Source organism: Streptomyces sp. NPDC046866, from assembly GCF_040704625.1.
GTDB lineage: Bacteria > Actinomycetota > Actinomycetes > Streptomycetales > Streptomycetaceae > Streptomyces.
The window spans coordinates 1-55,120 of record NZ_JBEYXN010000034.1; the positions used below are offsets into that span (position 1 = coordinate 1).

Genomic DNA, 55,120 nt, shown 5'->3' on the forward strand with positions numbered 1-55,120 from the left:
TGTGTCGGTCGAGGCCGAGGCCACCCACCTGCCGGAGGCGCTGACCGTTTCCGTCGAGGGTCTGGCCGCCGGTGCGTCCGTCCTGGCGCGGCGTTCGAGCGCGCCGGGCGCGGAGCGCCCGGGACCGGGGCCGCCGCCGGACGTCATGCGAGGTCGTCGCGGGACACCAGGCGCCGGCTGGTGCGCCAGCGGCCGCGGCAGAGCACCAGTTCGTCCTCCATCACGCACACCCGGTGCACCCGGGACACCCCGCCGCGCGGCGTCATGTACACGAGCGCGTAGGCGCGGGTGCGCAGCGTGCCGTTGGACTGCGGCTGCACGTCCAGCATGCCGATCCAGTGGCGCAGCTGCTCGCCGCTCCTGTCCTGCGCCTCCCGGTTGCGCCGCACGTTCGCGGCGAGCGCGGCGCGCCCGCGCACCGGCTCGGGCAGGGTCGGCACGTCGAAGACGGCGTTCTCGGTGAACGTGCCCGCCCACCGCTCCGCCTCGAAGGAGTCGAACAGCTGCATCTGGTGCGCGTAGAACTGCTGGACCTCCGCGTACAGGAGGCCGAACTCCCGCTCCGACAGCGGCAGCGGTCGTGCGGGGGCGGCGGTCATCGCGGTCATGGCGGTCATGGACGACTCCGTTCCATCGGGTCCCCGCAGTCTCTGCGGTGCAGATCGAGCACCCTTCGAAGACTCCTCAAGCGCTTCTGGCCACGGTGGTGAGCGTGCCGCAGCCGCGACCGCCCCTTCGGGAGCCAGGAGGACGCACCATGCCGAAACCCGTGTATCCGCACCTCCCGCTGGACGGCCTGCTGCGCCGCGCCGCCGTCCGCGACCCCGCGGGCTGGGCGGTGCGCACGGGCCCGGCCACCGTGACCTTCGCCGAGCTCGACGCGCAGGCCGACCGCATCGCCGCCCACCTGGAGCACGACTGCGGCCGCCGCGGCGCCCGGGTCGGCGTCGCCCACACCCTCGACCCCGTCTTCGCCGCCGCCTACTACGGGACGGTCCGCAGCGGGAACACCGTCGTGCTGGTCAACCCGCTGCTCAAGGAGACGGGCCTGGTCCACGTCTTCACCGCCGCCGCCGTCGAGGTGGCGTTCGTACCGACCGCGACGGCGGAGCTGCTGCTGAAGCTGTCCGACCGGCTGCCCGCCCTGCGCACCGTCGTGGTGACCGACGCCCCCGACGGGGTGGTCCCCGGCGACGCCGTGCCGCTGGCCGAGGTGCTCGGCTGCGCGGCCGAGCGGACCGCCCTGCCCGGGGCCGTCGACCTCGACGCCGACGCGTGCATCCAGTTCACCACCGGCACCACCGGCCGGCCCAAGGGCGTCCGGCTCACCCACCGCAACCTGGTCGCCAACGCCGCGCAGACCGCCGCCGCCCACCGGCTCGGCAGCGACTCGGTCCTGCTCAACCACCTCCCGCTGTACCACGTGATGCACCTCAACTCCGCGGTGTTCGCGGGCGCCTGCCAGGTGCTGTGCACCGACCCGGACCCGATCGCCTCCCTCGCCCTCGCCGCCGAGGTGTCGGCCACCCACTACTACGGGCTGCCCGCCCGGCTGCACGCCCTGGCCCTGGACGACCGGCTCACCGGCCCGTTCCCGGCCGGCCGCAGCCTGACCGCCGTCCTGTCCGGCGGCACCGCCCTGGCCTCCACCGCCGCCCGGGCGCTGTCCGAGCGCCTCGGCGTGCCCGTCGTGCAGGGCTACGGGATGGCCGAGCTCTCCCCGCTCTCCCACTGCCAGGACCCGCTCAAGCCCAAGGCCGGATCGGTGGGCCCGCCCGTGCCCGGCACCCAATGCCGCATCGTCCACCTGGACACGCGCGCCCCGCTGGACGGGTACGCCACCGGTGAGGTCCAGGTGCGCGGGCCGCAGGTGATGGCCGGCTACCTGGACGACACCGAGCCGCCGCGGATCGACGCCGACGGCTGGTTCTCCACCGGGGACGTCGGCTACCGCAACGAGGACGGCGTGCTGTTCCTCGTGGACCGGCTCGGCGACGTCTTCAAGTACGACAACGAGCTCGTCTCGCCCAGCACCGTCGAGGAGGTCGTCCGCGCCGACCCGCGGGTCGCCGACTGCATCGTGAGCGGCTGGCCCGACCCCGTGCACGGGTCCGTCGTGTGGCTCGGGCTCGTCCTGCGCGACCCGACCGCGCCCGGACTCCTCGACCGGATCGACTCCATCGTCGAGGGCGCCGGCGAGCGGCTCACCGAGGCCGAGCAGATCCGCCGGGTCGAGGTCCTCGACGCGGTGCCGCGCAACCCCGTCGGCAAACCCGAACGCGCCGCCCTGCGCCGGGACATCCGCCGGCGCGCGGCGGCCGAAGCCGCCCTGTGACCGACCCCTTGCGGGGCGCCCCTTCCCGTACGACCGACCCACCACCGATCAGAGGAGCCACCGCAATGCGGACCTACAGCGGCACAGGTGCCGGCCCCGGCACACCGACGACGCGGGGCCGGGCCGCCCGGGTGCTCGTGGTGGGCGCCGGCCCCGTCGGCCTGACCGCCGCGCACGAACTCGCCCGCCGCGGCCTGCGGGTCCGCCTCGTCGACGGCGCGCCCGGCCCGGCCGCCACCAGCCGCGCCGTGGCCGTCCACCCGCGCACCCTGGAGACCTTCGACCAGATGGGCGTGATCGACGGGGTGCTCGCCTCCGGCCGCAAGAACCGCGCCTTCACCATGTACGCCGGCGGCCACCGGCTCGTCCGCCTCGAAGCCGACTACGCCTCGATGCCCACCCGCTTCCCGTACACCGTCGTCATCGAGCAGACCCGCACCGAGGAACTGCTGCGCGAGGCCGTCGCCCGGCTCGGCGTCCGCATCGAGTGGGGCGTGCGGCTGACCGGCCTCACCCAGGACGCGGCCGGCGTCACGGCCCGCCTGGAGCACGCCGACGGCACCGCCGAGGAGTACCCGGTGCCCTGGCTCGTGGGCTGCGACGGCGGCCACAGCACCGTCCGCAAGGAGCTCGGCCTGCCGCTGATCGGAGAGTCCCGCGACACCTGGGAGCTCGCCGACGCCGAGGTCGACACCGACCTGCCGCCCGACACCATCTACTGGGCGCACACCGGCGGCCAGGCCCTGATGATGGTCCCCTACCGGCAGGACGGCCGCTGGCGGCTCCTCGACACCGCACCCGACCGCCGCCCCGGCGAGCGCGCCGACGCCGAGGACGTCGCCCGCCGCTTCTCCGCGAAGCTCAGCGCGGGCCTCGGCCGGCCCGTGCGGGTCGGACCCCCGTCGTGGAACTCGGTGTTCACCTTCCAGCAGCGCATGGTGCCGCGCATGCGCGAGGGCCGCTGCTTCGTCGCCGGCGACGCCGCCCACGTCCACAGCCCCGCCTCCGGCCAGGGCATGAACACCGGCATCCAGGAGGCGTACAACCTGGGCTGGAAGCTCGCCATGGTCGACCACGGCCAGGCCGGCAAGGAGCTCCTCGCCACCTACGGGCTCGAACGGGTCCCGGTCGGCCGGGCGCTGCTCGGCTCCACCCGCAAGGCCACCTTCCTCGTGCAGTTCAAGAACCGGCTGGCCGGCACGGCCCTCCCGGTCGTCTTCTCCCTCGTCCGGGCCGTCCCGCCGCTGCGCCGGGCCATCCAGCGCAAGGTCCTCGGCGGGATGTCCGGGCTGCGCCTGGCCTACCCGGAAAGCCCCCTGACCACGCCCGGCAAGGGCCCGGCGCTCCCCGCGGGCACCCGGGCGGCCGCGGCCGCTGCCCGGCACCCCGACGACCCCGGCTCGGCGGCGCTGCGCGCCGAACTCCGCGACACCCGCTGGACCCTGCTGTGGGCGGCGGCCGGCCCCGGCGAGGCGCTGCGCGTCGCCCGCGCCTCCGCCGCCGAGCACGGCGACTGGCTCTCGGTGCGCACCGCCGGCGACGGCACCCGCGGCGGCCCCGAACCGCTGCCCGACCCGGCCGGGCTGCTGCGCCGCACGCTGGGCCTGGGTCCCGGGGGCTGGGTGCTGATCCGGCCCGACGGCTACCTCGCGGCCGGCGGGCCGACGCTGAGCTGGCGCGAGCTGGAGCGGGCGATCGCCCCGCTGGGCCGGCTCGCCACCGTCCACCGCCTGCGCCCGCGCTCCGCGGCCCGGCCGCCGGTCCTCCAGCAGACTTCCGGCGGCTCTCCAGAGCTCCGGGACACGGTCGAAACCACACCACGAGTCCTGGAGGGTCAGCGATGACAGCACCGTCAGCCACACGGCCGGGGTCGGCGACGCCGGCTGCGGCGTCGAGACCGGCCGCTCCGGCCTGGCCGGCTCCGCCGCCGCAGCCGGTGGCCCTGGTCACCGGCGGCACCAGCGGCATCGGCCTGGCCGTCGCCCGGGACCTGGGCCGGCGCGGCCACCGGGTGTTCCTCTGCGCGCGGACCGCCGACGCCGTCAAGCAGACCGTCCAGGACCTGCGCGCCGAGGGCCTCGACGTCGAGGGCACCGCCGCCGACGTCCGCTCCCGCGAGTCCGTCGCCGCGCTGGTGGCCGCGGCCGTCGAGGAGTACGGCCCCGTCTCCGTCCTCGTCAACAACGCCGGGCGCAGCGGCGGCGGCCCGACCGCCGACATACCCGACGAGCTCTGGTACGACGTCATCGACACCAACCTCAACAGCGTCTTCCTGCTCACCCGGGAGGTCCTGAAGAACGGCGGTCTCGAGGGCGCCTCCTGGGGCCGCATCATCAACATCGCCTCCACGGCCGGCAAGCAGGGCGTCCTGCTCGGCGCCCCCTACTCGGCCTCCAAGCACGCCGTCGTCGGCTTCACCAAGGCCCTCGGCAAGGAGCTCGCCCCCACCGGGATCACCGTCAACGCGGTCTGCCCCGGCTACGTGGAGACCCCGATGGCCGAGCGCGTCCGCGCCGGGTACGCCGCGGCCTGGGGCACCACCGCCGAGGACGTGCAGGAGCAGTTCGAGGCGAAGATCCCGCTGGGGCGCTACGCCACCCCCGAGGAGGTCGCGGCCATGGTCGGCTACCTGACCACGGACCTCGCCGCGGCCGTCACCGCGCAGGCGCTCAACGTCTGCGGCGGACTGGGCAACTTCTGATGGCGGCCGAGCAGATGCACCGCACGGTGCACGAGACCGAGGTCGACGCGCCCGCCGGGGTGGTCTACGGCCTGATCGCGGACCCCGTGCAGTGGCCGCTGTTCTTCCCGCCCAACGTGTACGTCGAACGCCTCGCCTTCGACGGCACCGAGGAGCGGCTGCGGATGTGGGCCACCGCGGGCGGGCAGGTCAAGTCCTGGACCTCGCGCCGCGTCCTGGACGCGGGCGCCCGGCGGATCGAGTTCCGCCAGGAGATCGCGGCGGCCCCGCTGCGCGAGATGACCGGCACCTGGACCGTCGAGCCGCTCGGCGGCGACCGCTGCCGGCTGACCCTGCTGCACGACTTCCGCGTCGTCGGCGACCGGCCCGAGGACGTGGCCTGGGTCGAGCGCGCCACCGACACCAACAGCCGCGCCGAGCTGGGCAACCTGGCCCGGATCGCGGGCCGGTGGGCCCACATGGACCAGCTCGTCATGACCTTCGAGGACACGGTGCGGGTCGACGCCCCGCCGCAGCTGGTGTACGCCTTCCTGGAGCGGGCCGAGCGGTGGCCGGACCTGCTGCCGCACGTCGCCCGGCTGGAGCTGGCCGAGGACGCCGAGCTGCCCGGGGTGCAGCGCATGAGCATGGACACGATGGTCGCGGACGGCTCCGCGCACACCACCGAGTCGGTGCGGGTCTGCTTCCCCGAGGCCGGCCGCATCGTCTACAAGCAGACCCGTACGCCCGCCCTGATGAGCGCGCACACCGGCGCCTGGACGGTCACCGGCGACGCCCGCCGCTCGACCGTCACCTCCCGGCACGGCGTCGTCCTGCGCCCCGACGCCGTCACCCGGGTGCTCGGCCCCACCGCCGACCTCGCCGCGGCCCGTACGTACGTCCGCGACGCACTGGGCCGCAACAGCACGGCCACCATGGCGTACGCCAAGCGGTACGCGGAGACGGCGGTCGGGTCCCGGTGACGCGGGCCCGTCCACCGGCGCTCCGGCTGCGCTCCGACGGCGCTCCACCGCGCTCGGACAGACTCTGGATGAACCGTGAGGGAGGTGTGTGATGGCGGTCCAGCGAGTGCACCGGACGTCGTACGCCGTCGACGTCGCCGCGCCGGCCGGCGTGGTCTACGGACTGGTGGCGGACACGACCCAGTGGCCGTTGTTCGTCCCCGCGAGCATCCACGTGGAACGGCTGGACTTCGACGGGGTCCAGGACCGGTTCCACATGTGGGCCACCGCGAACGGCACCGTCAGGTCCTGGCTCTCGCGCCGCACCCTCGACGCGGGCGCCCGGCGCATCGACTTCCGCCACGAACTGCCGGCCGCCCCCACGACCGGGATGGGCGGCAGCTGGAGCGTGGAGCCGCGCGGGGCCGACCGGTGCCGGCTGGTGCTGGAGCACGACTTCACCGTCGCCGGGGACCGGCCGCAGGACGTCGCCTGGGTGCGGCGGGCCACCGACGACAACAGCCGCGCCGAGCTCGACCGGCTCAAGGAGACCGCCGAGCAGTGGACCCGCCTGGACGGGCTGCTGCTCGCCTTCGAGGACGCCGTACGGGTCGACGGTCCGGCGGAGCTCGTCTACGGCTTCCTCTACGACGTGGCCGACTGGCCGCGGCTGATCCCGCACGTCGCGCGGCTCGACGTCACCGAGGACGAGCCGGGGGTGCAGCTCATGAGCATGGACACGGTGACCGCGGACGGCTCCGCGCACACCACCGAGTCCGTACGGGTCTGCTTCCCGCACGCCGGCCGCATCGTCTACAAGCAGACCGCGACACCCGCGCTGATGGCGGCGCACACCGGCGAATGGTCCGTCATCCCCGACGAGACCGGCGTCACCGTGGTCTCCCAGCACAGCGTCCTGCTGCGCGAGGAGGCCGTCGAACGGGTGCTGGGCCCCGGCACCACCCTCGCCGAGGCCCGCACGTACGTCCGCAGCGCGCTGGGCCGCAACAGCACGGCCACCCTCGAACTGGCCAAACAGCACGCGGAGAACGCCGTCCGCATGCTGTGAGACCGAGAACGGCCGGGCCGCCGACCGCGGTTCGGGAGGCGCCGGGCCGCTCCTCGCGGCCCGGGAGGTGCCGGGGCCGCGCCCGCGGCCCGGGGCCCCGCCGGAGCACCCACGCCGCTCCGGCGGGGCTGTGGCCCACGCCGCTCCGGCGGGGCTGTGCCGCGGCACCGGCGGCGCGTCAGCGGCCCGTCAGCGATACGTGGCCCCGCCATGCATACTCGTCCCCTTTGGAGTCGGAGTCCGATGCCGAACGGGGGAGAGATGACCACCGCTGCCTCTGCTGTCGCCGTCACCGTGGTCATCGCCCCCGGCCCCGAGCCGGCCCTCCACCTCCACGGCCCCCTCGACCGGGCCGTTCTGTCGGCCCTGCCGCCGTACCCGCTGACCCGGCACAGCCCCACGCACCACACCCTCCACCTCCCGCCGGACCACCCCCACCCGGGCGCGCTGGCCGACCTCCTCACGCGCACCGCGGCTGCGGCGTCCCGCCCGGCGGAGGCGGGGGGCGGGGGCCGGTCCCGGGCGGCCCGCACGGCCACCGCGGCCGCCGCGGCCGCCGCGGCCGCCGCGGCCGCCGCGGGCCGCAGGGCCGAGGCGATCAGCGCGACCACCCCGGCCGAGCCGGCCCCCAAGGCCGAGCCGGCCGAGGGGCCGGCCGCCCCGGGCCGACCAGTCGGCCGGAGTGGGCTGGGTGGCTCGGCTGACCCGGCTCGTGCGGCCGGTTCGGCCCAGTCGGCCCAGTCGGCCCAGTCGGCCCAGTCGGCCCAGTCGGCCCAGTCGGCCGAGTTGACCGGGGGAGCCGCGGCCGGAGGGGCCGGCCTGCCCGGACTCGACGTCCGCGCGGGCGAATCGGCCGGCCCGGCCGCACGGACCGGGGGAGCGGGTGCGGTCAGCGGCGACGGCGTGGCCGGGCCGGCCCGTGCGGGCGTCCCCGCAACCGCCCTGCCCCCGCTGCCCGTCGGGGCGCGGCAGCGCGAGGTGCTGCTCGACGCGCTCGCCGCCCGGCCCGGTGCCGCCCTCCACGTCGAGCAGCTCCACTGGCGCTGGTACGGGCCGCTGGACACCCGCCGCTTCCACGAGGCCTGGCAGGCCGTCCACGACCGCGAGCCCGTCCTGCGCGCCGCGCTCGCGCCCGGCGACGGCGGCCCGCACGTCGTCGTCCACCCGCACGCCGAGCCGGAGCTCGTCCGGCACCCGTACGGATCCGCCGACTGGCACTCCCTGCTCATCGGCGAACGCCTGCGCCCCTTCGACCTGCACCGCCCCGCCCCGCTGCGGATCGCCCTGCTCGACGAACAGGCCGGGCCCGCCGGGCCGACCCGGGTCATCCTGACCTACCACCACGCCCTGCTCGACGGCCGGAGCGTACGGCTGCTGCTGCGCGCCTTCCACCGCGCGTACCTGGCCGCGGGGCGGGCGCGGGGCGGGGAGCGGCGGCCCGACGTACGGGACCACCTGCGCTGGCTCGCCGGGCAGGACGACACCGCGCCGCGCGCCTACTGGGCCGGGGCCGCACCGCCGCCCGGCTCGCGGACGCTGCCCGTCCCGGCGGCGGGGCCCGGGCCCGCCGGCGGCGGCCCGGCCCACCGGGGCCACGGCCGCAGCCGGCACCGGCTGACCCCCGAGGAGGCGGTGCGGCTGCGGCGCTGGGCCGCGGACCTGGGCGCCGCCGAGAGCACCGCTCTCGGCGCGGCCTGGGCGCTGCTCCTGCAGCGCGCCACCGGCTCGGGCCCCCGTCCCGCCCCCGTCGCCTTCGCCGTCGCCGTCTCCGGACGCGGCATCGCGCTGGAGGGCGCGGCCGGCATGCCCGCTCCGCTCCAGGGCCCGCTGCCGCTGCACGTCCGGGTCGACCCGGCCGCGCCGGTGGCGGAGCTGCTGGCGGAGCTCGGGGAGCGGGTGCTCGGCGCATCGGCGTACGAATGGGTCTCGCAGGGGCAGGTCCACGCGTGGAGCGGCCGCGGGGCGCACGAGGAACTCACCGAGTCGGTGGTGTCGTTCGACCCGCCGGACGGGCCGCCGACGGCCGTGGAGGCGGAGCTCGCCGAGGAGGGCGTCCACCTCGGGCGCCCGCAGGCGGTGGATGCGTACACGCCGGTGCCACTGAGCGTGCGGGCTCACCACGACTGCGAGGGCGGCCTCGTTCTGACGGCCGTCAACGACCGGTCGCGGATCGGCGATGCGGAGGCCGCGGCGGCCCTCGACCGGACCGCGCTGCTGCTGCGCGAACTCCCGTGCAGCGGGGACGGCTCGGCGCCTGCGGGCGACTTCCTGTCCCTGCTGCCCGAGGCCGGCCCCGCCCGCACCCGGCCGCAGGCCGCCACCGTGTCCGTGCTCCGCCCGGCCGCCCGCCCCGGCGCGGGGACGGTCCTGCTCGTCCCGCCGCCGGACGCCGCCGCCGGGGCCGACTGCCACGCCGGCCTCGCGGCGGCCTGGCGGGGGCCGCAGGCCCTGGTCACGGTGCGGGGTGCGGCCGACGCGCCGGCCTGCCTGGCGGCGCTCCGCCCCCTGCTCGCGGCCGGCGAACCGCTCCTGCTCGGCTGCGTTGCGGGCGGCGGCGAACTCGCGTACGAGATGGCCCACCGCCTCGCCGCCCACGGCTGGCCCCCACCCCTGATCGCGGTGGCCCCGACCCCCGCCACCCTGTCCCGCGCCCTCCACAGGGCCACCCACTGACCCGGAGCCCTGCCCCTGGCTGCGCAAGCAGACGGTCCGGATGCGCTCGGGCTCCGCCCCAGACCCCGCGCCTCAATCGCCGGCGGGGCTGGAGTGTGCCGGCTCCCGGCTTCGGGGGTGGTGGCCGGGTGTGTTGGGGCTGCGCCCCGGGCCCGGCGCCTCGACTCCTGCGACGTTCGAAGCCGAGGGTCGGCAAAATTCAGCCCCGCCGGCGATTGAGGCGCGGGTCCGGGCGGAGCCCGGTGCCCGGCGGAGCCGGGTTGTCTGGGGCGCTGACCCTCCCCAGACTCCGTCCGGGGGGACCCCACTCGATCGCCGGCGAGGCGAGCGGTCCCTACCCGGCGGTGGCCGGCAGGAGGCGGGTGCGTAGCAGGGTCGCGACCTCCGGGACGCGGGTGTTGAGGTAGAAGTGGCCGCCGGGGAACCAGTGGAACGTGGTCTCGGCGGTGGTGTGCGTACGCCAGGCCGCCGCCTCCTGGAGGGAGACCTTCGAGTCGGTCTGGCCGATCATCGCCACCACCGGGCAGGCCAGCGCCGGCCCCGGCCGGTAGCGATACCCCTGGGCCGCCCGGTAGTCCGCCCGCAGCACCGGCAGGTTCATCCGCAGGAGCTTCTCGTCGACGAGAAGCTCCTGGGGCGTGCCGCCCAGCTCCTTCACCGTCGACAGCACCCAGTCGTCGTCCTCGATGTTCGCGTACTCGCCCTCCCGGTGCGTGGACGGCGCCCGCCGGCTCGACGCGAACAACGCGAGCGGCGCCGTCCCCGCCGCCTCCAGCCGCAGCGCCAGCTCGAAGCCGACCGTCGCGCCGAGGCTGTGCCCGAACAGGGCCAGCGGCCGGGGGTCGGGCCGCTCCTGCAGCTCCGCGAAGAGCCGGTCGGCCATCTCCCGCACGTCCGTGACGAACGGCTCCCCGCGCCGGTCCCCGCGGCCGGGGTACTGCACCGTGAGCACGTCCAACGCGGGTGACAGCGCCCGCGACAGCGGGTGGAAATAGCTGGCCGACCCGCCCGAGTGCGGCAGGCACAGCAGCCGTACGGGTGCCTCCGGTGCCGGATGGAACCGGCGCACCCACGTGCCGGTCGCCGCCGTCGTCGCGCTCATCGCGCCCTCCCTGTAGTCCAGTGCCCCGGGGTCCGGTGCCTGCCCCGCCTGCGGGCCCACGGCCCACCGGCAGTGTCCGACCTGCCGATCGGGCCTGCTTCGAACCGGCCTCGAGCCACCCGTACGGCACTCCCCGGCGGAGTTCGAGGGGGGCTCGACCGGACGTCGAGCAGGCGCGCCGACGCTGAACCTCCGTACGGCCCGGTCCGCGCCCCGTGACGAAGGAGCTGATCCACGCCACCATGGCCACCCTCACCGAGACCCAGACCCTCACCGGCCGGGCCGCCGGCACCCCGGCCCCCACCCCGGCCCCCGCCCCGGCCCCCGCCCGGGACGCCGAGCACGACGCCGCCCTCGCCCGCGCGAGCCGGCTCGACGCGCTCCTCGGCGCGCCCCTCGACCCCGCCAACCCGCACGGCCTCGCCGCCCTGATCGCCGCCGACGCCCGGCGCGAGCCGCCCGCGGAGACCGAGCAGCTGCTCGCCGAGACGGGGCTGGGCGCCGAGTTCGTGCCCGCCGAGTTCGGCGGCCGCCTCACCCGCGCCGACCTGCTCGCCAAGGTGCTGCGGCCGGTCTTCCGCCGCGACGTGGCCCTCGGCTTCGGCTACGGCATCACCTCGCTCTTCGGCACCGCCGCCGTCTGGGCGGCCGGCACCGAGCGGCAGCGCGCCGACACCGCCGCGCTGCTCCTCGGCGGCGGCCGGGCCTCGATCGTCCACCACGAGGTCGCGCACGCGAACGCCATCCTGCGCGACGAGTTCACCGCCGCTCCCGCTCCCGCCCCCGCTTCCGCTTCCGCCCCCGGCGCCGCCGGCTACACCCTCAGCGGGCGCAAGGACGTCATCATGAACGCGTCCCGCTCCGCCGCCTGGGTCGTCTGGGCCCGTACCGCCCCAGAACGCGGCCCGCGCAGCCACTCCGTGCTCCTGCTACGCCCCGACGAGCTGCCCGCCGGCACCGTCGCCCGGCTGCCCCGCGTACCCACCCCCGGCATGCGCGGCGGGCTCTTCTCCGGCCTGGAGTTCACCGGTGTGCCCGTGCCCTCCTCCGCCCTGGTGGGCCGGCCCGGCGAGGGCGTGGCGCTCGCGCTGCGCACCTTCCAGGTCAACCGCTGCCTGATCCCGGCCCTGGCCGTCTCGGCCGCCGACACCGTCCTGCACTCCGCCGTGCGCGCCGTCTCCCCGGGCCGCGGCGGCCGCACCGTCCGGCGCTGGTACAAGCCGCTGACCGGCGTCTTCGCCGACCTGCTGGCCTGCGACAGCATGGCCACCGTCGCCCTGCGCTCGCTGAGCCTGCTGCCCGAGCGCGCCCACGTCCTGGCCGCCGCCGTGAAGTACGTCGTACCGGACCTGCTGCGCGAGGACCTCGAAGCGCTGGCCTCCGTCCTCGGCTCGCACGGCTACGAGCACGGCAGCCCCCAGTACGGCTCCCTCGACAAGCTGGTCCGCGACCTGCCCGTGGCGGGCCTCGGGCACACCGGCACGGCCGCCTGCCAGGCCGTCATCGTGCCGCAGCTGCGCAGCCTCGCCGAACGGTCCTGGTTCCGCGCCGAGGAGCCGCCGGAGGGGCTGTTCTCGGCCGGCGCGGCCCTGCCGTCCCTGGACTACCGGCTGCTCGGCATCGCCAGCGGCGACGACTTCCTCTCCGCCTCGCTCATCGGCTCCGCCGCCCGGCTGGAGGGCCACCGGTCCGCCGCCGGCGGCGGCACCGCCGACCTGGCCGCCCTCGCCGAGCTCGCCGAGACCTTCGTCGGCGAACTGCGCGGCCTGCGCGCCCGGTGCCTGCGGATCCCCGAGGGCCGCGAGGCGCTCACCGACCCGGCCGTCGTCGTCCTCAGCGACCGCTACGCCCTCCTCCTCGCCGCGGCCGCCGTGCTCGGCGTGTGGGAGGCCCGGCACGGCGCCGACGGCGCCGGCGGCGGCGACCCGTTCCTCGCCGATCCGGCCTGGGCGGTGCTCGCCCTGACCCGGCTCGGCCGCCGCATGGGCATCGCCGTGCCCGAGCTGCCCGACGGCGTCCTCGACCGGGTGCTGCGGGAGCTGGTCGGCCGGTACGAGGACGGCCGCTCGTGCGACCTCGACGGCCTGCGGCTCGCGCACTGACGCACCGCACCGCAAGCACCACGCGCCCCGGGACCGCCCTGCGCACCGGGCGCACCGCGCGCACCGGCGCACCCCCGGGCGCACCGCGCCGCCGCAGACCCGACGACCCCTCAGGAGGAGCCGCCCCATGGCGCCCAAGCCGCCCGTGCCGCCCGCACCGCCCACACCGCCCGCGCCGGACCGGCGCACCGCGCCGGCGGACGGGCCGCGCATCGCCGCGCCCGTCCACGTCCCCGGCCCGCACGGGCCGTGGGACGCGGTGCACCGGGGCCTCGACCGGCGCGGCAGTGCCGTGGTGTACGCGACATGGGGCGAATGGCTGCCCGCGGCCCTGGCCGAACCGGCCCTGCGCCCCCTGCTGGGCCGGGACTGGCAGCGCTACCGCGGCACGGCGGACGCGGCGATCCGCTACCGCTTCGTCACCTCACGCATGATCATCAAGTACACGGCGGCGGCCGCGCTGCGCACCGACCCGGCCGCGTTCGACCTCGCGTACAAGCTGGGCGGGCGGCCGTTCATCCGGGGCCTGGACCAGATCGACATCAGCCTGAGCCACACCGACGACCTGATCGCGGTCGGCGTCAGCCGCACCGGCCGGATCGGCGTCGACGTGGAGCCGGCCGACCGGCGGATGTCCTACGAGCTGCTGCGCGGCCACATGTGCACCCCGGCCGAGCACGAGGAGCTGGAGCGGATGTCCCAGGACCGCCAGGCCTCCGAACTGCTGCGCCTGTGGACCCTGAAGGAGGCCTACACCAAGGCCCTCGGCCAGGGACTCCAGCTCGGCTTCACGGAGTTCGGCTTCGGCCTGGAGAGCGGCGGCCTGATCGCGCCCGACGGCACCCCGGCCGCCAGCGGCGAATGGGCCTTCGGCACCCACCCGGTCCTCGGCCGCTACCTGCTGAGCACGGCCTGCCACGACACCGGCCTGGACCCGGCCCGCGACACCGCCGTGCGCACCATGCTGGACCCGGCCTTCATGGACGCCGTCGAAGACGCCCTCGCCACCGGCTAGCCCCGGCCGCGTCCGGCCGGGCCGGCAGCGGACCGGCTTATTGCATACCCCTTGCAATAACAACCAATCTGCAATCCAATGGCGGGAGTTGCCGCCGGGGCCACCGCCCCGGGCCCCTCACCGTCCAGGATGCGGAGCGCGCCCATGCCCCACCTGCTGCCGGAGCCCGGACCGCAGCGCACCATCGCCGCCTCGAACTTCGTCTACACCCTCGGCAGCGGCCTGTACCTGACCGCCGGTGTCCTCTACTTCACCGAGGCCGTGCGGCTCCCGGCCGCCCAGGTCGGCCTCGGGCTCGGCATCGCCGGGATCCTCGCCCTCGCGGCGGGCATCGCCGCCGGCCACCTCGCGGACCGGCGCGGGGCGCGCGGCGTGTACGCCGCCACCCTCGTCGTGCAGGCGCTCGCCACGGCCGGCTTCCTGCTGGCGGACGGCTTCGGGCCGTTCGTGGCCGCGGTCTGCGCGGCCACCGCCGCGAAGGGCGCGGGGCTCGCCGCGCGCAGCCCCCTCATCCGGCACCACGGAGGGGAGCGGCCGCAGGAATTCCGCGGCTACCTGCGCGCCGTGACCAACATCGGCATCTCCCTCGGCGCCGTCCTGGCCGGCTGCGCCGTCCAGGACGGCACGCAGAACGCGTACCGCCTGCTCGTCATCGGCAACGCGCTCGCCTTCGCGGCCTCGGCGGCGATCGTGCTGCTCCTGCCCGCCGTCGCGCCCGAACCGGCCGCGGACGGCCCGTGCCGGACCGCCCTGCGCGACCGGCCGTACCTCGCGCTCACCGTCCTGGACGGCATCATGGCCATCCAGTTCAAGGTGCTCACCGTCGCCGTCCCGCTGTGGATCGTCGCCGCCACGGACGCGCCGCCGTGGCTCATCTCGGGCACCATGCTCCTCAACACCGTCCTGGTCGTCACCTGCCAGGTGCGGGCCGGCCGCAGCATCGACAGCCCGGCGGCGGGCGCCCTCGCCTACCGCCGGTCCGGCGCCGCCTTCCTCGCCGCCTGCGTGCTGATCTCCCTGTCCGCCGGCATCCCGGCGGGGGCCGCCGCGGCGCTGCTGCTCGCCGCCGTCGCCGTGCACACCCTCGGTGAACTGTGGCACGCGGCCGCCGGGTTCGAGATCTCCTTCGCCCTGGCCCCGCGGCACGCCACCGGGCAGTACCTCGGCGTCTTCGGCCTCGGGGCCGGCCTCGCCGAAGCCGTCGGGCCGGCCTTGCTGATCTCCCTGTGCATCACCTGGGGGCGGCCCGGCTGGTACGTGGTGGGTGCGCTGTTCGCCGTGGCGGGCCTGGCCGCGCCGCCGGCCGTGGCCTGGGCCGGCCGCCGCGGGTCCGCAGGCCGGCCCCGCCCCCGGGACGCGGCGGAGCCGGCTACTGCGGCGGCGACCGCCTGAGGCGGACGGGTCAGAGGGGCCGGACCCGGTCGTGCAGGAGGCAGAACTCGTTGCCCTCCGGGTCGGCCAGGACGTGCCAGTTCTCGGCGCCGGTCTGGCCGACGTCCACCGGCCTGGCGCCGAGCGCGAGCAGCCGCTCCAACTCGGCGCCCTGGTCCTGGTCGGTGGGGCTGACGTCGATGTGCAGGGGGAGCTTCCCGGCCCGCGGATCACTGCTCGGGCTGAGGACGAGGGTCGGCTGCGGCCCGCCGAAGCCGCCGTCGGCCGGTCCGATCTCGATGCTCCCGTCCTCCTCCCGGCCGAGTTCGACGTAACCCAGCACCGCCCTCCAGAACCCGGCGAGCCGGTCGGGATCGGCGCAGTCGAGGACGAGCTCACTGATGCGGCATGCCATGCCCGCCAGTCTACGAAGGCGGTGGGTCGGCGCACGGGTCCGTGCGGCGAACGTGCGCGTGCGCATCTGCTGCAGGCGTCGGTCGGCACGACCTCGGTACGTGCCGACGACACGGAGAGGACCGCGGCGCGGATCGGCCGCGCCGGAGGCTCCCCACTCCTGACCGCGGCCGGCCCCCGGCGGCAGCGCGAAAGCCCGGCGCGGCAGGGGCGGCGGCCGGGCTTTCGGGGGTGCGGGCGGTGCGGGTGGGGGTCAGGCCGTGGCGGTGCGGGTGGGGGTCAGGCCGTGGCCGGGGCCGGGGCGGGGGTGGGCTCCGGGGTCGTCTGCGGGGACGCCGGCTCCGGGGCCGGGCGGTTCACCGTGCGCGGGATGGCCAGGGCGCACAGGCCGCCGAGGAAGACCACCGCCACGCCGACCCAGACGGCCGGGTGCATGCCGTCCACGAACTCCCGGGCGTTGGCCATCGAGCCGTTGCGGACGAAGACCGTGGACAGGACGGCGATGCCCAGCGCGCCGCCGATCTCGCGGGCCGTGGTGTTGGCGCCGGAGGCCGTGCCGTACAGGTTCGGCGAGACGGAGGCGAGGACGACCGCGGCGGTCGGGGCGAAGGCGAAGCCCATGCCCGTGCCGCCGAGGACCATCGCCCCGACGAGGTGGGAGTACGGGGTGTTGTCCGTGGCCGCCAGGGTGATCCAGGCGAGGCCGGCCGCCTGGAGGAAGAGGCCGAGCGCCATCAGGCGGCCGCCGCCGACGCGGTCGGTCAGGGCGCCGGCCACCGGGGCGATGAACATCGGCATCAGCGTCCACGCCAGGGTCAGGACACCGGCGTGCAGCGGCGTGCGGACGGGGGCGATCTGGAGGTACTGGGAGAGCAGGAAGATGGAGCCGAAGACGCCGAAGTACATGGTCGCGGAGACCACGTTGCACATGACGAAGGCGCGCAGCCGGTAGAGCGAGAGCGGCAGCATCGGCATCTTGGCCCGCGCCTCCCACGCCACGAACGCGGCGAGCAGGACGGCGCCGCCCGCGAACGCGCCGACGATGCGGCCGTCGGTCCAGCCGTCCTCGGCGCCGTTGACGATGCCCCAGACCAGGGCGACGAGGCCGCCGGTGGCCAGGACCATGCCGAGCGGGTCCAGGCGGGTGCCGGCCAGCTTGCTCTCGTCCAGCACCTTCAGCACCAGCGGGACGGCGATCAGGCAGACCGGGACGTTGATCCAGAAGATCCAGTGCCAGTCGATGCCGTCGACCACGGCGCCGCCGACGAGCGGGCCGAAGGCCACGGCCAGGCCGCTGAACGCGGACCACAGGCCGAGCGCCAGGCTGCGCTTGTTCGCGGGCACGGCCTGCGCGAGCAGGGTCATCGACAGCGGCATCACCGCGGCCGCGCCCACGCCCTGCGCGGTGCGGCCCACGATGAGCTCGGCGGTGGTGTCGCACAGGCCGCAGTACACCGAGGACAGGGTGAAGACGGCGATGCCCAGGAGGAAGATCTTCCGCCGCCCGAACCGGTCGCCGAGGGCGGCGCCGGTGAGCAGCAGACAGGCGAACGCCAGGACGTAGGCGTTGACGAACCACTGCAGGTCCTGGGTGTCGGCCTCCAGCTCCTTGGCCAGGGTGGGCAGGGCGGTGGAGACGACGAGGTTGTTCAGCGCCACCATGAACATCGGGACGCTCGTCGCGATGATCGACAGCCACAGGGGGGCGGTGCCGCCGCGGCGCGCGGGAGGCGCGCCGCCGGCCGCTTCTGAGGCGCTGGTGCTGGTGTCGGTGCTCATAGGGGGTTCTCCATACGGAAGACGGGGTTCACCGGGCGGTGCGCAGTGCGCGGTGCGGGGTGCGCAGTACGTGCCCCGGCCCGGGGCGGGGGTGTCCCGGGCCGGGAGTCGTGGTCCGGGCGCGGCGTCAGGAGTGGTTCTCGGAGCTGCCGGCGTTCTCGGCGTCGGCCCGGAGCTGGGCGTCGAGGCGGCTGCGGGCGTCGTCCCAGTCGAGCGGCAGCACGGAGACGGGCATCTCCCAGAAGGTGAAGACCGACGTCCGCATGGTGGAGCGGAGTTCGCCCATGATGCCGCGGTGCGGTTCGGCCCTGGCGTAGCCGTAGATCGCCTCGCGGCTCTCCCAGGCGGACAGGGTCCAGAAGGTGCGCTTGAGCGGCTCGGCGATCAGCGAGGCCTCGACCGCTCCGGGCGAGGTCTTCAGCTGGGCCCAGGCGGCCAGGGCGCGGACGAAGAAGCGCGGGACGTCGGAGAGCGACTTCACCTCGAAGCGGGACGCCATGACGTGGACGCGTGCGGTCGTGGGGACCGGGGTGCGGCCCTTCCAGGAGAGTTTCGGCACCGTGAGCCTCGCCTTCAATAATGGAGAGTTGCAGTATCCATGATAGAGAGTGGAACTGTCCACTGGCCAATCGAGCGTGGAAGAAGCCGAGAACGGAAGACGATGCGAATCTCTGAGCTGAGCCGCCGCAGCGGGGTGCCGATCACGACCATCAAGTACTACCTCCGCGAAGGCCTGCTGCCGCCCGGACGTGCCACCGCCCCGAACCAGGCCGAGTACGACGACTCGCACGTGCGCCGGCTCCGGCTGGTCCGGGCCCTGGTCGGGGTGCGGGGGCTGAGCGTGGGCGCCGCCAAGGAGGTCCTGGGCGGCGTGTACGAGCGCGAGGACGACCCGCACAAGGTCCTCGGGCTCGTCCTCGGCGCCACCGCCGAGGCGGCCGACGCCGAGGCGGACAAGGACGCCGAGCTCGACGGCGCCCGCCTCGCCGAGGTCGACGCCCTGCTGGACGCCCTGGGCTGGCGGGTGTCGGACGACGCCGCCGGCAAGGCGGTCATCGCCCGGACCCTCCAGACCCTCGGCGACCTCGGCATGGACTACGACTGGCACCGGCTGCTCCCGTACGCCGAACTCGCCGGCCGGATCGCGGCCGTCGACCTCGACGGGATCGAGGACCTCCGGGACCCGCTCGAGATGGCCGAGCGGGCCCTGGTGCTGACGGTCCTGCTGGAGCCGGTCCTGCTGGCCCTGCGCCGCCTGGCGCAGGAGAGCCAGTCCGCGGCCCGGCGGGGCGCCGGCCCCGCTCAGCCCTGAGCCTGCTCCTTCATCTCCTTCAGGAGCTGGGCCGCGGCCTCGGCGCCCGAGGAGAACGCCGCCTCGTGCGAGCCGATCTGGTCCCAGCCCAGCTTCCTGGAGTGGAAGTAGGAGCCGGCCAGCTTCAGCCGGGTCCCCTCGTTGACGTTGTAGATGTCGGCCTGGAGGTTGCGGACGTTGATGTCGATGATCGGGTGCGTGTACGGGAACTCCGCGATCACCGACTCCGGGTCCACCTCCAGCGGGTAGTCGAGGGTGACGAAGTAGTCCTTCTCCGCCGTGAAGCCGTGCAGCTTGTTCATGTAGTACGCGACGTACTGGCGGGCCTGGCCGCCGGCCTCGACCTGGCCGTAGTTCCAGGCCTCCCAGCGCTCCTTGGTCGCCGGCATCACCGAGGTGTCGGTGTGCAGCACCACGCGCGAGGAGCTGTAGCGCACCGGGCCCAGCACCTCCTTCTGCCGGGCGGAGGGGTTCTCCAGCAGGGCCAGCGCCTCGTCGGCGTGGGCGCCGACGATGACGTAGTCGAACGTCTCGCTGCCCTTCGCCGTCGTGACGGTGACCGAGTCGGCGTCCTGGCGGATCGAGGTGGCCGGCTCGGCCGTGCGCAGCTCGGCGCCGATCGCCGCGATCGCCTTGCGGACGTAGGAGATGGAGCCGCCGCCGACGGTGCGCCAGTCGACCTTGCGCCCGCCGAGGCCGCCCTCGTCGTGGCCCAGGTAGAAGGCGATCACCGTGGAGGCCGGGATCTCCCAGATCAGCTCCGCCGGCACGGACCACACCGCCGAGCACAGCAGGATGACGTACGAGTAGCGGAAGGCCTCGCTGTAGCCGCCGCGGTCGAGGTACTCCCCGAGCGGGATGTCGGCCTTCTTGCGCAGGAAGTCGCGCCGCCCCTCCTCGTGGAAGCGGCGGGCCTCGCGCCAGATGGTGACGAACTCCTCGGAGTAGCGGCCGACGACCTCCTCCTCGCCCAGGTCCAGCTCCCGGGTGCCGTACTCCAGGCCGCTGTCGAGGTCGAAGAAGTTGAACCCGCCGAGGTGTTCGACGGCCTCCACGCCCAGCTCCTCGAAGAAGCCGAAGAGGTTCGGGTACGCGGGCCGGTTGAAGACGACGAACGCCGTGTCGATGCCGAGGACCTTGCCGTTCTCCTCGACCTCGACGGTGTTGGCGTGCCCGCCGAGCCGGTCCTCCCGCTCGAAGACCGTGATCCGTGCGTGGTCACGCAGGTGGTAGGCAGCGGAGATCCCGGCGACGCCGGCGCCGACGATCGCGACGCGGGGGGTGGGATTCTGCGACATGGGAGACGTCCTTCACAGTCAGGTTCTACGGCGGTGTCAGATGCGTGCGGCGGAGAGATCGGCGGTGCGCTCGGCCAGCGGGAACTGCCAGAGCGAGAACAGCCGGTTCTCCCGGTGCAGATGCCGCAGCACCTGCATCACCTCGTCGATCACGGACTGGTCCGTGACCGCCTCGTGCGGGTACAACTCCCTGCGTACGCGCTCCAACTGGAGCAGCAGTAGAGCGGCGCTCGGAAGCGGGTCCTCCAGGGCCTCCTGCGAGTGCACGTACGCGAGCACGACCGCGGCCGCCGCGTGCACCAGGCAGTACTCCTTGGCCAGGTCGAACAGCTCCGGGGACTGCCCGTACGCCCGCCCCAGCCGCGCCTTGAGGTCCTTGGCGCGCTCGTTCAGGGAGCCGGTCCGGCCGATCAGCTCCTCGGCCACGTCCGCCGCGGCCAGCAGCCGCTCGCGCTCGCCCTCCTTGGCCGAGCCCGCGAGCGCGCGCAGCCGGCGCACCCCGTCCGGCGCGGCCAGCACCGCGTCGTCCAGGCCGCCGCGGCTGAACAGCTCCTGCTTCCACGGCGCGTACGCCGGCAGCCCGGTGTCCATCCCGAACAGGGTCGCGGCCCGCTCCTCGGCCACCGCGACGGCCGCCGGGTCCGGATCGGCCGCCGAGGCCAGCAGGCTGCCCAGCTGGTGGCCGAGGTTGCGCAGGTTGACCACCGTGTTGCCGTCGGCGATGTCGGTGATCAGGATGTCGCGGACCATCTTCTGGTGCATGCCGTAGTGCGGGTGGTCGCGTACGAACGTCCGCGCGCCCAGCACCACCGTCAGCTGCGACAGGGTCCTCTGCAGCTTCGTCGGCACCAGGTACTTGATCACCGAGGACCAGACGCTGACCTGCTCGGGCGCCGCCTGCAGGCTGCGCGTCGCGCCCAGGAACACCGCGTCCGCCAGCATCAGGTCGGCGAAGGCCTCCGCCAGCTGGCGCCGGGTGTACGGCACGTCGGCGATCGTGTCGCCCAGCAGCACCCGGCCCTCGGCGAAGTCCATGGCCAGGCGCAGGCTCGTGTCCACGGCCGCCAGCGCCAGGTGCATCAGCACCACGCGCGCCGTCTGGCTGGCCTTCAGCGCGATCTCCAGGCCCTGCCCGCGGCCGCCGAGCATCGCCGAATCGGGCACGAAGGCGCCGTCGAAGCGGACGCCGCTGAGGTCCAGGGCCCGCACCCCGTACAGGTTCTCGAAGGGGGTGTCCTCGATCGTGCCGGCGTCGGCCGCCCACTTGTCCACGACGAACAGCGAGTACGCGGCAGGTCCCGGGCGCTCGCCGGTGCGGGCGAAGACGACCATCTTGTCGGCGACCGTCGCATTGCCGATCGGCCACTTCTCGCCGGTCAGCAGCCAGCCGCCCTCGGTCTTCTCGGCCCGCACCTCGTTGGCGACGAGGTCGCTGCCGTGGACGCGCTCCGACAGCCCCCAGGACATCGAGCTGCCGCGGCGCATGTCCGCGATCAGGGCGCGCTTCTGCTCCTCCGTGCCGGTGATCCAGGCGGGCATGAAGCTGAGGTTGTTCAGCGCCGTGCCCACGGCCGTCGACGGGTCGCGCCGGGCGACCAGGCGCATCAGGTTCACGCCGGTCTCCACGTTGCCCGCCAGGCCCCCCTGCTCGGCCGGCAGGCCCCGCAGGTGCGCGCCCCAGCGGCGCAGCAGGTTGACGTAGTGCACCGGGTACGCGCCGCTCTCGTCGAACTCCAGCACCCCGGAGAACGGCATCCGGCTGTCCGGGTCGTGCGGGTCGCCGAGGTAGGCCTCGAGCTCCGCGGCGAGTGCGGTCAGATCGGACTTGGACATCAGGACTCTTCCTGTCGGTTCGAGGCCCCCGCCAGCCGCACGGGCAGGGCGGTGAACAGCCGGCCGGACTCCCGCAGCGCCAGCGCCGCGTCGAGCGCGGGCTCCAGCAGCGCGCCGCTGCGCCGCGGATCGGTGCCGTCGGCGCGGGCCAGCAGGTATCCGAGGACCGCGCCCAGCCAGCCGGCGGAGCCCGGCTCCGTGCCGTACAGCGCGCGGTCGGGGTTGGCCCGCCACAGGTGGACCGCGCAGGCGGCCGCGTGCAGCCACGCGTACCGCTCGGCCGCGTCCACCAGGGCGTTGGGATCGGCGCCGGGCCCGCGGGCCGCCCGCGTCAGGGCGCCCAGCCCGGCGACGCCCTCGGCGAGCCCGTCCACCAGGGCGGCGACCCCGGCGTCCTCCCCGCCGGCCAGGGCCCCGGACACGGCGGCCGCCGCCTCCGGCAGGCCCGCCAGCACCGGGTCCACCCCGCGGGCGAACATGTCGAGGCGGGCCGGCTCGTACGCGGGCAGCGGTGAGCCGAGGCCGAACACCGTGGCCAGCGCCGCCGGATCGGCCGGGGCCGGCCCCTCCGTCAGGGTGGGGACCTGGCCCGCGTACGACTTGAGGTTGGCCAGCGTGCTCGCGTCGATCACCCGGACCACCGCGGAGTCCCGCTGGAGCTTCTGGAACAGCCCGGCCCCCCGCTCGCCCTCCCGCAGGACCGAGCGCGTGGCCAGCACCGCGCCCGCCCGCCGGACCAGCTCGTCCGAGGCCTCCGCCACCACGTGCTTGGCGGACAGCGCCCACACCGAGAACGCCTCCGGCACCACGTGCACCCCGCGGGCCGCCGTCAGCGCCGCCACGTCCGCCGCCAGCAGGGCGGCCGCCGCGACCGACAGCTCGCGCCGCGGCCACGGCGAGGACGCCAGCTGCGCCCGGCCGACCTTGCGCCCGACGGCGAAGTCCAGGGCCAGGCGGACCGCGCTGTCCGCGATGCCCAGGCTGCCGGCCATGCTCATCAGCCGGACCGCCTGCTGCGCCTTGACGGCCGCCTCCAGCCCCTCGCCCTCCCGGCCCACGCGCGCCCCCTCGGGCACCGCGAAGCCGGTGAACCGCAGCCGGGCCAGGTCGATCCCGCGCATCCCGTTGGTGGCCGCGGCGGGCAGCCGCTCCAGCTGCCCCTGCGGTACGTCGCGCAGGTCCAGCAGGACCGCCGAGAACGCTCCCGGGCCGCGGGCCCCGGTGCGGGCGACGACGTACACCGCCTCGCACCGCAGGCCCAGCCCGACCATCCACTTCTCGCCGTCCAGCACGCCGTCCGGACTCAGGGACACCTCGTTGGCCAGCAGGGCGCTGCCGTGGGCGGCCTCGGTGAGCGCGAAGCCCACCGCGCCGCCGCCGCGCAGGACCTCCGCGGCGAGCTGCTGCTGCTCCACACTGCCGTGCAGCTGCAGGCAGGTCGCCGCGATGATGCTGAACATCGTCCCCGGCATGATGTTGACGTCCCGGCGGGCCGCCGAGCGCACCAGCGTCAGGCTGCGGTCGAAGGACTCGAACGTCCCGCCCCACTCCTTGGGCAGGTAGTTCAGGTGGAACCCGGCCCGCGCCAGCTCCGCGCAGAACGCGGCCGGGAACTCCTCCCGCTCGTCGCGGCCCACGGCCGCGGCGAACCCGTACGGATTGGCGTCGTCCGCCGGGTCGCCGAGCAGCTCCTCCAGCGCCTCCGCGGTCAGCGCGCTCACGGCATCCCGCCCGCGGTCTCCAGCGGCACCGGACGGTAGTCCGCCGCGCTCGCCGGGATGTGCACGCCGGCGTTGCGCAGCTGGGCCAGCCGGGTGTGGAAGGCCGCGCCCCGCATCAGGTGGTGCGCCACCTCGGCGACCCGGCGGTTGCCCGGGGTCTTCAGGTAGCTGCCGGTCACCCAGTCGTTGAAGCTGCCCATCGCCGGACCGCACCAGACCTGGTAGTCCATCGCCCGGTCCGCCTCGCCGACCACCGCCCAGCGCGAGGCCATGCCCAGGTACCAGCGGAAGACCAGGGCCATCTTCCGCTTGGGGTTGTCGGCGGCGCGGGCCAGCTGCTCGGGGTCGCGCCGGGTGAAGTACCGCACGCACTCCTGCCAGACGTCCTCCAGCGGCCGCCGGAAGACCTGGGTCTCCAGCTTGGCCCGGTCGGCGGCCGGGATCGCGTCCAGGCCGTCGTACGCCTGGTACAGCTCGTACAGGCGCTTGGCCCGCATCGGGAAGAAGGTGCCCTTCTTCAGGACCTGGAGGTCCACGCCCATCTCGAACATGTCGGCGGCCGGAGCCATCTCGCAGTCCGCGATGCCGGCCTCGGCGAGCATCGCCTTGGCCGCCGTCGAGGCCCCCGACTCCAGGCAGGACTGGTTGACCGAGCCGGTCACCGCGTACGCGGCGCCCATCGCGAAGGCCGCCGCCACCGCGACCGGGGTGCCGAGCCCGCCGCCCGCGCCGACCCGGATCGGGACGGCGTAGCGGTACTCGCGCTGGACGGTGTCGCGCAGCCGCAGGATCGACGGCAGCAGCGCGGGCAGCGGCCGGCGGTCGGTGTGGCCGCCGGAGTCGGCCTCGACGGTGATGTCGTCGGCCAGCGGCAGATGGCGGGCGAGCTCGGCCTGCTCCGCCGTCACCAGCCCCTGCTCCAGCAGGGCCGTGACCAGCGCGGCCGGCGCCGGGCGCATGAACCGCTCCGCGGTCTCCGGCCGGGAGATCTTGGCGATGAGCCGGTTGTCGGCGGTGATCCGGCCCTCCGCGTCGCGGCGCAGGCCCGCCAGCCGGTAGCGCACCACGTGCGGGGTGAGGTCCATGTACGCCGACGCCTCGACGCAGCGCACCCCGTGCCGCAGGAACAGCTCGACGGCCTCCCGCTCGAGGCGGTCCTCGCTCGGGCTGTGGATCAGGTTCACCGCGAACGGCAGCCCCGGGATCTCCGCGGCGAACCGGGCGAGGGCCCGCTCGATGTGCTCGGGCAGCAGCCCGGCCGCGCCGAAGGAGGCGAGGAAGCCCTCCCTGGCCAGGGCGATCACCATGTCGGCGGAGGCGATCCCGCCGGCCATCGCCCCGGCCATGTACGCGTACTTCACGCCGTGCGCGGCGAGGAACGCGGCCGAGCCCAGCCGCTCCGGCGCGAGGGGCTGCGCGGCGGCCAGCAGGGGCAGGCCGTCGCCGTCGGCGGTGGCGAACCCGCCGGCCGCGGCACCGATGCCCTCACGGGTGACCGTGATGAAACACGGGTGCTCCAGGTCGGCCAGCACCTGGTAGATCCCGGCCGGGTCGATGCTGGGATTGCGCTCTCCGTACCACCGGAGAGGGGTCTCGAGAGTGTCCATGGGGAAACGAAGCTCCTTGGGCTCAGCTGTCGGGCCGTCAGGCCTCGGTGGGACGGACCTCGATGGCCACGTCGGTGAGTTCGTAGATGCGCAGCCCCGGCTTGGCCAGCTCCGCGTCGGCGATGACCAGCAGGCGGCCCTCCTCGCGGCGCACCTCCTTGACGTGCACGTCGAAGTTGAGCTCCGGGTCGTGGCGCAGGATCTGGCCGCGGTACTTCCAGGCCATCTCCACGTCGGTGGCCATCGCGAAGCGCGGCCGCGCGTAGCCCTCGGCGAGGTTCTCCTCGATCACGTACAGGCGCAGGGCCTGCAGGATCGCCTCGACGCCGAGCGATCCGGGCATCACCGGGTCGCGGTGGAAGTGGCAGTCGAAGTACCACTCGTCGGGGCGGATCGCCCGGTGGCCGTGCAGGTAGCCGCGGCCGTGCCGGCCGCCGCCTTGCACCAGGTCGACCCGGTCCACCAGGGCGTAGCGGCCGCCGGGCAGGTGCAGGTGGCCGCCGGTGGGATCGGTGAACGCCGGGGCGCCCTCCGGGAGCTCGATGCGGCGGACCTTCGCCGGGTCGACCTCGTTGGTCTCGATCCACGGGGCGACGTACGTGCCGTTGTCCAGGCCCACCTGGTTGGCCAGGGCCGCGTCGCTGAAGTAGCCGAACAGCGACTCGCCCGTGTAGAAGACCTCGCCGTCGGCGGACAGCTCGTAGGAGAAGTTCTGCAGCACGGCGCCGGTGACGGCGCTGGTCATCAGCAGCTTCGAGTGGTGGCGGATGGTCTTGCCCCGCAGGTCTATGTCCTTGACCAGGGTGGCGCGGCCGTCCAGGTTGCGGATCGCGTACTGCTCGTCGGTGTTCTTGAGCGTGGCGCCCAGGTAGTAGCCGAGGAAGATCGCCGCCTGGAGGGAGGACTCCATGTACACGGCGTTCGGCATGTGGGGGAAGGAGTTCTCCTCGTAGTACCAGGCGTCCGCGGGGGAGTCGTACTCGGTGACCATCTCCGAGCCGGGGCGCAGGTCGCCGCGGGTGCCCTTGAGGGACATGACGCGGTCGACGAACTGGAAGGCGCCGTTGGGGATGTACGGGGCCCGGCTCGTGCGGTAGACCTCGAACTCGGGGCCCATCGCGATGTCCAGGTCGCCCTTGGCGGCGTGCGCCAGGTGCATCTCGTTGATCATCGCGGCCTCGCCGCTGCGGTTGCGGCGGCCCAGGAACTGCGGGATGCCGCCGGCCTCCGGGCGGTACGGGGTGCCCGGCTTCTCGCGGACCTGCAGGCCGAGGTTCTTCATGCGGATGACCGGCAGGTCCCCGAGGTAGATCAGCACGTCCGCGATGACCGTGGCGCGGGGCAGAAGGGTGAGCTCCATGACCTCGACCTCGTAGCGGATCTGCGTGTGCTTCTGGGTGATCTGGCCGCGGACCTGCACCTCGATCGGGGTGTCCGTGACGCACTGGAACGCGGCGTCCGGCAGGGTCAGGTGCATGCCCTGGTGCAGCAGGTAGATCTGCAGCAGCTGCACCGCCCCCTCGGCGACCAGGGAGCCGGCGAGCACCGGGTCGTCGGGGAAGTGGCACTCGAAGTACCAGGCGTCGGGCTGCAGGTTCTTGACGGCGCTGAGCGTGCCGAGGCCGCGCGGGCCGCCCTTGCGGTCGATGGTGACCTCGTCGACCATGCGCAGCTTCTCGACCGGCAGGCGCAGGGCCGGGTTGATGCCGGGGTCCTGGGCGTGGTCGGGGCCGAAGACGTCCCCGGGGCGGCCCTGGGCGAGGAGCTCCAGGTCGTCGGCGTCCAGGTGGTTCTTGTCGGTGTAGGCGAGCGGCTTGAAGTAGCCCTTGGGCAGGGCCGCGCGCTCGGCCTTCTCCTTGTCGGTCATCACGACGCCGATCGGGGTCTCCAGCTCGGCGGCGCTGAAGAAGCCGGCGCACGCGTCGTGGAGTTCGAGGATCAGCTCGCCGTCGGCGTAGCACTTGTAGCTGAAGAAGAACAGCGTGGTGTCGCCGTTGTGGACGAAGCGGTCGATCGAGATGTCGTACTTCAGCGTCTGGCCGACCCGCGGCAGGTTGCCGCGGAAGACCAGCGTGCTGTCGAGGAGGCGGTAGACCCGCTCGCCCTTGTTGCGGAAGTCGATGCCGAGGTAGCTGACGAGGAGCAGGTCGCACTGGCCGGCCTCGACCGTGACGGCCGGGGGCACGCCGCCGTCGACCGCGTACCAGGCGTCCTCGGGGACGTCGTACTCAGTGGTGATCTTCGCGGGCTTGAACTCGTGGGTGGTGCCCGACAGCGCGGTGACCCGGCTGACGAAGTGGTACGGCTCCGCGGGCAGCCGGACGCGCTGGGCGTAGCCGTCGATGACGCCGAACTCCGGGCCGAAGACCTTGGCGACGGACCCGACGGCGAACTCCATCAGGTCCGCCTCGTCCCAGATGACGCCGTCGGGCTTGGGAGCGGCGGGCTGCGGGGCCTGCGGCGACTGCCCGGTCCGCCCGGTGTGCGGGGCGGCCGGCGGGAGCACCGCCGTGGCCTCCACCACGCGGGGCGCCTCCTGCGGCGCGGGGGCCGGGGCCGCCGGTGCCGGGGCGGCGGGCAGGGCCGCCCGGGCGGGCGGCGCGGTCACCGCGGCCGGGGCCGCCGGCGCCGCCGGTACGGGGCCGCCGTCGAGCAGGGCCTCGGCCCGGCTCAGCGTGGCGTCCTGGAGGATGCGCTGGGTCTCCATCACCACCGAGTGGGTGCTGACCATCTGGCGGCGGATGTCGCGGACCAGGTCGGCCGCGGCCGACGCCGGGTCACCGGCCGCCGCGGGAGCGGCCGTCCGGCGGGTACGGCGGGCGGGTGCGGAGGCCGGTGCGGGTACGGGGGCGGGGGCCGCGGCGGCGGCCGGGAGCGGGGCCTCCTGCACGGCCGGGGCGGCCGGCGCGGCGGGCACGGCGGCAGCGGGCTGCACGGCCGCGGGCACCGGGGGCGCCCACGGCAGGAAGGAGATCGGTTCGCCGTCGAAGGCGATGACCTCCGGATCGGCCAGGGTCGGGTCGGCAGGCATGAGGCGTGGGTCCTCCGGCGGTACGGACGGGACGGGTGCAGGACGGGCCGCCGCAGCGGCCGGCGCCACGGGACCGGCGCTGCCGGGTCCGGCGGCCTCCCCGGCGCGCGGGGCGCCCGGGGCGGTGCTGCCGGGCCCGGCGGGGCTGCCGGGGGCGGTGGTGCCCGCGGCCGCGGCGGCCGGGGCGACGGTGGCCGGTCCGGCGGGATCGCCGGCGGCCGGGGCGGTGGTCGGGGTGGTGGGCCGGTCGGCGGCCCCGCCGGCCCGGGGTGCGGCGCTACGGGCGCCGCCGGCAGCCGGTGCGGCCGGGGCCGCGCCGGTCCGGGAGCCGGGTGCCGGGGCTGAGGCGCCCCCGGCGGCGTCCGGGGCGCGGCCGGCCGGGGTGCCGGCGGCGGATGCGCCCGCGGCCGGGTCGGCGGCGCCGGCCGTGGCAGCCGCGGGCCCGTCGGCCGCCAGGGCCTTGGCGATGCGGGCGGGCACCGGGGTGCCGCCGCCCACGCGGAAGCGGGAGTTGCGGGCCGCGAGGACCGGGGCCGACTCGCCGGCGGGGGCCAGCAGCGGCGCCAGGTCGACGTCGAGGCCGTGGCCCACCAGCCGGGCCACCAGCTGCGCGACCGACCGCGCGGCCGGCACCCCGCGCCGGTCCACCGGCACCGCGACGTGCGCGGCGTCGCCCAGGGTGTCCTTGACCCACCGCGAGCAGGTCGCGCTCGGCCCGACCTCCAGGAAGTAGCGGAACCCCCGCTCGTACGCGCCCCGCACCAGCCGCGGGAAGTCGATCGCGGAGCGCAGGGTGTGCGCGATGCGGCGGCTGACCCCCGTACGGTCCAGGTCGCGCAGCACACCGTAGTCGTAGGCGCTGAACAGCTCCAGGCCGCCGGTCGAGCCGGTCGGGTAGTCGTTCAGCCCGGCCAGGCCGTCCAGTTCGGCGTCCACGGCCGGGCAGTGCATCACCGCGTTGACGGGGGACCGGGCCGCCGGGCAGCCCAGCTCCTTGATCAGCGCGCGGCACTGCGCCGGATCACCGGCGATCACCAGTTCGGACGGGGTGTTGACGTGCGTGAGGTACACCCGGTCGTACCCGGCGGCCAGCGCCTTCTCCACCGTGTCCGCGTCGGTCAGCAGCACGTGGCTGGCCCACACGTCCGCGTCCGGGGTGTCCTCGGGCAGGTCCCACAGCTCGCGGACCGTGCGCCGCGGCCCCGTCAGCCGGTCCCGGAAGAGCGGGGTGTTGCTGATCAGGTCGTCGCGGCGGCCCTCCGGCAGCCAGCACTCGGTGGCGAACAGCATGCTCGACTCGCCCAGGCTGTAGCCGAAGCCGCCGTGCGCCCGGATCCCGAGGACCTCGCGCACCAGGTCGGTGTACAGCATCGCGAAGCTGGTGCCGGTCGCCAGCATGAACGGGATGTCCTCGCCGAGCCGCGCCTCCAGCTCCATGAGCTCGCGGCGGCCCGGCGCCACCCGCGTGCGCGGGTACAGCGCGGCGGCCCGCATCAGCCGGGCCGGCTCGTCCGCCTGGCTCTCGAAGCGGTCCAGCAGGCCGGGGAAGGCCCGGAAGAAGTCCTGGCCCAGGCCCGGGTACGAGTTGAACGCGCCCGGGTAGACCAGTGCGACCCGCCCGTCCGGCCCGATCGGCGCGGCGGTGGAGAAACTGCCGGCCGGGGTGGCCCACTCGCCGCCCCGTTCGTGCACGGCGGGCAGGTCGCGGGCGGCGAGCTCCAGCTGCGCGACCAGCTCGGCGGCGTCCTTGCCGACCAGCACCGCGCGCACCGCCTTGCCGTGCAGGGTGCGGGCCGCGGCGCGGGCGAGCTCGTACGGGTCGCGGCCCTCGCCGATCAGGTCCCGGTGCAGGGCGACCAGCGTGAGCAGCTCCTGCGCCGAGTCCGCGGCCAGCGGCAGCAGCACCGGCCCGCCGGCGCGGCGCCAGTCCGCGGGGCTGACCCGGCCCCGGGTGGTGTCCGAGGAGAGCACCAGGTGCCCGTGGGCCCCGCCGGCGCCGAGGAAGCTCACCGCCGCGTACCGGCGGCTGTCCTTGCGCGTGCGCAGCCACGGCCGCGAGGCCTCGGGGACGTACAGGCCGGAGGCCTCGAACTCCCCGGCCAGGTCCGCGGCCGGCCGGTCCCAGCCCCGCGTCCCGGGCAGGTAGCCGTGGTGCAGGCCCAGCACCGACCGGATCAGCGCGGCCATGCCCGCCGCGCACCCGGCGTCGCCGATCTGCGCCTTGGCGCTGCCGAGGGCGACGCTCGCCGTACCGGCCGGGTAGACCGAGGCGAGCGCGGCGATCTCGGCCCGGTCCTGGGCCTCGGTGCCGCCCGCGTGGGCCTCCACGTACCCGATGTCGGACGCGGTGACGCCCGCCGCGGCCAGCGCCGCTTCGGCAGCCGCCGCGAACGCGTCCCGGTCGGCCTCCGGCAGCACCCCGTCGACCGGGGCCGCGTGCCGCACCGCCAGGGACTCCAGGCGGGCGTACACCGTCGCCCCGGGCGCGGCGCCGCCCGGCCGGGTCACCACGACCGCGCCGGCGCCCTCGCCGATGCGGCGGCCGCGGCCGCCCTCGCCGAACGTCAGCCCGGCCTCGGCGACCACCTCGGGGGAGAGCAGCAGGTTCTCCGCCGAGCCCGCCAGGTCGACCGCGCCGACCAGGACGGCCTCGATGCTCGGGTCGAGCAGCAGCAGCCGCGCGACCTCCAGCGCCTCGGCGGTGCCCGAGCCGTCCGCGGAGACGGTGAACGACGGGCCGGTCAGGTTCCACAGCGAGGAGATGCGGCTCGCCATCACGTTGCCGATGTAGCTGAGCACCTCGTTGGCGACGATCGGGTCCACGACCGCGTCGCGGCCCACCGCCGTCAGCGCCTGCAGCCGCTCCTCGTCGACCGGCACCCCGGCCCGCTCGAAGGACTCGCGCAGGAACCGCCCGAGCCGGTAGCGGGTCAGCCGCAGGTGGGTGGTGGGCTCCATCTCCATCGCCACGACCACCGCGATGCGCCGCGGCTCGGGCGAGGTCCGCCCGGCCGGCACCGTACGGGAGTAGCCGGCGTCCAGCAGCGCCTCGTCGGCCACCTTCGTGGCCAGCGCGTGCTGCAGGTTGTAGGTGCGCAGGTCCGTCGGCGGGATCTTCTGGTCGATCGGGTCGATGCCCACCCCGTCGACGAACGCGCCGCGCGGCAGCGCGTCCGGGTCCACCCCGGCAGCGGTGTGCAACGAGCCGTCCCGGGTCCCGTCCAGCCCGCGCCAGCGCCGCTCGGGCAGCTCCACGAGGGCGTCGGCGCCGCTGTGCACGGCCTTCTCGTACGCGTCCACGCCGTCGAGGGCGCCGAAGTGCGCGCCCAGGCCCACCACGTCGAGCGCCGGGAGCGCGGCCTCGGCCGTGTCTTCGTCGGCCGCCTCCTCCTCCGCGCCGGTGTGCTCGGACAGCACCACGTGCGCGTTGGTGCCGCCGAAGCCGAACGCGGACACCGCGCCGCGGCGCGGGCCCTCGCCGGCGGGCCAGTCGCGGGCCTCGCGCACCAGGTTGGCGGCGCCGACCAGGCCGTCCTTGGACGCCACCGGCCGCTCCACGCCGATGGTCGGCGGGATGCGGCCGTGGCCCATGGCCAGGACCACCTTGAGCATGCTGCTGAGCCCGGCGACGGTGAGCAGGTGCCCGATGTTCCCCTTCACCGAGCCGATCAGCGGGGTCTTGCCGGCCGCACCGAAGAACTCGGCGACCGACCCGGCCTCGGTGGCGTCGCCGATGGGCGTGCCGGTGGCGTGGCACTCCAGGTAGTCCACGGCCGCCGGATCGATTCCGGCCTGCGCATAGGCCAGTTCGTACGACTGGAGCTGGCCGCCGCCCTGCGGGACCAGCAGGTGCCGACCGGCCCCGTCGTTGGTCAGGCCGATCCCGTCGACCACCGCGAGGATGCGGTCGCCGTCGCGCCGCGCGTCCGCAAGCCGCTTGACGGCGACCATGCCGGCGCCCTGGCCGGTCAGGATGCCGCCGGAGCGGTCGTCGAAGGGCTGGCTGAACCCGTCGCGCGGGTAGGCCTGGAGGTCGGAGAACGACAGGTGGATGAGGGTGGGGTCCGGCGCGCACACGCCGCCCGCGAGCACCAGGTCCGCCTGGCCGGCCGCGAGGTGGTCGCAGGCCAGCTTCAGCGCGTACAGGGCCGAGGAGCAGGCCGCGTCCAGGGCGTAGCGGGGCCCGCCCAGGCCCAGCGCGGTGGCGGCCACCCCGACCGGGGAGCCGCTGACCCGCAGGTCCTGCGGGTGCAGGGCCTTCGCGTCGATCTGCAGGGCGGGGTCGGCGAGGGCGCCGAGGGCCGGGTGGCCGGCCTCGCGCAGCCCCTGGAGCACGGCCTCCTGCACGAGCGGCACGCTGACCTCGGCCGAGGCGAGGGTGGGGAAGGAGTAGTTGCCGAGGACCAGGCCGGTGCGGGCCAGGACCTCGGGGCGGTCCGCGTAGCCGCTGTCGCGCAGCGCCTCCCGGGCCACGTGCAGCGACCAGTGGAAGATCCGGTCCAGCCCGGACAGCTTGCCGGCGTCGAGCAGGTAGCCGGTCGGGTCGAATTCGAAGTCGGTGATGAAGCCGCCCCGGCGGCAGTAGATCTCGTGCCGGGGGTCGGTGTCCCGGGTGTCGAGGGCGGGGCCGAAGACCTCCTCCCCGCCTTCCCTGCGGCTGTCCACCCCGGAGCTGAGGTTCTGCCAGAACGCGGCAGGGGTCTCGGCTCCCGGGAAGAGGCAGGAGAGGCCGACGATCGCGTACTTGCTCATGAGAGCTGTGGGGTCCCTTCTGAGGGGCGGCCGGCCCGGACGGCCGGGGTGGTGCTGTGCCGTCCGGGCCGACGCGACCGCTTACGTCGTCAGGTACGAAGCGGGATCAGCCGCTGATGCCGTTCCGGGTGGCGAACTTGGCCGCCAGCTGGGGGGCGGAGACCACGGAGACACCGTCGAAGCGGGTCAGGACGCGGCCGTCGGAGGCGCAGGCCGTGATGGTGAGCGAGGAGCTGGTTCCGTTGCTCGCCGCGGTCGGCTCGACCACGATCAGGAAGGGCTCCCCGTCCGGCAGCGGGTGGTGCAGGTCGGCGCGGGCCACGCCGAGCGGCAGCCCGGCCGTACCGCGGAACAGCTTCACCCACACCAGGCCCGCCTGGAGCAGCAGGTCGGCCGTGCCGGGCGCGAACCGCGAGCCGCCGAAGGCGCCCCCGTCCGGCCGCAGTTCGGCCAGCGAGACCTCCAGGACCAGCCGGGACTCCGCCTCGGCCAGCACCCGGCGCACCCCGCGCAGGGCCGGGCCGTGGAAGAGCGTGCCGTCCGAGTAGAGCTCCGCCGCGTCCCGCCCGGAGCCGAGCGCCGGGAGTCCGGCGACCGTGGCCTCGGCGGGCGCCGCGCCCGTGGAGACCACCGCGCCGTAGTGCGGCCGTACGGCGCCCTGCGCGTCCGCCGAGCGGATCGCGGCCTGCACCGAGCCGTCGCCGGCCGGGGTCAGCGTCAGGGTCAGCTGCTCCGGCTGGGTGCCGTCGAAGACGATGCCCTTCTGGACCGAGAAGTCGCGCACCTGGCGCACCTCCTCGCCGCTGGTGCGCTCCACCGCGCCGATGGCCCAGCCGAGCGCCGCCACCGCGGGCAGCACCGGCGCGTCACCGATCACGTGGTCCACGACGACCGGATCCCCGGCCACCGCGGCCAGCGACCGCCGCACCGTCACCGGCGCACCGCCCGCGGGCCGCTCCGGCTCCGACAGCGGCGTCGTCGGCCCGAGGACGGTCACGACGTCGTCCGCACGGCCGGCCGAGAACTGCTCGGCGAACAGCCGCGCCCCGGTCTCCACCGGGATCAGGACGATGCCGCGCTCCTCGAAGATGGCCTTGACCTGCGGGGAGACCATGCCGCTCTCCCACGCACCCCAGTTGAGGGAGGTGATGTGGGCCCCGGGGTTGCGCTGCTTGAAGGAGGACGCCCAGGCGTTGAGCACCTCGTTGGCCATCGCGTAGTCCGACTGGCCCTGGTTGCCGAAGAAGCCGGCCACCGAGGAGAACAGCACCACGTGGCGCAGCGACCCCTCGGGCAGGGCGGCGGCCACCGCGCGCAGCCCGGTCAGCTTCGGCGCGAAGACCCGTTCGATCTCGGAGGCCTTCTTGTTGGCGATGAGCTGGTCGGCGAGGACGCCGGCGCCGTGCACCAGACCGGTGATGCGCTCCCGGTACGGGGCCAGCGCGGCGGCGGTCGCAGCCGCATCGGTGATGTCCGCCGCCAGGTACTCCACCTCGCTGCCCGCGGCCCGGACCCGCTCCAGGGTGCCCCGGATCTCACGGGCGCCGATGACCGCGGAGCTGAGCTGCTCCACCCGCTTCGGCGTCGGCTTCTCGCCCGTCGCCTTCAGGTGCGCGGCCGCCGCGCCCTTCAGGGCCGGGTCCGCGATGCCGCGCGCCCACTCGGGCTCGTCGGCCAGCGGGGTGCGGCCCAGCAGGAGCAGGCCCGGCCGGTACTGCTCGGCCAGTTCGACGACACAGGCGGCGGTGATGCCGCGTCCGCCGCCGGTGACGACCAGCAGGTCGTCGGAGCCGAGCGCGGGAACCCCGGTGGTGCCGGAGCCGGTCAGCGGCTGCTCGGCCAGGGTGAGGCCGACGCGGCGGGTGCCGTCGTGGCCGGCCTGCACCGTGTCGGTGACGGCGTCGTACGCCTCGGCCACGACCAGCGCGGCCGCGGTCTGCACATCGAGCGCGGGGGCCAGGTCGACGGCCCGGCAGAACACCGCCGGAGCCTCCACGGCCAGCGTCTTGACCAGGCCGGCGACACCGCCCGCCGGGACCTGCTCCTCGGGAACCCCGCCGAGGCCGAAGCGGCCGTCGAGCCGGGTGGCGGTGACGAACGCGGCCCGGCCGGAGCCGGCCGCCGCGGTCAGCGGCTCGACCGCGTGCTTGGCGACGAGGAGCGTGTGCGCCAGGCGGCGGACGCCGTCGGGCCACTCGCCGCCGTGCGCGGCGGACAGGTCGACCACCAGGGCGACCCGGTCGGCGAGGATCGCCTCGATCCGCTCGGCGAGCTCGGTCACGCCCCAGCCGGACAGGGCGTGGTCCTCGGCGCCGGTGATGCGCTCGGCGACGCCGGGCAGCCGCAGCACGTGCACCCGCCAGCCGGTGTCGGCGAGGCGGCCGGCGACGGCCGGGGCCAGCTCGGAGCCGTCGTCGACGACGAGGGCGGCCGAGCCCTGCGGGTACGCATCGACCAGCAGGTCGGGCGTGGGCAGTTCGACCAGGGCGGCCTGCGCCCGGCCGATGCCGGCCTTGGGCTGCTGCGGCCCGTCGGCCGGGGCGGCGGCAGCGGCGGCGGGGGCGCCGGCGGCCGCGGCGGGGGCTGCCGTGGGGGCGGAGCCCGCGATCAGCTGCACGATGTCGCGCAGGGTGCGCAGTTCGGCGAGCTGCTCCGGCCCCGCGGTGACGGTGGCGTCGGCGCGTTCCTGGAGGACGCCCATGATTTCGACGCGCTTGATGGAGTCGATGCCGAGGTCGGCTTCGATGTCCATGTCGAGGTCGAGCATGTCGGCCGGGTAGCCGGTCTTCTCGCTGACGACGGACAGCAGCACGGCCTGGACGGCGCCGGCGTCGGGGCCGGCGGGAGCGGTGGCCGCAGCAGCAGCAGCGGGCGCAGCCGCAGCGGCGGGAGCCGCGGGGACCGTCGTACCGGCGATGATCTCGACGATGTCGCGCAGGGTGCGCAGTTCGGCGAGCTGCTCGGGGCCGGCGGTGACGGTGGCGTCGGCGCGTTCCTGGAGGACGCCCATGATTTCGACGCGCTTGATGGAGTCGATGCCGAGGTCGGCTTCGATGTCCATGTCGAGGTCGAGCATGTCGGCGGGGTAGCCCGTCTTCTCGGAGACGACCTCGAGCAGGACGGCCTGGACGGCGCCGGCGTCGGGCCCGGAGGCGGCCGCGGGAGCGGCGGCGGGAGCGGTGGCCGTCGTGGCCGCGGAGCCCGCGGCGCCGGCGATGATCTCGACGATGTCGCGCAGGGTGCGCAGTTCGGCGAGCTGCTCGGGGCCGGCGGTGACGGTGGCGTCGGCGCGTTCCTGGAGGACGCCCATGATTTCGACGCGCTTGATGGAGTCGATGCCGAGGTCGGCCTCGATGTCCATGTCGAGGTCGAGCATGTCGGCCGGGTAGCCCGTCTTCTCGGAGACGACCTCCAGCAGGACCGCCTGGACGGCGCCGGCGTCCGGCCCGGAGGCGGCCGCGGGAGCGGCGGCGGGAGCGGCGGCCGGGGCGGCCGGGGCCGCGGTGGCCGTGGACCCCGCCATGATGCCGATGATGTCGCGCAGGGTGCGCAGTTCCGCGAGCTGCTCCGGTCCGGCGGTGGTCGTGGCGCCCGCCCGCTCCTGGAGGACGCCCATGATCTCGACGCGCTTGATGGAGTCGATGCCGAGGTCGGCTTCGATGTCCATGTCGAGGTCGAGCATGTCGGCCGGGTAGCCGGTCTTCTCCGAGACGACCTCCAGCAGGACCGCCTCCACACCAGGACCGGTGGCAACGGCCGGAGCCGGGGCGGCCGGAGCGGGAGCGGGGGCCGCGACAGCAGCCGGCGCGGGGGCCGGGGCGGCCTTCGGGGCGAGCGCCTGGGGGGCGGCGGCGGGCGCGGCCACCGCGGCGGCGACCAGGGCGGGAGTCGGGGCCGGAGCCGGGGCCGGGGCGGCCGGGGCGGGAGCCGGGGCCGGGGCGGCCGGGGCGGGAGCCGGGGCCGGGGCGGCCGGTGCCGGGGCCAGGGCGGCGGGGGCCGGGGCGGGGGCGACCGCCTGGCGCGGGGCCGGCGCGGGCTGCCGGGTCAGGGCGGCGGGACGCTCCGCGGCCGCCGGGGCGGCGCCGGTGCCGAGCTCCAGCTGCGCGAGGTCGCGCAGGATCTCGTTGGCCCGCAGGTGGCTGCGGCCGATGTCGAGGCCGTGCTCCTTGACGGCGTTGACCGCGTCGAGGACCTCGCTCAGCTGCCCCTGGTCGGCGGCGCGTTCGAGCAGGCTCGTCAGGCGCTCGGCGCTCTGCAGCTGGCCGCTCAGATAGTCGTCGTGCAGGGAAAGGTGGTCGGCCACAAGATCGGCCAGGCGGTCGTTGTCCACGTGGGCTGTCTCCATGACGGCGGGTTCCGGGGCCGGCGCCGGCGCGGGTGCCGGGACCGGTGCGGGGACGGAGGCCGCGACCGGGGCGGGTGCCGGCCGGACGGCGACCGCCGTGGCGGTGGCGGCCGGTGCGGCGGACACGGCCACCGCTGCCGCCGGTACGGGCTGCGGGGCGGCCGGAGCGGGAGCCGGTGCGGTCGGTGCGGTCGCCGGAGCCGGTGCGGCCGGCGCCTTCGCGGCGGCCGGCGCGGCTGCCGGTGCGGAGGCCGCGACGGGCGCCGGGGCGGGTGCCGCGGCCTGCAGGGTCGGGACGGCGATGCGGTAGCCGTTCTCGATCGCGTCGCGGTACGCGGCCCTGCGCTCGGGCGAGATGTAGTTGATGCCGTTCAGCAGGATCGACATGCCCTTCTTCGGGGCCGCCTGCACCTCCTGCACCGCCGTGTAGCGGTCCGCGGTGGCCAGCTCCAGGCCGAGCACCGCGAGCTGCGCGACGCCCTGCTTCAGCGCGGTGTCCGCGTCCTTGCCGGGGCCGGCGTCCAGCGCGACCACGGTGTGCTCGCGCTCGCCCAGGATCCGGCCGACCAGCTTGGCCAGCACGTCCTTCGGGCCGAACTCCACGAACACCCGGAACCCGGCCGCGTACATCTCCTCCACGCGGGCCGCGAAGTCCACCGGGTTCAGCAGCTGCTCGGTCAGGATCCTCCGGTTGGCGGCGACGTCCTCGCCGTACACCGCGCCGCGGGTGTTGGCGAACACCGGGGCGGCCGGGGCGGACACCTCCACCGCGTCCACGCTGCCGCGGAACGCCTCGACCGCGTGGGCGACGAACGGGGTGTGGAACGCGGCCGACACCGGCAGCCGCGAGGCCCGCAGGCCCGCGTCCTTGGCGGCGGCGATCAGCTTCTCCACCTCGTCGGTGGCCCCGCCCACCACGATCTGGTCGGGCGCGTTGCGGTTGCAGACCACGACGCCCTCGCGGGCGGCGAGCAGCTCGGCCACCCGCTCCTCCGGCGCCGACACCGCGGCCATCGCACCGGCTTCGAAGCCCTCCTCGGCCGGCGGGGCCATGGCGGTGCCGCGGGCGCGGGCGAGGGCGAAGAACGCGTCGTCGTCGAGGGAGCCCGCCGCCCACAGCGCGGTCAGCTCGCCGAAGCTGTGGCCGAGGAAGCCCTCGGCGGTGAACCCGAGCTCGCTCAGGTAGCGGAACTGGCCCGCGGACAGGGCGCCGATGGCGGGCTGCGCGTAGGCGGTCGCCCGCAGCGCGGCCTCCTGCTCCGTACGGGCGGCCTGGTCGAAGGCCGGCGGCGGGAAGGCGACCGCCGACAGCGCCTCGGCGGCGCCCTCGAACTGCCGGTTCGCGGCATCGAAGGCGGCCCGCAGCGGCGGCAGCGCCATCACGGCGGTCCTGCCGGGGTTGACGTACTGGCTGCCCTGGCCGGAGAAGAGCGCGCCGACCTTGCCGGCCGCGGCGGCGCGGCGGCGGAAGTACACGCCCTTGGGGTGCGACCAGGCCTCCTCCGCGGGCCGGGCGCGCAGCTGTCCGAGCGCGAGCTCGCGCAGGGCGGCCAGCTCCTCGGCGGTGCGGGCGACCAGCGCGATGCGGGCGCTGCCCTCGGGGGCGGGACCCCCGGTGGCGGGGGCGCCGGCGGCGAGCAGCTCGGTCAGCGCACCGGTGTCGGGGGCGTGCCACAGGTGGACGGAGGCGACCGGGTGGGCGGGCCGCAGGTCCGCGCCGTCGCCGTGCTCCTCCAGCACCATGTGGAAGTTGGTCCCGCCGAAGCCGAACGAGGAGATCGCGGCCCGGCGCTTGGGCCGCTCCGGGTGGCGGATCCACGGGCGGGCCTCGGAGTTCACGTACAGCGGGCCGGCGCCGGGCTGCAGCGAGCCGTTCGGCTCCTGCACGTTGATGGTGGGCGGCAGCACCTTGTGGTGCAGGGCCAGCGCCAGCTTGATCATGCCGGCCGCACCGGCGGCCGCCTTGGTGTGGCCTATCTGGGACTTCACGCTGCCGACGGCCGCGTAGCCCTTGGTGTCGGAGGCCTCGGCGAGGACGGAGGTGAGCGCCTTCAGCTCGGTGGCGTCGCCGACGGCGGTGCCGGTGCCGTGCGCCTCGAACAGCTCCACGCTCGCGGGGGAGCAGTCGGCGTCCTCGTAGGCGCGGCGCAGCGCGACCATCTGGCCCTCGGCGCGCGGGGCGTAGATGGACTTGAAGCGGCCGTCGCTGGAGGTGCCCATGCCGCGCAGCACCGCGTAGATCTTGTTGCCGTCGCGCTCGGCGTCGGCGAGGCGGCGCAGGGCCAGCATGCCGATGCCCTCGCCGATCAGCGTGCCGTCGGCGTCCTTGTCGAACGGGCGGATGCTGCCGGACTTCGACAGGGCGGGCGTCTTGCTGAAGCACAGGTACATGAAGATGGTGTTCTCGGCGTCGCAGCCGCCCACCAGCATCGTGTCGGAGCGGCGCTCCAGCAGCTCGCTGACGGCGGCGCGGACCGCGCCCAGCGAGCTGGCGCAGGCGGCGTCGACGGTCATGTTGATGCCGCCGAGGTCCAGCCGGTTGGCGACGCGGCCGGCGACGACGTTGCCGAGCATGCCGGGGAAGGAGTTCTCCTCCCACGGCGCGTACGCGAGGCGGAACTTGGCCGCGATCTCCTCGGCGTCGCGCTCGGAGAGCCCGCAGCTGCGGACGACCTCCTTGATGACGGGGGTCTGCAGGCGGGCGGTCAGCGGCTGGGTGAGCTGGTTGGCGCCGGTGATGCCGAGGACCACGCCGGTGCGGGAGGCGTCGTACCAGGGCTGCTCGGCGCCGGCGTCCTTCAGCAGGTCGCGCGCGACGACGAGGCTGAGGAGCTGGAGGACGTCGGTGACCTCCAGGGTGTTCGGGGGCAGGCCGAACTCCAGCGGGTTGAACGGCACGTCCGGGATGAAGCCGCCGCGCCGGGAGTAGGTCTTGTCGGGTGCCGTCGGGTCCGGGTCGTAGTGCTCGGACACGTCCCAGTGGGTGTCGGGCACGTCCTCGATGCAGTCGGCCGCCGAGACCACGTTGGCCCAGAACTCGCGCAGGTCCGGCGACTTCGGGTACAGGGCGGAGAGGCCGACGATGGCGATGGGGTCGTGGGCGAGCCGGCGGTCGAGGTGGCTGTCCGACGGCGGCTTGACGGGCTGCGGAGAATTCACGACAGAGCTCTCTAGGTCTCGGGGCGATCGGCCCGTGGGCCGGGGTCCGCCGGTCATCGTGGAGAAGGGCCTGCCAGGAGCGGGCTCATGCGGCGTGCACGAGCCGTGCGATCACGGCGGCGGCGTCCGGGCGGCTGAGCATGGTGTAGTGGTCGCCGGGGCTGCGGTGCGTGGTGAGGCCGTGGGGGGCCAGCGGCTCCCACCCGAGGGTGGGGTCGTCGGGGATCAGGCTGCCCTCGGCCGTGACGAGGACCAGCGGCACGCTCGACGGGACGGCCCGGTAGGGGGCGGTCAGCCGGTTGTTGCGCAGCAGGCCGTCCACGTACGTGTCGTACAGCTTGCGCAGCCCGAACACCGGCGTGTCGGCCCGCAGGGCGCCGCCGGCGACGGCGGCCTCCAGCACGGCCTCGAGGCCGTCCTCGATGCCGGCCCCGGCGAGCCGCTCGGCGTCCGGAACCACCGGCCGTCCGCGCTTGGCCCCGAGGTACAGCGAGAACCAGCCGAGGAGCAGCGTGGGGTTCAGCTCCTCGTCGGACGGCTTGTACGCATCGGTGGGGGCGATGCTGTCGAGCAGGACGAGCCGGCGCGGGCGCTGCCCGGCCGGGAGCCGCTCGACGAGGGCCTGGGCGATCACGCCGCCGAACGACCAGCCGGCGAGGGTGTACGGGCGGCCGTCCGCGCCGTCGGCGGTGCGGGCGCGGACCAACTCGTCGCCGAGCCGGCCGGCGAGGTCCTCGACGGTGGTGGCGGCGCGGCCGCCGGTCAGCGCGGCCTCCCCGTACTCGGGGAGCGCCGACAGGTCGAGCACGGTGAGGCCGGTGCCCTCGGGCAGCGCCTCGGCGAGCGTCCGGTGCACCTCGGCGTCGAGTGCGCCGGGGTGCACCAGGTAGACCGTGCCCGCGCCGCCGTCGGCGGCGCGGAGCCGGCGGACGGGCGCCGGCGTGCGGTCAGGACGCAGCCGCATGCTGTTCCTCGGCGCGGGTCGCGGACTCCTCCGCGATGTAGGCGGCCAGGTCCTTGATGGTGGGGTGGTACCACAGCGTCGTGGTGCCGAGTTCGAATCCGAGCCAGTTCTCCATTTCCCCGGCGAGGATCAGAGCCTCGGTGGAGTCGAGGTCGAGCTCGTCGAAATACAGCTCGGGCGACACCTCGCTCTGCTCCACCCCGAGCTTGTGGGCAATCTTCTCGATGAGCCACTGCTGGGCTTCTGCTGCCGTCACAACGAGCACGTTGTTCCTCCCTGGTCCTGAATTCCGAAAAAGCCCGTGCTGAAATGCGGGCGAGGGGCCGGTGGCCGGGGCGCCGGTCGGCCGGCGGGTGGTGCACGGCGGTGGCGCCGGGGAAATACGGGAACGCGGGTCAGTGCACGGTCCGGTGGAGCCGGCGGGACACGGGTCCGGCCGGCGGGAGGAATGTGGTGCGAGGCATTTCGCAAACCCCCCGTGGCCCGAAATCGGAGATGGAATTTCTCCCGTACCTGTTCCCTGCCCTCGTTCAGCACACTAGGCAGCGGCCGGGGGCGGTTGCAAGCAGATCCGGGGGCGGTTCGGGACGCGGCCGCCCGCCTCCAGTTCGTATTGAGTTCAGGTCTAGGGATACGCGGCCGGGAACCGGACTGTTCCAGACTTTTCGGGCGGTCCCGGGAACGCAGAGAGCGCCCCTTCGGCCACTGGCCGACGAGGCGCTCTCGTGTGGTTGTCGAGCGTTGGTCCCCCCCGGGGACGGCTCAGCCTCTGCCGTCGGGGAGGAGGTCGGGCCGGCTGCCCAGCTTGAGCAGGAGCAGGGCCAGCGTCGTGCCCTGGGCGCCCAGGGCGGAGCGGTACCGGTTGAGCATCTCCGTCTCCTGGCCGAGCTGCGTGCGCGGCAGGCCGGCCCGGCTCTTGGCCTCCTGGAGCTCGGTGACCAGCTCGGTGCGGCGGCGCACCAGGTCGATGATGGTGGAGTCGAGCTCCGAGACGCGGTGGTCCTGGCGGGTGAGCTCGAGCAGGGCGGTGGGGGACATGGCTCCTCCGGGGTCTTGGAAGGGCGTACGGCGGTCTCGGTCACGGTCACGGTCTCGGCCACGGTCGCGTTCTCGGCCACGGCGGAGGCCGGGTGCGGCCGTCAGGGGTGCCACTGGTGCCACTGGTGCCACGGCCGTCACGCATGCCACGGCCGTCGATGCCGTCACGGGCCCTGGCGGCCGAGGGCCGTGTCCAGAAGGTCCGCGAGGATCGGCGTCGCGTTCTGCGTGAGGATCGACGCCGGGTGGAACTGCACGGAGGCGAAGCCCGGCCCCGCCAGCGCGTGCACCTCGCCCGTCTCCCCGTCCCGGCAGACCCGTACGGTGCCGGGGCGGCGCGGGCAGCGGAAGGAGTCCTCGGCGCTGACGGCGGCGAAGGTGTTGTAGAAGCCCACCAGTTCGGGCCGGCCGAAGAAGTCGATCTTCAACTGGACGCCCTGGTTCGGTACGGGCCGCCGCCTGATCTCCAGTCCCAGCAGGGTGCTGAGCACCTGGTGCCCCAGGCACACCGCGAGGAACGGCGTGCCGCTGCGCAGCAGGCCCTGCGTCGCCGCCCGCATCGCGGCGATCTTCGGGTGGCCGCTCTCGCGCGGATCACCGGGGCCGGGGCCCACGATCACCACGTCGTACGCGGACGGGTCGTACGGCTCGTCGTAGCGGCGGATGGCCACCTCCGGCCCCAGCGCGGCGATTTGGTGCTGCGCCATCGCCGTGAACGTGTCCTCCGCGTCCAGGATGAGCACCCGCCGGCCCGCGAGCCCGGGCCTGGTCTCCGCCCGCGACGCCGGGTCGGCCAGCCAGAAGGAGCCCAGGGCCGAGTTCCGCGCCGCCAGCGCCTGCCGGATCTCGGGATGCCGCCCGAACGCCCCGGCGGCCGGCTCGGCCGGCTCGGCCGGCACCGCGGCGGACGGGCCGGCGAGCGGACCGCGGGCCGCCGCAGGCCCCGCGGTCCGTGCGGGTGCCGCAGCCGCCGCGCCCGCCGCGGGGACCGCAGCCGCAGCCGCAGCCGTCGGCTCCCGCTCCAGGGCCGCCAGCAGCCCCGCCGCCTTCGCCCGGGTCTCCGCCACCTCCGCCTCGGGCGAGGACTCCCGTACGAGCGTGGCCCCGACGGCCAGGCGCAGCGCCCCGCCGCGGTCGACGTCCGCCGTGCGGATCAGGATCGCCGAGTCCATCGTGCGCGCCCCCGCCGCATCGCGGCCGATCAGCGCGGCCACGCCGCTGTAGTAGCCGCGGCCCTCCGGCTCGTACCGCTCGACCACCTTGCAGGCGCTCTCCAGCGGGCTGCCCACCACCGTCGGCGCGAACATCGTCTCGCGCAGCACGTCGACCACGTCGAGGCCGGTGCGGCCCTCGATCAGGTACTCGGTGTGGGCCAGGCGCGACATCTCCTTCAGGAACGGGCCCACGACCCGCCCCCCGTCCGTGCAGACCCGGCCCATCATCTTCAGTTCCTCGTCGACGACCATGTACAGCTCGTCGGCCTCCTTGCGGTCGGCGAGGAAGTCCAGCAGCCCGGTCACCGTCGGCCCCGAGGCCGGATAGCGGTAGGTGCCGCTGATCGGGTTCATCACCGCCGTGCCGTCCGCGAGGCTGACGTGCCGCTCGGGCGTCGCCCCGATCAGCGTGCGGTCGCCCAGGTGCACGAGGAAGGTCCAGTACGCCGACGGCTCGGCCAGCAGCATCCGCCGGAAGAACGACAGCGCCCGCTCGGCGCTCCAGTCCTCGACCGTGGTCGTCCAGCTGCGCTGCAGCACGAAGTTGGCGCCCTCGCCGCGGCCGATATCCTCGGCCAGCACCTGCGCCGCCCGCGCCGCGTACTGCTCGTCGTCGATGTCGAAGGCGCCGCCCCACGTCCGCAGCTCCGCCCGCGGCAGCCGCCGCAGCACCTCGTCGAGCGGCACCACCGCCTGGTCGTGGATCTCCAGGGCGACCAGCGGAGTCCCGTCGTCCGGAGCCGCGAAGCCGCGCTCGCGCACCTGCCGGTACGGCAGCAGCGCCAGCAGCTCGTGCCGCCCGCGCGCCCCCGCCGCCGGCAGCGGCAGCCCGGCCAGCCCCGCCCCGTCCGGCACCTCGGCGGCCCGCCCGACCAGCACGTCCACCCGGCCCGCACCCGCCTCCGGCCGGTGGACCAGGGCGAAGTGGGGGGCGGTTGCCGGGCCGCCCGCCAGGATGCGGCCCAGCAGCGGGTGGTCCGGCCCGGTCAACGGACCGCCTCCACGGTGAGGCCGGCGAGCTGCCCGAGCACGTCCGCGGTGGTCACGGCCATCCCGCAGCGCGTGGCCACGTACTCGAGCGTCATCCGGTGGAACTCGGGGGTGAAGTCGGCCACCGCGTCGGCCACCACGAAGGTCTGGATGTCGTGCGCGAAGGCCTCGTTGGCGGTGGTCAGGATCCCCACGTGCGCGTAGACCCCGCACACGATCAGCTGGTCGCGGCCCTGCTCGCGCATCCGCTCCAGCAGGTCCGTGCGGAAGAACGCGCTCGGCCGCCACTTGGTGAGGACGGTGTCCCGCTCGCCCGGCGCCAGCGCCGCCGTGATCGCCCGGTCGGCGGGGGCCACCGTCATGCCCGGCCCCCAGAAGTCCTTCAGCAGGCCGCGGTCGGCCGCGCTCATATCCCCGGGCTGCGCCGTGTACGCCACCGGAATGCCCAGCTCGGCGCACCGCCCGCGCAGGGCCGCGCTGTGGGCGACCAGGTCGGTCAGCGGCTGCCGGCCGGCCGGGAACGGGTGCAGGAAGTACTCCTGCATGTCGTGGACGAGCAGCATCGCCCGCCGGGGGTCGACGGTCCACCGCGCGGTGTTGACGGGCAGGGAACCGACGGAGGGCATGGAATAGGGTGCGATCGCCGGGATGCCCATGACGATCTCCTTTCTGGGTGTCAGACGCCGAGGGTGGCGCCGCCGTCGACCACGAGGTCGTGCATGGTGATGTGCCGGGCCCGCTCCGACAGCAGGAACAGCACCGCGTCGGCGATGTCGGGCGGCACGGCGATCCGGCGCAGCGGGATCCCGGTCCGGTAGTTCTCCGGCAGGCCCTCGATGGAGCTGCGGGCCACGTCCTCCGGGTCGTACATCCCGTACAGCATCGGCGTGTACGTGGAACCGGGCGCCACCGTGTTGCAGCGGATGCCGTACCGGGCCAGCTCCAGGCCGAGGCACTTGGTGAGCATGGTCGCCGCGGCCTTCGACGCCGCGTACGCGGACATGTTCATCCGGGCGGTGCCCGCCGCGTTCGACGCCACCGTGACGACGGCGCCGCTGCCGCGCTCGGCCATCCGGCGCCCGACGGTGCGCGAGAGGCGGAACACGCCGGTCGCGTTGACGGCGAACGTGGTCTCCCAGTCGTCGTCGGACAGCTCCAGCACCGGGCCCATCCGCAGCACGCCCGCGCTGTTGACCAGCTCCTCGACCGGGCCGAGGGCGGACTCGGTGCGGTCCACCGCCGCCGCGACCTCCTCGGGGCAGGCCACGTCCGCCGGGACCGCCAGCACCCGGTGCCCCTCCTCGGCGAGCTCCTTGGCCAGCAGCCGCAGCGCCGCCGCGTCCCGGTCCAGCAGGGCCACCGCACGGCCCTCCGCCGCCAGCGCCCGGGCCACCGCGGCGCCGATCCCGCCGGCCGCGCCGCTGACGAGGGCCACCTTCCCCGGTATCCCGCTCTGCGCCGTGGCCGTTCCCGTCACCGTCATGCGTGCGCCCCCCTGCCGTGTGCGGCCAGCACCCCGGCGACCGCCGCGGGCGCGATGCCCAGGCGGCGCGTCGAGAAGGACGCCAGCGCCTCCAGGTAGTCGGCGGTCAGCTGCTCCTCGTCGAGGTGGACCGTCCGCCCGTCCTCGACCAGCACCCGGCCCGCCACGATCACGGTCCTCACGTCCGCGGACCCGCCGAGGTTCAAGAACCCCTCCAGCGGCCGCGGGTTGAGCAGGTAGCGCCAGTCCCCGGTGGGCACCAGCACCAGGTCGGCCTGCAGGCCCGGGGCCAGCGCGCCGATGTCGTCCCGGCGCAGGGCCCGCGCCGCGATCCGCGTCGCCATCGCCAGGGCGTCGCTCGGCAGCAGCGCCGTGTTGTCCGCGTACAGCTCGGTGTACCCGTGCCAGGCGGCCCGCATCGCCTCGGCCATCCCGCCGACCGGCAGCGCGCCGCCGTCCGTCGACAGCGACACGTCCAGCCCCGCCCGGCGCAGCTCCGGGATGGCCCGGGTCTCGCTGAGCGTGGACTCGCCCGTCGGCCCGTACTTGGCGGGGGAGTGGCTGACGTGGGCGCGGGCCCGCAGCAGCAGGGACCGCTCGTGCTCGTCGAGGAAGGCGCAGTGCACCGCCACCAGCCGGTCGTCCAGCAGCCCCAGTTCGGCGAGCCGCCGCACCGGCGTGGTGCCGTAGCCGGCCCGCACGACCTCGGCCTCGCCGCGCAGGGCACCGACGTGCGTGGCGAACGGGACGTCGTAGGCGCGGGCCAGCTTGCCCAGGCCCTCGCCGAGCTCGTCGCTGACGTTGGTGACGTACGAGGCGCTCACCTGCGCCCGCACCAGCCCGGAGGGGTCCGCCGCGCAGTCGGCGAGCAGGTCCTCCAGCCGGGCCAGCACCGCGTCGGTGTCGCGGGTGCGGCGGTGGCGGCCCTCGCCGGGCGCGCAGACCGCGTCCCCCGTCCAGTGGCTGACGGAGCAGCGGATGCCGACCGCGCGGGCCGCGGCCGCCAGGGCCTCGGGCCGGTTGAAGGAGCCGACGTCGCCGAGCGCGGTGGTCCCGGAGCGCAGCTGCGTCCACAGCGAGTACCGGGCGATCGCCTCGGCCTCGCCGGGCGTCAGGCCGTCGGCGACGTCCTGGAAGGTGTCGAACATCGCCGAGATCTTCCGGACGTCGCCGCCGAGCGCCATCACGCCGGGCTCGTCGTCGGCGTCGCGCGGGTCGCGCAGCGCGCCCTTGAACGGCAGCCGCAGGGCGAACATCTCGTGCCAGTGCGCGTTGACGAAGCCCGGCAGCACCAGGTGCCGGGTCCCGTCGACCGTCCGCAGCCCGGCCCGCACCTCCTCGGGCAGGGCCCGCACCGCCGCGTCGACCTCGTCGACCGGACCGACGGCGGTGATCGTGCCGCCGACCGCCAGCACCGAACCGGACGGCAGCATCCGGGCGTCGGCGTCCGCGGTGTGGACGCAGCCGCCGCGCACCAGCAGCGCCGGCGCCGCGCCGGGCAGACCGCCGGACCCGTCGGCGCCCGGGCCGGCCCCGCCCGTGGCGGAGCTGCTCGCGCCGGACCCGCTCATGCCAGCCTCGCCGCGATCTCGTCCGCCGGATGCGCCCGGAGCAGGTGCTCCGTCCAGGCGCCCAGCGTCGGGTCCGTCGCCAGCTCGCGGACGTCGGCGGTGATGCCGGCGCGGCGCAGCTCGCTGACGATGCGCATGATCTCCAGCGAACCGAGTCCGCGGTGGACCAGGTTGGTGTCGGCTTCCAGGGTCTCGGGCTCCACCTTCATGAACCGGGCGGCGATCCTGCGCAGGATCAGGGTCACCGCGGCGGGCGTGGCCGTCTCGGCCGCAGCGGCGATGGAGTGGGATGTCATCGGGGCTCTCCTCGTGGGTGGCCGTGAACGGGTCAGTGCGCCGCCGCGGCGGCCAGGCCGGCCGCCAGTGCCTTCTTGTCGACCTTGCCGAGCCCCGTCAGCGGGAACTCCTCGACCAGCTCCAGCCGGTCGGGCAGCTTGTAGTCGGCCAGGCCCCGCTCCTGCAGGGCCTGCTTGAGGCCGGGCAGGCCCGGCGGCTCGCCGTCGGCGACGACGAACGCGCAGATCCGCTCGCCCAGGTACTCGTCGGGCACGCCGATCACGGCCGCGCGGGAGACCGCCGGATGCGTCAGCAGGTGCCCCTCGACCTCCGAGGCCGAGATCTTGTCGCCGCCGCGGACGATGACGTCCTTGATCCGGCCCTCGATGACGAGCCGGCCCTCGGCCGTGAGCCGGGCCAGGTCGCCGGTGCGGTAGTAGCCGTCGGCGGTGAACGCCGTCCGGTTGTGCTCCTCGGCCCGGTAGTAGCCGCGCAGGGTGTACGGGCCGCGGGTGTGCAGCTCCCCGGTCGCGCCGAGCGGCAGCTCCGTACCGTCCTCGCCGACGATCCGCACCTCGTCTCCGGGCGAGATCGGCCGGCCCTGCGTGGTGAGCACGGCCTCCTCGGGGTCGTCGGCGCGGGTGAAGGACAGCAGCCCCTCCGCCATGCCGAACACCTGCTGCAGCCGCACCCCGAGGCCGGGGCCGATCCGCGCGGCGAGCTCCGGTGACAGCGGGGCGCCGCCGATCTGCACCGTCCGCAGGGTCTGCAGCCCGTACGAGGACCACTCGGCGGTCTCGAGCCACAGCTGGGCGACGGTCGGCACCAGCGAGGTGAAGGTGACGCCCTCCTCCTCGATCAGCTTGAAGCAGTCGTCGGCGGTCGGGCCGTCGGCGATGACCACCGTGCCCCCGCAGCCCAGGGTGCCGATCACCCCGGGGCAGCCCCAGGTGAAGTTGAACTCCACCGGCAGCGCCGCCAGGTAGACGTCCTGCGAGGTCAGCCCGTTGACGGCGGCCGCGGTGCGCGTCTGGTACGCGTAGTCGTCGTGGGTGCGCGGGATCAGCTTCGGCAGAGCCGTCGTACCGCCCGACAGCAGGAAGAACGCCACGTCCGAGGGGTCCGGCTCGGGCAGCTCCACCGGCTCGGCGTCGACGGCGTCCAGCGGCACCGCGCCGCAGCCCTCGGGCACCTCGCCCAGGACGAACAGGTGCCGCAGGCAGTCCAGCTCCTCCCGCAGCGCGAGCCCCAGGCCCAGGTGGTCGAAACCCCGGTACCGCGCGGGCAGGACGTACGCCGCGGCCCCGGACACCTCCAGCAGGTGGCGGATCTCGCTGGCGCGGTGCGAGGTGAGCGAGAAGACGGGGACGGCGCCGAGGCGGAACAGCGCGAAGCAGACCGCCGGGAACTCGGGGGCGTTGGGCAGCTGGACGACGACCCGGTCGCCCGGCGCCACGCCGTGCGCGCGGAAGCCGGCCGCGAGCCGGTCCACCCACGCGTCCAGCGCGCGGTAGGTCAGGCGGGTCGTGCCGTGGACGAGGGCGGTCTTCCCGTCGTACTGCCGGGACCAGGAGCGCAGCAGGGCCGACAGGTTCTCGCCCCGCCAGTAGCCGTTCGCCCGGTAGGCGGCGGCGAGTTCCCCGCCGGGAGGGGTGCAGCCTTCAAGCATGGTCGTCAGCTCTCCTCGGTTCTTCGCTTCGGGGGGCGGCCCGGGCGGGCGGCGGTCACCGCTCGCCCTGCTCGCCGGTGATCTCGACGACGGCGCAGGTGACCTCGGCCCCGGGGGCGGCGCCGATGAGCATCACGTGGTCGCCGGCCTCCACCTGGCCGGTCTCCAGCAGGTACTGGAGCCCGGAGAACGGGTCGACGGCGCCGGCGTGGCCGGTGCGGCGGGTGAACTCCCACACGCCGCGGTCGGCGTCGATCCCCAGCGGGTCCAGGAAGGTGTCGGTGAGCGGGCCCTTCGAGAACCCGATGTGGACGACCCGCCGGACCTGCTCCATGGCCACGCCGGCCTCGGCCAGGGTCCGCGCGGCGACCTCGGCGACCAGCTCGCCGAGGTTCCCCATCGGCGGCAGCACGCCCTGGGCCCACTGGTCGCGCCAGTACTGGCGGCGGGCCTCCAGGTTCAGCGGCCGGCCCACCGTCACCGGCGGCGGGAACAGCACCTCGCCGCCCCGGTTGAACTCCTCCATCTCCGGGTTCGACAGCGAGCCGACGGCCAGCACCCGGGCGAAGCCGCCGTCACGTGTCACCACGGCGGCCGCGGCCCCGTCGGCCAGCAGGAACAGCCCCGACGCCCGCCACCGGTCGACCATCGGCGTGCCGAAGTTGTCGGCCGCGGTCAGCAGTACCGCCGGCCGCGCCGGGTCGGCCGCCAGCCGGTACGCGGCCAGCTCCAGCGAGGCGAGCATCCCCAGGCAGCCCTGGCGGACCTCCAGCGCCGGGATCGGCACGTCCAGCGCCTTGCGCAGCACGTAGTGCTGGGGGGACCAGCCGTCGGGGCCCTGGAAGTGCGCCCCGCTGTGCAGCAGCGCCGCGAACTCCCCGGGCCGGCGGCCCGAGCGGCCGACCGCGGCGGCCGCCGCCTCGGCGGCCAGGTCGGGTGCCGGGACCTCACCGGCCACGGCGACGGACACGATCCCGGACGCCTCGCGCACCGCCGCGTCCAGCAGGCCCTCCTTGACCGCCTGCTCGGTCTCCACCACCTCGGGGAGCACGGCGGCGATCCCCGCGAGGTACAGGTGCTCAAGCCGCACGGCGGCCGCCCCGGTCCTGCTCCCGCTCCCGGACCTGCTGCTGGCGCCCGGCCTGCTCCCGGCCCGGGTCCTGCGCGGCGGCGACGAGGAACCGCGAGACGCTCTCCAGCTTCTCGGAGGTCTCCTCGAACTCCCGCGCCGCGGTGGACTGCCCGACGATCCCGGCGCCCGCGCGCAGCCACGTACGGCCGCCCTGGCGGTAGACCGAGCGCAGCACCAGGGCCGCGTCCATCTCGCCGCTCTGGTCGGTGGTGAGCACCGCGCCGCTGTACAGGCCGCGCCGCTCGGGCTCGTACTGCCGGATGACGTCGTACGCGGCGGCCTTCGGGACGCCGGAGGCGGTGACGGCGGGGAAGACCGCGCCGAAGGCGTCCCAGGTGCCGAAGCCGTCGGCGAGCCGCCCGGTGACCCGGGAGGCCAGGTGCTGGACGCTGCCGCGCTCCTTGACGGCCATGAACTCGGGGACCTCGACCGAGCCCTCCTCGGAGACGTCGGTCAGCTCGTCCGTGCCGACCTTGACCGAGATGGCGTGCTCGTAGATCTCCTTCGGATCGGAGAGCAGGTTCTCGCGCAGCTCCCGGTTGCGCTGCGGGTCCTTGGTCAGGGCGCGGGTGCCGGCCAGCGGCTGGCTGTACACGCGGCCCCCGGCCTCGACCTCGACGACGGTCTCGGGGCTGAACCCGGCCGCCTCGACGCCGCCGAGGCTCAGCAGGAAGGAGCGGGCGGGGGTGTTGCCGCGCCGGCCCTGGACGTAGGTCTCCACGAGGTCGATGTCGTTCTCCACCTCGACGACCCGCGAGAGGATCACCTTCTGCAGCCGGTCGTCGTTGATCTCGGCCACGGCCGACTCGACGGAGCTGCGGTAGTCCGTCTTGTCGAAGCCGCGCACGTCGATCTGCGCGACCCTGCCGCCGGCCGGGCGGGCCGGGGAGCGCAGCACGTCGAGCGCGGCGACCAGGCCGGCCGGGTCGGCGGAGCGCACCAGGGCCGTGCCCTCGCCGAGGCGGACCTCGGTGCGCGGCACGACCAGGTGCAGCAGCCGCTCGTCGCCGACGTGGTCGACGGCGCCGTCCTTGGCGTACGACAGCTCGAAGGCGGCCCAGCCGTAGGCCCGCCAGCCGTCGACGGGGAGGGCGGCGAGCAGGCTCTGCACCTGCTGCAGCGGCCTGCCGTCCCAGGGCAGGAAGGTCTCCCCCTCGTGGGAGAGGCGGGCGCCGGAGCGGTCGAGGGTGAGCTGGGCGAGGGTGCCGCCGGCGTAGGACCAGCCCTGAGGGCCCTCGTAGACCACGTAGTCGTCGTGCAGGCCGGAGTCGGCGAGCGCGGCGGCCGTGGCGAGCTGGTCCTGCGCCAGCTCGATTCTGGTTTCGACGTAGTACGCAGACACGTTCGTATTCCCCCTGTGCGTCTGGAGCGGGCCGGAGCGGCTGAAGCGGGCGGTGCGGGATGCGGGACGGGGCGGGGCGGGCGGAGTGCGGAGGGAAGGGCCGGCGCCGGGCGGCGCGCCGCACGGGCGGCGGCGCCCGGCGCCGGCGGTTCACCTCCCCGCGGCCTGGAGCGGTGCGGCGGCGTCGCCGTTGACGCCGCCGCCCTCGGCCGCGGGTGCCGGGGAGCCGGCGGTCCGGGCCGGAGCCGGGGCCGCCGTGCGGATGAGCAGGGCCACCAGGGCGGCACCGGCCAGGCCGGTGATGCCGGAGGCGAGCATGACGTCGTCGAGGGCCTCGGCGAACGTCTGCCGGACGAGGTGGACGACGCTGTCCACCTGTCCGGCGGGCGCCCCGGCGATGACCTCGCGGGCCTGCCCGCTGCCGAGCGCCGTGGCGGCCGAACCGCCGAGCGCGTCGGCGCCCCCGGCGGAGTCCAGGGCCCGGGTCAGGCCCTGCTGCAGCACGACGCCGAAGACGGCGATGCCGAGGGCCTGGCCGAGCTGGCGGAAGGTGTTCATCGCGCCGCTGGCCATGCCGCCGCGCTCCGGCGGTACGGCCGCCATGGCGGTCGCCGCCAGCACCGGGGAGACGATGCCCACGCCGAAGCCCGTCAGGACGAGGCCGGGCACCAGCACGGTCCAGCCCGCACCGGCGTCGAGCCGGGCCTGCAGCAGGCTCCCCGCCGCGATCAGCGCCAGGCCGCCGCCGAGCGCCAGCCAGGCGGGCACCCTGGGCAGCCGCTTGCCGGCGGCCGCGGAGACCACGAAGGCCACCGCGCTCATCGGGAGCACCACCAAGCCGCCGGAGACCGGGCTCAGGCCGAGCACGGACTGCACCCACAGCGAGGTGTACGGCAGATAGGCGAAGGCGACCGCGGAGAACAGCAGCCCGCACAGCATCACCCCGACGAACGGGGCCCGGCGGAAGAGCGAGAGGTCCAGCATGGGGTGGCTGCCGCGCGCCTCCGCCACCAGGAAGGCGGCGAGCGCGACCACGGCCAGGGCGGCGAACCCGAGCGAGGTGCCCGAGGTCCAGCCCTGCGAGCCGCCGCGGATCAGGACGTACACCACCGAGCCGACGGCCACCGTGAAGGAGGCCATGCCCGCCCAGTCGGTCCGGCCCGCCCGCGGGTTGCGGGACTCGGGCAGCACCTTCAGCGACAGGGCGACCGCCGCCGCGCTGACCGGCAGGTTGACCAGGAAGATCCACCGCCAGCCGAGGTACTCGGTCAGCAGCCCGCCCAGCACCGGCCCGACCGCCGCGGCAGCGCCGCTGACGGCGCCCCAGACGCCGAAGGCGATGCCGCGGTCCCGGCCCTGGTAGGTGGCGTTCAGCAGGGCCATCGCGGTGGCGAGCATCGCCGCGGCTCCCACGCCCTGCACCGCCCGGGCCGCGACCAGCACGGCCGGGTCCCCGGCGAGGCCGCAGACCAGCGAGGCCGCCGCGAACAGGGCGAGGCCGCCCGTGTAGACCCGGCGCCGGCCGGACTTGTCCGCCAGCGAGCCGGCGCCGAGCAGCAGCGCCGCCAGCGTCAGGGCGTACCCGTCCATCACCCACTGCAGGTCGGACAGGGACGTCCCCAGGTCGGCGCCGATGCCAGGCAGGGCCACGATCACGATCGTGACGTCCACCAGGAGCATGAACACGCCCAGGCTGACCGCTGCGAGCGGCCACCACTTTCGCACGAGGCCTCCATTGAGCTCGTATGTCGGTGCGGTGAGGGAGGGGAGGGGGTGAGGGGAGGTGAGGGGCCGGGTTACGAGGCCCAGGCGCCCGGCGCCGCGAAGGCGGGCCGGGGCCGCAGCGGGAGCTTGTGCACCGTCGCCCCCGCCTGCTCCTGCGCCGCCTCCGCCTCGTGCTGCATCCGCAGCCGGGCGGTGAGCAGCACGGCGAGCGCCGCGACCTCCTCGGCGGTCGGGTTGCCCCGGGTGATCCGGATGGCGGCCAGCGCCATGGCGGTCCGCTCGTCGGGCGCGCTCACAGCGGGAGGTTCCCGTGCTTGCGGCTCGGCTGCTGGGCGTGCTTGGCCCGCAGCATGTCGAGCGTGGCGATGAGCCGGGTGCGGGTGTCCGCCGGGTCGATGACGTCGTCGACGAGGCCGCGCTCGGCCGCGTAGTACGGGTGCATCAGCTCCGTCTGGTACTCCTTGATCTTCTGCGCGCGGGTCTCCTCCGGGTTGTCGGAGGCCGCGATCTCGCGGCGGAAGATGACGTTGGCCGCGCCCTCCGCGCCCATCACGGCGATCTCGTTCGACGGCCAGGCCAGGGCGATGTCGGCGCCGATGGACCGCGAGTCCATGACGATGTACGCGCCGCCGTACGCCTTGCGCAGGATCAGGCTGATCCGCGGGACGGTGGCGTTGCAGTAGGCGTACAGCAGCTTGGCGCCGTGGCGGATGATGCCGTTGTGCTCCTGGTCGACGCCCGGCAGGAAGCCGGGCACGTCGATCAGCGTCACCAGCGGGATGCTGAACGCGTCGCAGAACTGAACGAACCGCGCCGCCTTCTCGGAGGCCTGGATGTCGAGCACGCCCGCCAGGTGCGCCGGCTGGTTGGCCACGATCCCGACGACCTGCCCGCCCAGGCGCGCCAGCGCACAGACCACGTTCTGCGCCCACTGGCTGTGGACCTCGAAGTAGTCCCCGTGGTCGACGACCTCCTCGATGAGGTCGCGGATGTCGTAGCCGTGCGTCGGCCGCGCCGGAACCAGGTCCAGCAGGCTTTCGCAGCGGCGGTCGGCGGGGTCCTCCTGGTCGCCGGCGGGGGCGAGTTCGCGGTTGTTGGAGGGCAGGAGGGAGAGGAGGTGGCGGACGTCTTCGAGGCAGCTCTGTTCGTCGTCGTA

35 protein-coding genes and 1 pseudogene are annotated in these 55,120 nt (G+C 75.1%); 11 read left to right on the plus strand and 25 right to left on the minus strand.

Going from position 1 to position 55,120, the window contains the following annotated elements; translation table 11 throughout:
- Positions 1–91: pseudogene (locus AB0953_RS32060) on the plus strand (50S ribosomal protein L25); the annotation flags it as partial.
- Between the two features lie 52 nt (positions 92–143).
- Here AB0953_RS32060 and AB0953_RS32065 read toward each other — a convergent pair.
- Positions 144–617 (minus strand): nuclear transport factor 2 family protein, encoded by a 474-nt coding sequence (locus AB0953_RS32065; RefSeq protein WP_366863095.1) that lies wholly within the window; start codon positions 615–617, stop codon positions 144–146.
- Between the two features lie 140 nt (positions 618–757).
- On the opposite strand from AB0953_RS32065, the gene AB0953_RS32070 reads away from it, so the two are divergent.
- The 6 genes from AB0953_RS32070 (at position 758) to AB0953_RS32095 (ending at position 9,719) form a co-directional block, all read left to right on the plus strand.
- Positions 758–2,335 carry a class I adenylate-forming enzyme family protein gene (locus tag AB0953_RS32070; protein WP_366863096.1) on the plus strand — a complete coding sequence of 526 codons (1,578 nt, stop codon included), beginning with the start codon at positions 758–760 and terminating at the stop codon, positions 2,333–2,335.
- A gap of 65 nt (positions 2,336–2,400) precedes the next feature.
- Positions 2,401–4,179, plus strand: a complete 1,779-nt coding sequence (locus AB0953_RS32075; protein ID WP_366863097.1) for an FAD-dependent oxidoreductase — start codon at positions 2,401–2,403, stop codon at positions 4,177–4,179.
- The gene (fabG, locus tag AB0953_RS32080) at positions 4,176–5,036 is read left to right on the plus strand and encodes a 3-oxoacyl-ACP reductase FabG (RefSeq protein ID WP_366863098.1); all 861 of its coding nucleotides are present in this window, start codon (positions 4,176–4,178) and stop codon (positions 5,034–5,036) included. Before AB0953_RS32075 ends, fabG begins: the two co-directional genes overlap by 4 nt.
- The gene (locus AB0953_RS32085; protein ID WP_366863099.1) at positions 5,036–5,998 is read left to right on the plus strand and encodes an aromatase/cyclase; all 963 of its coding nucleotides are present in this window, start codon (positions 5,036–5,038) and stop codon (positions 5,996–5,998) included. The genes fabG and AB0953_RS32085 overlap by 1 nt, the downstream gene beginning before the upstream one ends.
- Positions 5,999–6,089: 91 nt before the next feature.
- Positions 6,090–7,046, plus strand: coding sequence for an aromatase/cyclase (locus AB0953_RS32090; RefSeq protein ID WP_366863100.1), 957 nt, complete (start codon positions 6,090–6,092; stop codon positions 7,044–7,046).
- A gap of 261 nt (positions 7,047–7,307) precedes the next feature.
- Positions 7,308–9,719: a condensation domain-containing protein gene (locus AB0953_RS32095; RefSeq protein WP_366863101.1), complete on the plus strand. Its 2,412-nt coding sequence runs from the start codon at positions 7,308–7,310 to the stop codon at positions 9,717–9,719.
- Positions 9,720–10,053: 334 nt separating this feature from the next.
- Here AB0953_RS32095 and AB0953_RS32100 read toward each other — a convergent pair whose 3' ends face one another.
- A complete protein-coding gene (locus AB0953_RS32100; protein WP_366863102.1) occupies positions 10,054–10,821 on the minus strand; it encodes an alpha/beta fold hydrolase in 768 nt (255 codons plus the stop codon).
- 215 nt (positions 10,822–11,036) lie between these two features.
- On the opposite strand from AB0953_RS32100, the gene AB0953_RS32105 reads away from it, so the two are divergent.
- From AB0953_RS32105 to AB0953_RS32115, 3 genes are all read left to right on the plus strand, one after another.
- Positions 11,037–12,923 carry an acyl-CoA dehydrogenase family protein gene (locus AB0953_RS32105; RefSeq protein WP_366863103.1) on the plus strand — a complete coding sequence of 629 codons (1,887 nt, stop codon included), beginning with the start codon at positions 11,037–11,039 and terminating at the stop codon, positions 12,921–12,923.
- A gap of 127 nt (positions 12,924–13,050) precedes the next feature.
- Positions 13,051–13,938 carry a 4'-phosphopantetheinyl transferase superfamily protein gene (locus AB0953_RS32110; protein ID WP_366863104.1) on the plus strand — a complete coding sequence of 296 codons (888 nt, stop codon included), beginning with the start codon at positions 13,051–13,053 and terminating at the stop codon, positions 13,936–13,938.
- A gap of 144 nt (positions 13,939–14,082) precedes the next feature.
- Positions 14,083–15,330 (plus strand): MFS transporter, encoded by a 1,248-nt coding sequence (locus tag AB0953_RS32115; RefSeq protein WP_366863105.1) that lies wholly within the window; start codon positions 14,083–14,085, stop codon positions 15,328–15,330.
- A gap of 10 nt (positions 15,331–15,340) precedes the next feature.
- On the opposite strand, the gene AB0953_RS32120 is transcribed toward AB0953_RS32115, so the two are convergent.
- The 3 genes from AB0953_RS32120 to AB0953_RS32130 all read right to left on the minus strand — a co-directional run bounded on the left by AB0953_RS32120 (position 15,341) and on the right by AB0953_RS32130 (position 18,001).
- Complete coding sequence (locus AB0953_RS32120; RefSeq protein WP_366863106.1) at positions 15,341–15,724, minus strand: VOC family protein; 384 nt, start codon at positions 15,722–15,724, stop codon at positions 15,341–15,343.
- A gap of 278 nt (positions 15,725–16,002) precedes the next feature.
- Positions 16,003–17,502: a DHA2 family efflux MFS transporter permease subunit gene (locus AB0953_RS32125; RefSeq protein ID WP_366863107.1), complete on the minus strand. Its 1,500-nt coding sequence runs from the start codon at positions 17,500–17,502 to the stop codon at positions 16,003–16,005.
- Between the two features lie 127 nt (positions 17,503–17,629).
- Entirely contained in the window at positions 17,630–18,001 is a 372-nt protein-coding gene (locus tag AB0953_RS32130) for a DUF3291 domain-containing protein (RefSeq protein WP_366863129.1), read from the minus strand.
- A gap of 162 nt (positions 18,002–18,163) precedes the next feature.
- On the opposite strand from AB0953_RS32130, the gene AB0953_RS32135 reads away from it, so the two are divergent.
- Positions 18,164–18,814, plus strand: a complete 651-nt coding sequence (locus AB0953_RS32135; RefSeq protein WP_366863108.1) for a MerR family transcriptional regulator — start codon at positions 18,164–18,166, stop codon at positions 18,812–18,814.
- On the opposite strand, the gene AB0953_RS32140 is transcribed toward AB0953_RS32135, so the two are convergent.
- From AB0953_RS32140 to AB0953_RS32235, 20 genes are all read right to left on the minus strand, one after another.
- Positions 18,805–20,112 (minus strand): FAD-dependent oxidoreductase, encoded by a 1,308-nt coding sequence (locus AB0953_RS32140; protein WP_366863109.1) that lies wholly within the window; start codon positions 20,110–20,112, stop codon positions 18,805–18,807. The genes AB0953_RS32135 and AB0953_RS32140 overlap by 10 nt on opposite strands.
- Before the next feature lie 36 nt (positions 20,113–20,148).
- Positions 20,149–21,945, minus strand: a complete 1,797-nt coding sequence (locus tag AB0953_RS32145; RefSeq protein ID WP_366863110.1) for an acyl-CoA dehydrogenase family protein — start codon at positions 21,943–21,945, stop codon at positions 20,149–20,151.
- Positions 21,945–23,666, minus strand: coding sequence for an acyl-CoA dehydrogenase family protein (locus AB0953_RS32150; protein WP_366863111.1), 1,722 nt, complete (start codon positions 23,664–23,666; stop codon positions 21,945–21,947). Before AB0953_RS32150 ends, AB0953_RS32145 begins: the two co-directional genes overlap by 1 nt.
- A complete protein-coding gene (locus AB0953_RS32155) occupies positions 23,663–25,273 on the minus strand; it encodes a PfaD family polyunsaturated fatty acid/polyketide biosynthesis protein (RefSeq protein WP_366863112.1) in 1,611 nt (536 codons plus the stop codon). Before AB0953_RS32155 ends, AB0953_RS32150 begins: the two co-directional genes overlap by 4 nt.
- 37 nt (positions 25,274–25,310) lie before the next feature.
- Positions 25,311–33,056: a beta-ketoacyl synthase N-terminal-like domain-containing protein gene (locus tag AB0953_RS32160; RefSeq protein ID WP_366863113.1), complete on the minus strand. Its 7,746-nt coding sequence runs from the start codon at positions 33,054–33,056 to the stop codon at positions 25,311–25,313.
- A 106-nt stretch (positions 33,057–33,162) separates the two neighbouring features.
- Positions 33,163–40,560 carry an SDR family NAD(P)-dependent oxidoreductase gene (locus AB0953_RS32165; RefSeq protein ID WP_366863114.1) on the minus strand — a complete coding sequence of 2,466 codons (7,398 nt, stop codon included), beginning with the start codon at positions 40,558–40,560 and terminating at the stop codon, positions 33,163–33,165.
- A gap of 85 nt (positions 40,561–40,645) precedes the next feature.
- Positions 40,646–41,524, minus strand: a complete 879-nt coding sequence (locus AB0953_RS32170; protein WP_366863115.1) for an alpha/beta fold hydrolase — start codon at positions 41,522–41,524, stop codon at positions 40,646–40,648.
- Positions 41,508–41,789, minus strand: a complete 282-nt coding sequence (locus tag AB0953_RS32175) for an acyl carrier protein (RefSeq protein WP_366863116.1) — start codon at positions 41,787–41,789, stop codon at positions 41,508–41,510. The genes AB0953_RS32170 and AB0953_RS32175 overlap by 17 nt, the downstream gene beginning before the upstream one ends.
- Before the next feature lie 497 nt (positions 41,790–42,286).
- On the minus strand, positions 42,287–42,562 hold the full coding sequence (locus tag AB0953_RS32180) for a chorismate mutase (RefSeq protein ID WP_366863117.1): 276 nt from the start codon (positions 42,560–42,562) through the stop codon (positions 42,287–42,289).
- Positions 42,563–42,726: 164 nt separating this feature from the next.
- The gene (locus AB0953_RS32185) at positions 42,727–44,766 is read right to left on the minus strand and encodes an anthranilate synthase family protein (protein ID WP_366863118.1); all 2,040 of its coding nucleotides are present in this window, start codon (positions 44,764–44,766) and stop codon (positions 42,727–42,729) included.
- Positions 44,763–45,422, minus strand: a complete 660-nt coding sequence (locus AB0953_RS32190) for an isochorismatase family protein (RefSeq protein ID WP_366863119.1) — start codon at positions 45,420–45,422, stop codon at positions 44,763–44,765. Before AB0953_RS32190 ends, AB0953_RS32185 begins: the two co-directional genes overlap by 4 nt.
- A 20-nt stretch (positions 45,423–45,442) precedes the next feature.
- Entirely contained in the window at positions 45,443–46,249 is an 807-nt protein-coding gene (locus AB0953_RS32195) for a 2,3-dihydro-2,3-dihydroxybenzoate dehydrogenase (RefSeq protein ID WP_366863120.1), read from the minus strand.
- On the minus strand, positions 46,246–47,820 hold the full coding sequence (locus AB0953_RS32200) for an amidohydrolase family protein (protein ID WP_366863121.1): 1,575 nt from the start codon (positions 47,818–47,820) through the stop codon (positions 46,246–46,248). Before AB0953_RS32200 ends, AB0953_RS32195 begins: the two co-directional genes overlap by 4 nt.
- On the minus strand, positions 47,817–48,116 hold the full coding sequence (locus tag AB0953_RS32205; RefSeq protein WP_366863122.1) for a phosphopantetheine-binding protein: 300 nt from the start codon (positions 48,114–48,116) through the stop codon (positions 47,817–47,819). Before AB0953_RS32205 ends, AB0953_RS32200 begins: the two co-directional genes overlap by 4 nt.
- Positions 48,117–48,148: 32 nt before the next feature.
- Positions 48,149–49,765 (minus strand): AMP-binding protein, encoded by a 1,617-nt coding sequence (locus AB0953_RS32210; RefSeq protein ID WP_366863123.1) that lies wholly within the window; start codon positions 49,763–49,765, stop codon positions 48,149–48,151.
- 55 nt (positions 49,766–49,820) lie between these two features.
- The gene (locus AB0953_RS32215) at positions 49,821–50,855 is read right to left on the minus strand and encodes a ketoacyl-ACP synthase III family protein (RefSeq protein ID WP_366863124.1); all 1,035 of its coding nucleotides are present in this window, start codon (positions 50,853–50,855) and stop codon (positions 49,821–49,823) included.
- Positions 50,845–52,239 (minus strand): salicylate synthase, encoded by a 1,395-nt coding sequence (locus AB0953_RS32220; RefSeq protein WP_366863125.1) that lies wholly within the window; start codon positions 52,237–52,239, stop codon positions 50,845–50,847. The genes AB0953_RS32215 and AB0953_RS32220 overlap by 11 nt, the downstream gene beginning before the upstream one ends.
- Before the next feature lie 150 nt (positions 52,240–52,389).
- Positions 52,390–53,964, minus strand: a complete 1,575-nt coding sequence (locus tag AB0953_RS32225) for an MFS transporter (protein ID WP_366863126.1) — start codon at positions 53,962–53,964, stop codon at positions 52,390–52,392.
- Between the two features lie 71 nt (positions 53,965–54,035).
- Positions 54,036–54,260 (minus strand): acyl-CoA carboxylase epsilon subunit, encoded by a 225-nt coding sequence (locus tag AB0953_RS32230; protein ID WP_366863127.1) that lies wholly within the window; start codon positions 54,258–54,260, stop codon positions 54,036–54,038.
- Positions 54,257–55,120, minus strand: an 864-nt coding sequence (locus AB0953_RS32235) for a carboxyl transferase domain-containing protein (RefSeq protein WP_366863128.1), incomplete at its 5' end; no start/stop codon positions are given. The genes AB0953_RS32230 and AB0953_RS32235, both read right to left, overlap by 4 nt.

Coding starts and splice junctions, on each gene's coding strand:
- AB0953_RS32160 (WP_366863113.1), bottom strand. CDS start 33,056: ATGAGCAAGTACGCGATCGTCGGCCTCTCCTGCCTCTTCCCGGGAGCC.
- AB0953_RS32180 (WP_366863117.1), bottom strand. CDS start 42,562: ATGTCCCCCACCGCCCTGCTCGAGCTCACCCGCCAGGACCACCGCGTC.
- AB0953_RS32130 (WP_366863129.1), bottom strand. CDS start 18,001: ATGGCGTCCCGCTTCGAGGTGAAGTCGCTCTCCGACGTCCCGCGCTTC.
- AB0953_RS32090 (WP_366863100.1), top strand. CDS start 6,090: ATGGCGGTCCAGCGAGTGCACCGGACGTCGTACGCCGTCGACGTCGCC.
- AB0953_RS32085 (WP_366863099.1), top strand. CDS start 5,036: ATGGCGGCCGAGCAGATGCACCGCACGGTGCACGAGACCGAGGTCGAC.
- AB0953_RS32155 (WP_366863112.1), bottom strand. CDS start 25,273: ATGGACACTCTCGAGACCCCTCTCCGGTGGTACGGAGAGCGCAATCCC.
- AB0953_RS32170 (WP_366863115.1), bottom strand. CDS start 41,524: ATGCGGCTGCGTCCTGACCGCACGCCGGCGCCCGTCCGCCGGCTCCGC.
- AB0953_RS32200 (WP_366863121.1), bottom strand. CDS start 47,820: ATGAGCGGGTCCGGCGCGAGCAGCTCCGCCACGGGCGGGGCCGGCCCG.
- fabG (WP_366863098.1), top strand. CDS start 4,176: ATGACAGCACCGTCAGCCACACGGCCGGGGTCGGCGACGCCGGCTGCG.
- AB0953_RS32115 (WP_366863105.1), top strand. CDS start 14,083: ATGCCCCACCTGCTGCCGGAGCCCGGACCGCAGCGCACCATCGCCGCC.
- AB0953_RS32135 (WP_366863108.1), top strand. CDS start 18,164: ATGCGAATCTCTGAGCTGAGCCGCCGCAGCGGGGTGCCGATCACGACC.
- AB0953_RS32195 (WP_366863120.1), bottom strand. CDS start 46,249: ATGACGGTGACGGGAACGGCCACGGCGCAGAGCGGGATACCGGGGAAG.
- AB0953_RS32065 (WP_366863095.1), bottom strand. CDS start 617: ATGACCGCCATGACCGCGATGACCGCCGCCCCCGCACGACCGCTGCCG.
- AB0953_RS32205 (WP_366863122.1), bottom strand. CDS start 48,116: ATGACATCCCACTCCATCGCCGCTGCGGCCGAGACGGCCACGCCCGCC.
- AB0953_RS32100 (WP_366863102.1), bottom strand. CDS start 10,821: ATGAGCGCGACGACGGCGGCGACCGGCACGTGGGTGCGCCGGTTCCAT.
- AB0953_RS32120 (WP_366863106.1), bottom strand. CDS start 15,724: ATGGCATGCCGCATCAGTGAGCTCGTCCTCGACTGCGCCGATCCCGAC.
- AB0953_RS32070 (WP_366863096.1), top strand. CDS start 758: ATGCCGAAACCCGTGTATCCGCACCTCCCGCTGGACGGCCTGCTGCGC.
- AB0953_RS32140 (WP_366863109.1), bottom strand. CDS start 20,112: ATGTCGCAGAATCCCACCCCCCGCGTCGCGATCGTCGGCGCCGGCGTC.
- AB0953_RS32095 (WP_366863101.1), top strand. CDS start 7,308: ATGACCACCGCTGCCTCTGCTGTCGCCGTCACCGTGGTCATCGCCCCC.
- AB0953_RS32145 (WP_366863110.1), bottom strand. CDS start 21,945: ATGTCCAAGTCCGATCTGACCGCACTCGCCGCGGAGCTCGAGGCCTAC.
- AB0953_RS32125 (WP_366863107.1), bottom strand. CDS start 17,502: ATGAGCACCGACACCAGCACCAGCGCCTCAGAAGCGGCCGGCGGCGCG.
- AB0953_RS32075 (WP_366863097.1), top strand. CDS start 2,401: ATGCGGACCTACAGCGGCACAGGTGCCGGCCCCGGCACACCGACGACG.
- AB0953_RS32190 (WP_366863119.1), bottom strand. CDS start 45,422: ATGGGCATCCCGGCGATCGCACCCTATTCCATGCCCTCCGTCGGTTCC.
- AB0953_RS32210 (WP_366863123.1), bottom strand. CDS start 49,765: ATGCTTGAAGGCTGCACCCCTCCCGGCGGGGAACTCGCCGCCGCCTAC.
- AB0953_RS32110 (WP_366863104.1), top strand. CDS start 13,051: ATGGCGCCCAAGCCGCCCGTGCCGCCCGCACCGCCCACACCGCCCGCG.